The 57,013-nt window shown below is 68.8% G+C and carries 49 protein-coding genes and 1 pseudogene (1 of these 50 cut by a window edge); 32 read left to right on the top strand and 18 right to left on the bottom strand.

Translation table 11 applies throughout. The annotated features are described in order from the left end of the window. A protein-coding gene (locus ACK4S9_RS17075; RefSeq protein ID WP_409727983.1) for an indolepyruvate ferredoxin oxidoreductase family protein crosses the window boundary here: on the top strand, nt 1-3,017 show its 3' portion. Its footprint begins 538 nt before the window's first position; the window shows 3,017 of its 3,555 coding nt (coding positions 539-3,555); the start codon falls outside the window, past its left edge; its stop codon occupies nt 3,015-3,017. 165 nt (nt 3,018-3,182) lie between these two features. Next, nucleotides 3,183-3,434, top strand: a complete 252-nt coding sequence (locus ACK4S9_RS17070; RefSeq protein WP_409727974.1) for a hypothetical protein — start codon at nt 3,183-3,185, stop codon at nt 3,432-3,434. Between the two features lies 1 nt (nt 3,435). On the opposite strand, the gene ACK4S9_RS17065 is transcribed toward ACK4S9_RS17070, so the two are convergent. The 6 genes from ACK4S9_RS17065 to ACK4S9_RS17040 all read right to left on the bottom strand — a co-directional run bounded on the left by ACK4S9_RS17065 (nt 3,436) and on the right by ACK4S9_RS17040 (nt 11,057). After that, complete coding sequence (locus tag ACK4S9_RS17065) at nt 3,436-4,335, bottom strand: alpha/beta fold hydrolase (protein ID WP_409727972.1); 900 nt, start codon at nt 4,333-4,335, stop codon at nt 3,436-3,438. Between the two features lie 105 nt (nt 4,336-4,440). Beyond that, the gene (locus ACK4S9_RS17060; RefSeq protein WP_409727969.1) at nt 4,441-5,046 is read right to left on the bottom strand and encodes a redoxin domain-containing protein; all 606 of its coding nucleotides are present in this window, start codon (nt 5,044-5,046) and stop codon (nt 4,441-4,443) included. A gap of 56 nt (nt 5,047-5,102) precedes the next feature. Then, nucleotides 5,103-7,226, bottom strand: coding sequence for a protein-disulfide reductase DsbD family protein (locus tag ACK4S9_RS17055; RefSeq protein ID WP_409727967.1), 2,124 nt, complete (start codon nt 7,224-7,226; stop codon nt 5,103-5,105). A 221-nt stretch (nt 7,227-7,447) separates the two neighbouring features. Then, on the bottom strand, nt 7,448-9,445 hold the full coding sequence (locus ACK4S9_RS17050; protein WP_409727964.1) for an LTA synthase family protein: 1,998 nt from the start codon (nt 9,443-9,445) through the stop codon (nt 7,448-7,450). 257 nt (nt 9,446-9,702) lie between these two features. After that, nucleotides 9,703-10,047: a four-helix bundle copper-binding protein gene (locus ACK4S9_RS17045; protein WP_409727962.1), complete on the bottom strand. Its 345-nt coding sequence runs from the start codon at nt 10,045-10,047 to the stop codon at nt 9,703-9,705. Between the two features lie 209 nt (nt 10,048-10,256). Continuing rightward, entirely contained in the window at nt 10,257-11,057 is an 801-nt protein-coding gene (locus tag ACK4S9_RS17040) for an AraC family transcriptional regulator (RefSeq protein ID WP_409727959.1), read from the bottom strand. A gap of 87 nt (nt 11,058-11,144) precedes the next feature. Here ACK4S9_RS17040 and ACK4S9_RS17035 point away from each other — a divergent pair, with 87 nt between their 5' ends. After that, a complete protein-coding gene (locus ACK4S9_RS17035) occupies nt 11,145-12,365 on the top strand; it encodes an MFS transporter (protein WP_409727957.1) in 1,221 nt (406 codons plus the stop codon). On the opposite strand, the gene ACK4S9_RS17030 is transcribed toward ACK4S9_RS17035, so the two are convergent. Both ACK4S9_RS17030 and ACK4S9_RS17025 read right to left on the bottom strand, forming a co-directional pair. Next, nucleotides 12,362-12,748 carry a hypothetical protein gene (locus tag ACK4S9_RS17030; RefSeq protein WP_409727954.1) on the bottom strand — a complete coding sequence of 129 codons (387 nt, stop codon included), beginning with the start codon at nt 12,746-12,748 and terminating at the stop codon, nt 12,362-12,364. The two genes, ACK4S9_RS17035 and ACK4S9_RS17030, sit on opposite strands and share 4 nt — an antisense overlap. Nucleotides 12,749-12,775: 27 nt before the next feature. Next, nucleotides 12,776-13,105: a hypothetical protein gene (locus ACK4S9_RS17025; protein WP_409727952.1), complete on the bottom strand. Its 330-nt coding sequence runs from the start codon at nt 13,103-13,105 to the stop codon at nt 12,776-12,778. Between the two features lie 218 nt (nt 13,106-13,323). On the opposite strand from ACK4S9_RS17025, the gene ACK4S9_RS17020 reads away from it, so the two are divergent. Further along, on the top strand, nt 13,324-16,770 hold the full coding sequence (locus ACK4S9_RS17020) for a PAS domain S-box protein (protein WP_409727949.1): 3,447 nt from the start codon (nt 13,324-13,326) through the stop codon (nt 16,768-16,770). Between the two features lie 39 nt (nt 16,771-16,809). On the opposite strand, the gene ACK4S9_RS17015 is transcribed toward ACK4S9_RS17020, so the two are convergent. From ACK4S9_RS17015 to ACK4S9_RS17005, 3 genes are all read right to left on the bottom strand, one after another. Further along, a complete protein-coding gene (locus tag ACK4S9_RS17015; protein ID WP_409727946.1) occupies nt 16,810-17,631 on the bottom strand; it encodes a hypothetical protein in 822 nt (273 codons plus the stop codon). 96 nt (nt 17,632-17,727) lie between these two features. Further along, nucleotides 17,728-20,592: a PAS domain S-box protein gene (locus ACK4S9_RS17010; RefSeq protein ID WP_409727943.1), complete on the bottom strand. Its 2,865-nt coding sequence runs from the start codon at nt 20,590-20,592 to the stop codon at nt 17,728-17,730. Between the two features lie 67 nt (nt 20,593-20,659). Further along, a complete protein-coding gene (locus ACK4S9_RS17005; protein WP_409727940.1) occupies nt 20,660-21,130 on the bottom strand; it encodes a MarR family winged helix-turn-helix transcriptional regulator in 471 nt (156 codons plus the stop codon). A gap of 126 nt (nt 21,131-21,256) precedes the next feature. On the opposite strand from ACK4S9_RS17005, the gene ACK4S9_RS17000 reads away from it, so the two are divergent. After that, nucleotides 21,257-23,182 carry a glycosyltransferase gene (locus ACK4S9_RS17000; protein WP_409727938.1) on the top strand — a complete coding sequence of 642 codons (1,926 nt, stop codon included), beginning with the start codon at nt 21,257-21,259 and terminating at the stop codon, nt 23,180-23,182. Here the strand turns inward: ACK4S9_RS17000 and ACK4S9_RS16995 are convergent. Continuing rightward, a complete protein-coding gene (locus tag ACK4S9_RS16995; protein WP_409727935.1) occupies nt 23,179-24,450 on the bottom strand; it encodes a metal-dependent hydrolase in 1,272 nt (423 codons plus the stop codon). The genes ACK4S9_RS17000 and ACK4S9_RS16995 overlap by 4 nt on opposite strands. A 171-nt stretch (nt 24,451-24,621) precedes the next feature. Here ACK4S9_RS16995 and ACK4S9_RS16990 point away from each other — a divergent pair, with 171 nt between their 5' ends. From ACK4S9_RS16990 to ccoS, 5 genes are all read left to right on the top strand, one after another. After that, the gene (locus ACK4S9_RS16990; protein ID WP_409727932.1) at nt 24,622-26,187 is read left to right on the top strand and encodes a methyl-accepting chemotaxis protein; all 1,566 of its coding nucleotides are present in this window, start codon (nt 24,622-24,624) and stop codon (nt 26,185-26,187) included. Between the two features lie 161 nt (nt 26,188-26,348). Further along, a complete protein-coding gene (hemN, locus tag ACK4S9_RS16985) occupies nt 26,349-27,815 on the top strand; it encodes an oxygen-independent coproporphyrinogen III oxidase (RefSeq protein WP_409727930.1) in 1,467 nt (488 codons plus the stop codon). Further along, on the top strand, nt 27,812-28,606 hold the full coding sequence (locus tag ACK4S9_RS16980; RefSeq protein ID WP_409727927.1) for a sulfite exporter TauE/SafE family protein: 795 nt from the start codon (nt 27,812-27,814) through the stop codon (nt 28,604-28,606). The genes hemN and ACK4S9_RS16980 overlap by 4 nt, the downstream gene beginning before the upstream one ends. After that, nucleotides 28,603-31,068 (top strand): heavy metal translocating P-type ATPase, encoded by a 2,466-nt coding sequence (locus tag ACK4S9_RS16975; protein ID WP_409727925.1) that lies wholly within the window; start codon nt 28,603-28,605, stop codon nt 31,066-31,068. The genes ACK4S9_RS16980 and ACK4S9_RS16975 overlap by 4 nt, the downstream gene beginning before the upstream one ends. A 1-nt stretch (nt 31,069) precedes the next feature. After that, a complete protein-coding gene (gene ccoS / locus ACK4S9_RS16970) occupies nt 31,070-31,228 on the top strand; it encodes a cbb3-type cytochrome oxidase assembly protein CcoS (protein ID WP_409727922.1) in 159 nt (52 codons plus the stop codon). 139 nt (nt 31,229-31,367) lie between these two features. On the opposite strand, the gene ACK4S9_RS16965 is transcribed toward ccoS, so the two are convergent. Beyond that, on the bottom strand, nt 31,368-31,766 hold the full coding sequence (locus ACK4S9_RS16965; protein WP_409727919.1) for a TraR/DksA family transcriptional regulator: 399 nt from the start codon (nt 31,764-31,766) through the stop codon (nt 31,368-31,370). A 218-nt stretch (nt 31,767-31,984) separates the two neighbouring features. On the opposite strand from ACK4S9_RS16965, the gene ccoN reads away from it, so the two are divergent. The 6 genes from ccoN to ACK4S9_RS16935 are packed head-to-tail and all read left to right on the top strand — an operon-like array spanning nt 31,985 to nt 37,175. Then, nucleotides 31,985-33,445 carry a cytochrome-c oxidase, cbb3-type subunit I gene (ccoN, locus tag ACK4S9_RS16960; RefSeq protein ID WP_409727916.1) on the top strand — a complete coding sequence of 487 codons (1,461 nt, stop codon included), beginning with the start codon at nt 31,985-31,987 and terminating at the stop codon, nt 33,443-33,445. A gap of 16 nt (nt 33,446-33,461) precedes the next feature. Continuing rightward, the gene (gene ccoO, locus ACK4S9_RS16955) at nt 33,462-34,082 is read left to right on the top strand and encodes a cytochrome-c oxidase, cbb3-type subunit II (RefSeq protein ID WP_409727913.1); all 621 of its coding nucleotides are present in this window, start codon (nt 33,462-33,464) and stop codon (nt 34,080-34,082) included. A 2-nt stretch (nt 34,083-34,084) separates the two neighbouring features. After that, a complete protein-coding gene (locus ACK4S9_RS16950; protein WP_409727910.1) occupies nt 34,085-34,294 on the top strand; it encodes a cbb3-type cytochrome oxidase subunit 3 in 210 nt (69 codons plus the stop codon). After that, nucleotides 34,287-35,234: a cytochrome-c oxidase, cbb3-type subunit III gene (ccoP, locus tag ACK4S9_RS16945; protein ID WP_409727907.1), complete on the top strand. Its 948-nt coding sequence runs from the start codon at nt 34,287-34,289 to the stop codon at nt 35,232-35,234. Before ACK4S9_RS16950 ends, ccoP begins: the two co-directional genes overlap by 8 nt. Then, complete coding sequence (gene ccoG / locus ACK4S9_RS16940; protein WP_409727905.1) at nt 35,231-36,622, top strand: cytochrome c oxidase accessory protein CcoG; 1,392 nt, start codon at nt 35,231-35,233, stop codon at nt 36,620-36,622. The genes ccoP and ccoG overlap by 4 nt, the downstream gene beginning before the upstream one ends. A 16-nt stretch (nt 36,623-36,638) precedes the next feature. Continuing rightward, a complete protein-coding gene (locus tag ACK4S9_RS16935; RefSeq protein ID WP_409727902.1) occupies nt 36,639-37,175 on the top strand; it encodes a FixH family protein in 537 nt (178 codons plus the stop codon). Here ACK4S9_RS16935 and ACK4S9_RS16930 read toward each other — a convergent pair whose 3' ends face one another. Beyond that, nucleotides 37,176-37,646, bottom strand: a complete 471-nt coding sequence (locus ACK4S9_RS16930; RefSeq protein WP_409727899.1) for a hypothetical protein — start codon at nt 37,644-37,646, stop codon at nt 37,176-37,178. A 116-nt stretch (nt 37,647-37,762) separates the two neighbouring features. Beyond that, entirely contained in the window at nt 37,763-38,524 is a 762-nt protein-coding gene (locus ACK4S9_RS16925; RefSeq protein WP_409727896.1) for a ThuA domain-containing protein, read from the bottom strand. A gap of 291 nt (nt 38,525-38,815) precedes the next feature. Between ACK4S9_RS16925 and ACK4S9_RS16920 the strand changes: the two genes are divergently transcribed. The 5 genes from ACK4S9_RS16920 (at nt 38,816) to ACK4S9_RS16900 (ending at nt 43,998) form a co-directional block, all read left to right on the top strand. Next, nucleotides 38,816-40,648 (top strand): DUF885 domain-containing protein, encoded by a 1,833-nt coding sequence (locus ACK4S9_RS16920; protein WP_409727893.1) that lies wholly within the window; start codon nt 38,816-38,818, stop codon nt 40,646-40,648. Continuing rightward, nucleotides 40,645-42,024, top strand: a complete 1,380-nt coding sequence (locus ACK4S9_RS16915) for a serine hydrolase domain-containing protein (RefSeq protein WP_409727890.1) — start codon at nt 40,645-40,647, stop codon at nt 42,022-42,024. The genes ACK4S9_RS16920 and ACK4S9_RS16915 overlap by 4 nt, the downstream gene beginning before the upstream one ends. After that, complete coding sequence (locus ACK4S9_RS16910; protein ID WP_409727887.1) at nt 42,024-42,596, top strand: hypothetical protein; 573 nt, start codon at nt 42,024-42,026, stop codon at nt 42,594-42,596. The genes ACK4S9_RS16915 and ACK4S9_RS16910 overlap by 1 nt, the downstream gene beginning before the upstream one ends. Nucleotides 42,597-42,690: 94 nt before the next feature. Then, the gene (locus ACK4S9_RS16905; protein WP_409727884.1) at nt 42,691-43,119 is read left to right on the top strand and encodes a VOC family protein; all 429 of its coding nucleotides are present in this window, start codon (nt 42,691-42,693) and stop codon (nt 43,117-43,119) included. A gap of 45 nt (nt 43,120-43,164) precedes the next feature. Further along, entirely contained in the window at nt 43,165-43,998 is an 834-nt protein-coding gene (locus ACK4S9_RS16900) for a metallophosphoesterase (protein WP_409727880.1), read from the top strand. A 9-nt stretch (nt 43,999-44,007) separates the two neighbouring features. Here ACK4S9_RS16900 and fnr read toward each other — a convergent pair whose 3' ends face one another. The 3 genes from fnr to ACK4S9_RS16885 form a co-directional block, all read right to left on the bottom strand. Further along, nucleotides 44,008-44,772 carry a fumarate/nitrate reduction transcriptional regulator Fnr gene (fnr, locus tag ACK4S9_RS16895; RefSeq protein ID WP_409727877.1) on the bottom strand — a complete coding sequence of 255 codons (765 nt, stop codon included), beginning with the start codon at nt 44,770-44,772 and terminating at the stop codon, nt 44,008-44,010. A gap of 189 nt (nt 44,773-44,961) precedes the next feature. Beyond that, on the bottom strand, nt 44,962-46,611 hold the full coding sequence (locus tag ACK4S9_RS16890) for a hypothetical protein (RefSeq protein WP_409727875.1): 1,650 nt from the start codon (nt 46,609-46,611) through the stop codon (nt 44,962-44,964). Nucleotides 46,612-46,630: 19 nt separating this feature from the next. Continuing rightward, nucleotides 46,631-47,095, bottom strand: a complete 465-nt coding sequence (locus ACK4S9_RS16885; protein WP_409727872.1) for a hypothetical protein — start codon at nt 47,093-47,095, stop codon at nt 46,631-46,633. A gap of 378 nt (nt 47,096-47,473) precedes the next feature. Between ACK4S9_RS16885 and ACK4S9_RS16880 the strand changes: the two genes are divergently transcribed. The 11 genes and pseudogenes from ACK4S9_RS16880 to ACK4S9_RS16830 all read left to right on the top strand — a co-directional run. Beyond that, complete coding sequence (locus ACK4S9_RS16880; protein WP_409727869.1) at nt 47,474-48,958, top strand: cytochrome ubiquinol oxidase subunit I; 1,485 nt, start codon at nt 47,474-47,476, stop codon at nt 48,956-48,958. After that, on the top strand, nt 48,948-49,955 hold the full coding sequence (gene cydB, locus ACK4S9_RS16875) for a cytochrome d ubiquinol oxidase subunit II (RefSeq protein WP_409727866.1): 1,008 nt from the start codon (nt 48,948-48,950) through the stop codon (nt 49,953-49,955). Before ACK4S9_RS16880 ends, cydB begins: the two co-directional genes overlap by 11 nt. Further along, complete coding sequence (locus ACK4S9_RS16870; protein ID WP_409727863.1) at nt 49,955-50,083, top strand: DUF2474 family protein; 129 nt, start codon at nt 49,955-49,957, stop codon at nt 50,081-50,083. The genes cydB and ACK4S9_RS16870 overlap by 1 nt, the downstream gene beginning before the upstream one ends. Before the next feature lie 93 nt (nt 50,084-50,176). Continuing rightward, nucleotides 50,177-50,866, top strand: coding sequence for a molecular chaperone (locus ACK4S9_RS16865; RefSeq protein ID WP_409727860.1), 690 nt, complete (start codon nt 50,177-50,179; stop codon nt 50,864-50,866). Between the two features lie 14 nt (nt 50,867-50,880). Beyond that, nucleotides 50,881-51,132, top strand: a complete 252-nt coding sequence (locus ACK4S9_RS16860; RefSeq protein WP_409727857.1) for a formate dehydrogenase — start codon at nt 50,881-50,883, stop codon at nt 51,130-51,132. 45 nt (nt 51,133-51,177) lie between these two features. Next, the gene (locus ACK4S9_RS16855; RefSeq protein WP_409727854.1) at nt 51,178-53,997 is read left to right on the top strand and encodes a formate dehydrogenase subunit alpha; all 2,820 of its coding nucleotides are present in this window, start codon (nt 51,178-51,180) and stop codon (nt 53,995-53,997) included. 40 nt (nt 53,998-54,037) lie between these two features. Then, on the top strand, nt 54,038-54,721 hold the full coding sequence (fdh3B, locus tag ACK4S9_RS16850; RefSeq protein ID WP_409727851.1) for a formate dehydrogenase FDH3 subunit beta: 684 nt from the start codon (nt 54,038-54,040) through the stop codon (nt 54,719-54,721). After that, nucleotides 54,718-54,945, top strand: a complete 228-nt coding sequence (locus tag ACK4S9_RS16845) for a hypothetical protein (protein ID WP_409727848.1) — start codon at nt 54,718-54,720, stop codon at nt 54,943-54,945. The genes fdh3B and ACK4S9_RS16845 overlap by 4 nt, the downstream gene beginning before the upstream one ends. Before the next feature lie 10 nt (nt 54,946-54,955). Beyond that, nucleotides 54,956-56,035 (top strand): formate dehydrogenase subunit gamma, encoded by a 1,080-nt coding sequence (locus ACK4S9_RS16840; RefSeq protein ID WP_409727845.1) that lies wholly within the window; start codon nt 54,956-54,958, stop codon nt 56,033-56,035. An 8-nt stretch (nt 56,036-56,043) separates the two neighbouring features. Next, nucleotides 56,044-56,499 carry a hypothetical protein gene (locus tag ACK4S9_RS16835; RefSeq protein WP_409727842.1) on the top strand — a complete coding sequence of 152 codons (456 nt, stop codon included), beginning with the start codon at nt 56,044-56,046 and terminating at the stop codon, nt 56,497-56,499. A 38-nt stretch (nt 56,500-56,537) separates the two neighbouring features. Beyond that, nucleotides 56,538-57,013 (top strand): annotated as a pseudogene (locus tag ACK4S9_RS16830) (hypothetical protein); the annotation flags it as partial.

Genomic DNA, 57,013 nt, shown 5'->3' with positions numbered 1-57,013 from the left:
CCTGGGGCATGCCGGTCCTGAACCCGGCGAACATCGAGGAATACCTGGAGTTCGGCCTGTACGGCTGGGCGCTGTCGCGTTTTTCGGGCGCCTGGGTCGGCTTCAAGGCGATCTCGGAAACCGTCGAAGGCGGCGCGGTCGTCGAACTGCCGGCGCCTCCCAGCTTCAAGACGCCCGACAACTACGTGCCGCCTGCGGACGGCCTGCATTACCGCTGGCCCGACCTGCCCAGCCTGGCGATCGAACAACGCGTGGCCGACAAGCTGCAAGCCGTCCACGCGTTTGCGGCCGTGAACTCGATCGACAAGCTGGTGGTGGCCGCCCCGAACGCGAAGCTGGGCATCATCGCGGCCGGCAAGGCCTACCTCGACCTGCTGGAAGCCCTGGCACGCCTGGGCCTGGGCCTCGACCGGCTCGACGAGCTCGGCGTGCGCCTGTACAAGCCGGGCCTGACTTTCCCGCTGGAGCGCAGCCGCCTGCATGATTTTGCCCACGGCCTGCAGGAAGTGCTGGTGGTCGAAGAGAAGGGCGACGTCATCGAAGGCCAGCTGAAAAGCCTGCTGTACAACCTGGCGCCCGAGCAGCGCCCGCAGGTGCTCGGCAAGCTTGATGTCGCGGGCCAGCCGCTGCTGTCGCACCTGGGCGAGCTGCGTCCCTCGCGCATCGCGCCGGCGCTGGTGCGCTGGCTGGGGCCGAAGCTGCCCGCGCTGCGCCTCGAGGAATCCCTGCCGCAGTTCTGCCGCGCCGAGGTGCTGTCCAACGGGGCCGACGCGATCAAGCGCACGCCTTACTTCTGCTCCGGCTGCCCGCACAATACCTCGACCCGGGTGCCGGAAGGCAGCCGCGCCCTGGCCGGCATCGGCTGCCACTTCATGGCCAGCTGGATGAAGCGCGATACCTTCACGCTGACCCAGATGGGCGGCGAGGGCGTGCCCTGGGTCGCGGCCTCGCGCTTCTCGCGCGAAAAGCACGTGTTCCAGAACCTGGGCGACGGCACCTATTACCATTCGGGCTCGCTGGCGATCCGCCAGGCGGTGGCGGCGCGCGCCAACATCACCTACAAGATCCTGTACAACGACGCGGTGGCCATGACCGGCGGCCAGCCGGTGGACGGCAAGCTGAGCGTCCCGCAGATCCTGCAGCAGGTGCTCAGCGAAGGCGCGGTGCAAGCGGTGGTGGTCACCGACCAGCCGGAGAACTACCAGGGCGTGAGCCTGCCGGCCGGGGTGGCAGTGCACCACCGCGGCGAACTCGACGCCATCCAGCGCCGCCTGCGCGATACGCCCGGGGTCACGGTGCTGGTCTACGACCAGACCTGCGCCGCCGAAAAGCGCCGCCGCCGCAAGAAGAACAAGCCGGACAACATCGTTTTCCCGGATCCGCCGCGCCGCATGGTGATCAACCCGGCGGTGTGCGAGGGCTGCGGCGACTGCGGCGTGCAGTCGAACTGCCTGTCGATCCTGCCGCTCGAGACCCCGCTGGGGCGCAAGCGGAAAATCGACCAGGCTTCCTGCAACAAGGATTATTCCTGCGCCGAGGGTTTCTGCCCGAGCTTCGTGTCCGTCATCGGCGGCCAGCTCAAGAAGCCGGCCGCCGCCGCGCTCGAACTGCGCCAGCTCGAAAGCATGCTGGCGGCCTATCCGCTGCCGCCCGGCTACGCGTTCGACAAGCCCTTCGAGATGCTGGTGGCGGGCGTGGGCGGCACCGGCGTCGTCACGGTCGGCGCCCTGATCACGATGGCGGCCCACCTCGAGGGCAAGGGCGCCTCGACCCTGGACTTCATGGGCTTCGCCCAAAAGGGCGGGGCGGTGATGTCGCACGTGCGGCTGGCGCCTTCGCCGCAACTGCTGCACCAGGTGCGCATCGACCTGCAGCAGGCCGACGCCCTGCTGGCCTGCGACCTGGTGGTGGCCGCGATGCCCGACGCCCTGGCGGTGATGCGGCGCGGCCATACCCGCGTGGTCGCCAACGAGAACGAGACCCCGACGGCCGAATTCACGCGCGATCCGGATGCCGACATCCGCAAGGACGAGCTGCTCGCCAAGATCCAGGATTCCGGCGGTCCCGTGCTGCGCCTGAACGCCCAGCAGGTCGCCAGCAGCGTGCTGGGCGACCCGATCGGCGCCAACATCCTGATGATGGGCGCGGCCTGGCAGCTGGGACTGGTGCCGGTGAGCCTGGAGGCGCTCATGCGCGCCATCGAACTGAACGGCGTGGCCGTCGAGATGAACAAGAAGGCCTTCATGCTGGGCCGCCTGGTGGCCGCCGACGACAAGGCCGCCGCACGCCTGGCCCAGCCGGCCAAGGTGGTGCAGTTCACGCCCCCGAGCTCGCTCGAGGAGGTGGTGTCCTTCCGTGCCGACTGGCTGACGCGGTACCAGGACGCCGCCTACGCCCAGCAGTACCGCGCCGCCGTGGCGAAAGTGGAAGCGCGCGAAGTCGAGATCGAGGGCCCGTCGTCGAAGCGCGCGCTGGCCAAGGCGGTCGCCCGTTCGCTGTTCAAGGTGATGGCCTACAAGGACGAGTACGAAGTGGCGCGCCTGCACACGCAGACCGGCTTCCTCGAAGGCTTGAAGGAGCAGTTCGAGGGCGACTTCCGGGTCGAGTACCACCTGGCGCCGCCGCTGCTGGCGCGCAAGAAGCCCGGCAGCGAGGTGCCGGCCAAGATGCGCTTCGGTCCGTGGATGCGCTCGGCCTTCCGGATGCTGGCGCCGCTGAAGGTCTTGCGCGGCACCGCCCTCGACGTCTTCGGCTACACCCACGAGCGCCGCGCCGAGCGCCGGCTGCGCAGCGACTACCTGGCCCTGGTCGACATGCTGGCCACGGAGCTCACCCTGGAAAACCGCGCGGCCGCGCTCAAGCTGGCCCGGGTGGCCGAGTCGATCCGCGGCTATGGCCACGTGAAGGCGGCCAGCATGGAGCGCGCCAGGGCGGAAACCGCAAGCCTGCTGCAGGAGTTCAAGGAGCCGGCGAAGGGGACGATGAAGGAGCTTGCGCTGGTGCGCATGCAGCCTTGAAACGGCGCAAGCCGGCGCGGGCCAGTCGGGCGGAGGATGATGCTGCCCGGCAACTCCCGCTATCGCTTATAATGCACTGCAACATACATCGCCGGCGCATGCCGGCGATTTGCATTTCCGGCAGCGTTTTTTCATTTTTATCATTGCTAACCTGCGAACACGATCATGGGCCATGACATCAAGACTCTCAAGGAGGCCATCGCGCTGATGCGGCGCGTCTGGCGCGAAGCATCCGGTTTTTTCCTCAGCATCGAGCTCTGGCTCATGGTACTGGCGGCGGCGGGCACGGTCGGCGGCGCCTGGCTGGCAATGCTGGGCGATGCATGGAGCCTGCCCATCCTGGCATTCGGGTTCGGCTACATCCCCGCGCGTCTGGTCCTGCACCTGAAGCGCATCCTGGCCTGGCCCTACATCTGATTCAAGGCGCGGCCAGGAAGGCCTTCACCTCGTCCCGGAAGCGCTGCGGCTGGTCCCACATGATGAAGTGGGCGCTGTCCGGAATGCGCTTCAGGGTCAGTTTCCGCACCGGCGCATACGCGCTCCGATAGGCGAAGTCGAACTGCTCCGCCGGGATCGGCACGCTCCTGGGCTGCACGTACAGGACGGTCACCGGCTTGGTGATGTTGCCCAGTTCCGGAATCAGGTTGGTCACGATCAGCTCGCGGTAGGCGCGGCTGCTGACGTCGAGGTCGCTGGCGGCGGAATCCGACACGGCCCCGGCGCGCATGGCTTCGGTGTTGACCATGCCGGCGATGGTATCGCTGGTATTCCTGGCGCGCTGCTCGGGGCTGGCGCTGCGGATGCCGGCCATCATCGCGTTCGCCACCGCCTCGACCTGCTCGGGCGCCGCCCCCGGACCGGCAAAGAAGCTGCCGAGGTAAGGATACATGTCGACCACCATCAGGCGCGACAGCGCATCCGGATGGCGCGCCGCCAGCATCATGCCCATGGTGCCGCCCAGCGAATGGCCGATCACGGCCGGCTGCTTCAGGCCCGCCTCCTTGATGTAGCGGGCGATCTCCTCGGCCACCGGCGCCGCCACCTTGCCTTCAGTGTTGCCGCCCGCCGGCTGGCCGGCGAAGCCCGCGACCTGCACCAGGTGGTAGCGGTAGCCGGGCAGCGCCGCCACGGTCGACGCCCAGGCGCGCGGCGAGGAATTCAAGCCCGGGATCAGGACGACGTCCGGGCCGGCGCCCTCGGTGCGCACCGTGATGCGGCTCGATTCGAAGGGGGCCGCCAGCGCGCCGGACAGCGGCAGGAAGGCGGCGAAGGCCGCCGCGGCCAGCAGGCTGCGGCGTGGAAGCGTGGTGCGTCTCATGGGGATTCCCTTGTCGATGTGATTATGGGAATCATCATAGCAGCGCCGCCACGCGTGGCGGGCTGGCTGCGGCACATTATTCGAAGCGCATGAAGCAGCCGTGCATCAGCCGTATTTCACCGAGCAGCCGTAGGGCTTGGTGACCGCCTGGCTCAGCGGCTTGCCGGCCAGGGATTCGTCGATCGCCTGCACCATGTAGTTGGTGGAGCTCTTGATGTCGGCCGGATTGGCGCTCGGCTTGCTGTCGATCGCGCCGGCATACACCAGCTTGCCGCTCGGGTCGACCAGGTACATGTGCGGCGTGGTGCGCGCGCCGTAGGCCTTGCCGATGGCGCCGCCCAGGTCCATGATGGTGGCCGCGGGCATGGCCTTCTTGGCCTTGACCCAGTCGCTGATGGCGGCGGACTTGCCGGCGCGGTCGCCGTCGGCGCTGGTGCTCACCGACAGCCAGACCACGCCCTTGTCGGCGGCATATTTCTGCACGCTGGGCATGTTGCCGCTGTCGTAGTGCTTCTTGACGAAGGGGCATTCCGGGTTGACCCATTCCAGCACCACGTACTTGCCCTTGTACTGGTCGAGCGAAACCGGCTTGCCGGCGGTGTCGACGCCCTTGAAGGCCGGCGCCGGCTGGCCGACGACGGCTTCGGCGAGGGCGCTGCCGCTAAGCAGCAGGCCGGCGGCGAGCAGCGAGAATGCGATGGTGCGCTTCATGAAATCCTCCTGGTGGTTGGTCTGGTGGGACTGCTTGAACTGTTTGAATCCTCCGGTCATGGCGCGGCGAGGGCCTGCCTGACTTCCTCCACGCTCGGCAGTTCCGACAACAGCGTGGGCTGCTGCGCGCCCTGGCGGTAGAGCGCATACACCGGCACGCCGCTGCGTCCGAGTTCCTTCAGTGCCTGCGTGATCGTCTCGTCGCGCCGGGTCCAGTCGGCGCGCATCAGCACCACGCCCCTGGCCCGGAAGTCTTCCATCAGTCCCGGGTCGGCCAGGGTAGTGCGCTTGTTGTACTGGCAGGTCACGCACCAGGCCGCGGTGAAGTCGACGAACACCGGGCGTCCTTCCTGGCGCGCCTGGGCCAGCGCCTGCGGCGACCAGGCCTGCCAGCCGGCCGATTGCGCGGAAGCGGCGAGGTCGGACTGGCCGGCGTGGAGGGCCGGCCAGGCCCAGGCCGCGGCGCCGGCGAACGCCAGGGCTGCGGCGCCCATGCCGGCAACGCGCCCCGCGCCGCTGCGCGCCGGGATGCCCAGTACCCAGAGGCCGAAAGCGGCGGCCACGATCAGGCCGAGGCTTGCCGCGACCGCGTCGGCGCCGGCCTGCTGCCCGAGCACCCACAGCAGCCAGACCACGGTGGCGAACATCGGGAAGGCCATGAAGGTCTTGAAGCGGGCCATCCACGGGCCCGGGCGCGGCAGCACGCGCGCCAGGCCGGGGAACAGGCTGGCGGCGAGATAGGGCGCGGCCATGCCGGCGCCCAGCGCGGCGAACACCGACAGGGCCTGCGGCGCGGGCTGGGACAGGGCGGCGCCCAGTGCGGCCCCCATGAAGGGCGCGGTGCAGGGCGAGGCCACGGCCACCGCCAGCACGCCGGTGAGGAAGTCGTCCAGCACCGGGTTGCGCGCCCGCGCATTCAGCACCCGGCTCGGGAGCATGTGACTGAACTCGACCAGGCCGGCCAGGTTGAAGCCGATCAGCGTGAACAGGCCGGCCAGCGCGGCGACGAACAAGGGCGACTGCAGCTGGAAACCCCAGCCCAGCCCTTCGCCGCCGGCGCGCAGCGCCAGCAGCAGCGCGGCCAGCAGCAGGAAGGAAGTGATGACGCCAAGGGTGTAGGCCAAGCCCCCCGCCACGATGCGCTTGCGCTCGCCACCATGCTGGGCGAAGCCGAGCACCTTCAGCGACAGCACCGGAAACACGCAGGGCATCAGGTTCAGGAGCGCGCCGCCGAGGAAGGCAAAGCCCAGCACCGTCAGCCAGGGGCGGCCGGACCCGGATCCGGGCTCGGCCGCCGCCACGGGCGCCGATGCAACGGCGGCGGTGGCCGCACCGGCTTGCGGCGATGGTCCGGAAATCGCGAACCCGATCCGGATGCCGGGCGAACGGTGGCCGGCCGTGATCACCGCGTCCATCGACGCCGGGCTGTCGCTGCGCTGCGTCGACAAGGGCGCGCGCAGCACCAGCTGCTCGCCTTTCCACTCCTGCGCCAGGGGCGCCGGGTGGTCGATCACGCCGCCGTTGGCGGGGAAGAATTGCAAGGGCTGGCCGCGCCAGGCGGGCGGCAGGCCGGAAGCCTCGATCACCAGCGCATCGTTCTCGAGGCGGGCGCTCGCCTTCAGCCCGGGCACGGCCAGCGGGGCGTCATCAAAAGCTTTCTGGAATAACGCGGCATGCGTCGAGACGGGACCGGGCGTGAGCGTGGTGTCCAGTTCGGCGAACTCGGGAATGCACACCTCTTCGCAGATGAGGAAATCGGCGCGCAGCCGCACCGCCACCGGGCCGCCGCGGTAGTCGGGCGGCACCGTCAGGCGCACCGGCAGCAGCAGGTCGCCGTCGTAGCCGTAGTTCATCAGGGGACCGAGCGGCAGCTGCTTCGGGGTCGGCCAGGCGATCTCGCCGGCGGCGAATCCGGCCGGCAGGGTCCAGGCCGCGGTGGTGGGCAGGCCCGAGTCGCCCGGGTTGAACCAGTAGGTATGCCAGCGCGGCTGGTGCTCGATGCGCAGGCCCAGCCAGACGTCAAGGCCCGGCTTGATGCCGCCTGGCGCGTGCACCAGCAGGCTGGCGCGCGCATGGCCGGTCTCGCTCGATGCGGCCGCCTGCGCCCAGGCCGCATGCAAGGCGAGCAGCACGGCCAGCAGGGTGGCCGGGAAGTATCGCAGGATGGCGTGAGCCCGCATCTCAGCGTCCATCGGCGCGGGCGGGCGAATGCGGGTGCGTGCAGGCGATCAAGGCTGGCGTTCTGGCGTCCATCTTCGTATCCCGGGTTGGAAGAGCACTGCGGATTGGACCCGCGGCCGGGTGGCAAGGCCAGCGGGACGACCAATATTAGCAGGAACCCAAGCGCCAGAATCGGCCGGTGACGGGCGAGTTTGTTGCGGTTTTGTTTCCAGATGGGCGCTCAGGGCGCCAGCCGGTAACGCCGCTCGCGATAGAGCAGGGACGGCAGCATCACGTGCGCCATCGCCCGGTCGACCTGGGCCTGGCTCGGCTTGCCGGCGTAGGGGTCGAGCACGCCGCTGGCGGCATCGTAGCGGCCCAGCAGGGGCGGCTTGCCGGGGCGCAGGATGGTGGCCGAGGAGCCCTCCAGCCAGGTGAACAGCTTGTCGAACTGGATCAGGGCGCGGCCCGGCGAGCCGCTGTCGCGCACGAAGTCGCGTCCGATCATCGGGTGGGTGCTGGATACGCCCAACAGCGACAGCAGGGTCGGCGCCAGGTCGACCTGGCTGGCAATGGCGGCAATCCGCTTCGGCTGGACGTCGGCGCCCAGGATCAGTCCCGGAATATGGAATTTCTTGATCGGCACCAGGGCGTTGCCGTATACCCGGTTGTCGTGGTCGGCCACGATCAGGAACACGGTGTCCTTCCAGTAGTCCTGCTTCTTCGCTTCGCGGATGAACTCGCCGAGGGCATGGTCGGCGTATTTCACGGCATTGTTGACGGTCTGCTTGTTCGGCTCGTGCAGCGCGATCTTCCCGTCGGGGAACTCGAAAGGCTCATGGTTGGACGAGGTGAAGATCAGGCTGAAGAAGGGCTTGTTCGCCGCATGCAGGGTCTTGAGGCGCTCGAGCGACTTGTCGAACAGGTCTTCGTCCGAGGCTCCCCAGCTGCCGACGAAGGAAGGCCGCATCTCGCCGATGTCGACGATCTTCTGGAAGCCGTTGCCGGTGAGGAAGCTGCGCATATTGTCGAAGTGCGCCTCGCCGCCGTACACGAATTCGGTGTGGTAGCCCTGCTGGCCGAGGCCTGCGGCCAGCGTGTAGAAGTTCTGCTGGGCCAGCGACAGCTTGACCACGCTGCGCGCCGGTGTCGGCGCGTAGCCGGCCACCACCGCTTCGATGCCGCGCACCGAACGGGTGCCGGTGGCGTAGAGCTGCTCGAACCACCAGCCTTCGTGCTTGAGTTTTTCAAGCTCGGGCGTCACCGGCAGGCCGCCCAGCGATTGCACGAAGGTGGCGCCCAGGCTCTCCTCCAGCACGATGACCAGGTTCAGCGGGCGCGCCCGCACGATGGCTGCGGGCTGGTGGTGCAGGGTCGGCAGCTGCGGGGCGTCGAAACGCGCCCCGGCGAGCCAGGGCGCCGCGCGCACCTGCTCGAGCACCTTGGCGCGCGGCATGTCGCCGTAGATCTCGGACGACGTCGCCTCCTTGCGCATCGCGCCGATGGCGTCGAACACCGACCAGGCCGAGTTGATGATCAGGGAATTGACCATCGAGTCGCCGGTCAGGGCGAACAGGGCGGGATTGGCCGGACGGTGCCCGGTGGTCGAGCGCACCTGCACGAAGACGGCCAGGCACAACAAGGGCCAGAGCAGGAGCAGCTTGCGCGAGGGCCACATGCTCATGTCGTTCGAGGCGCGCTGGAGCAGCCGGTACAGGAGCACGGCCAGGAACAGGGTCAGCCCCACGCCCAGCAGCAGGGCGGTGCGAAAGCCGTGCCACAGGGTGGCGAACACTTCGCGCGGGTAGGCCAGGTATTCGATGAACAGGCGGTTCGGGCGGACGTCGTACTGCATGATGAACTGTGGCGAGGACAGTTCCATGAACACGATGAAGACCAGGGCGAAGGTGGCCCAGGCCACGGTGGCCGTGCGCCACAGATGGGCCGAGAAGCGGTGTGCGAACAGGGGCGCCAGCAGCAGTGGAATCGCCAGGAAATAGCCTAGCAAGATCAGGTCGGCTCGGACGCCCTGCAGGAACAGCATGGCCGAGATGCCGCTCGCCTGCACCCGCTCCCACTGCCAGGCGGCCAGGGCGGCGCGCGACAGGCTCAGGATGACGAGGCCGAGGAGCAGCATCTGCAGCAGGCTGGCATACGGGCCGGCCCAGCGGGTGAAGCGCGCCAGCCGTGCCGACGGGCTGTTGTGTTGCAGGGTGATACGCGATGCTTCTGGAAACATGGAATTGCGCTGCGACGCCTGGTTGACGTGGAACACACATCGCCAGGCGATGCCCCCGCGGGTAGCGCCGCCTGGTGGACGGCGCTACCCTGTATGTATAAATATGCTCAGATCATAGACGATGCTACGCGGCAATGGTTCAGTCCGGCGTTACCGGGACGTTAAGATTGCCTTAACTGATGCGTACATACGACAGGGGGCTGACCCGCCCCTGGGAAGCGAGGCGGGCCAGCCATGGCAGCGCGCTCTGCCGGAGATCAGATGTGGCGTTCGCGCGCGTGCTTGTCGCACTCGGCGGCGCAGCGCTCGCACGCCGCCTGGCATTCGGCGCAGTGCCGGTGCATGGAGGCGTGCTTGGCGCATTCGGCCGCGCAGGCACGGCAGATGTGGGCGCACAGGGCGCAGAAGTCGCCATGGTGGGGCGAACCGCGCGACAGCACGTTGAGGGTGGCCACGCAGATGTCGGCGCAATCGAGGTTGATCAGCGCGCAGTCGTTCTGGCCTTCGCGGATATCGGCCGCGGCGCAGGCCTGGCAGGCGCGCATCGCCGCTTCGCAGGCCTCGATGCATGCCTGCACGTTTGCCATTTCGGATTCGCCCATGTTCGCCTCCTTGCTGCGTATGCTTGATGTGGATGGCGCCATCCTAGCGCAATGCCGGTCCGGCAAGCGTCCGATTCCCTGATGAAAGACGCGCGCTGCCGGCGCGTGTCCACTGGCGGCGATCGCCGCGGCGATCACGCTCGACGCCCACGAGAACGGCGGCACGGTACGCTATGCGCGGCCGATGGGACAGGGCCCACGCTTCGTCATCAGCTTCTGAGGCGCCGCTCGTCCGCGAAGTAGCTCGACGGCGTGCTGCCGAAGGTCTTCCTGAACATGGCGCTGAAGGCCGACTGGCTGGCGTAGCCGAGTTGCTGCGCCACCTGCCACAGCGGCATGCCGCGCGCGATCAGCGAGGCGCCATGGGCCAGGCGCGCCTGCTGGCGCCACTGGCCGAAGCTCATGCCCAGTTCGCGTTCGAACAGGCGCGCCAGCGTGCGTTCGGAGGCACCGGCCGCGCGCGCCCACCCGGCCAGGGTCTGCGTGTCGCCGGGGGCCGCCAGCAGGGCTTCGCACACGCCCTTCAGGCGCTTGTCGCGCGGCAGCGGCACCCGGATCGGGCGCGAGGGTGCGCGCGCCAGTTCGTCCAGGATCAGTTCCCCGAGCAGGGCGCCGCGGCGCGGATCGCGCGGCCGCTCGCCCACCTCGAGGGCGGCGATCAGTTCGCGCAGCAGGCTGCTTACCTCCACCACGCGGCAGGTCTCGCCGCGGAATGGGTCGCGCGAGGCGTGGATGCGCAAGGGACTCAGGCAGGCCGCTTCCAGGATCGTCACCTCGTGGACGACGTGCGGCGCGATCCAGATCGCGCGCTGGGGCGGCACGGTCCAGCTGCTGCCGTCCGCGCTCACCCGCAGCACGCCGTTGCGCGCATAGGTCAGCTGGCCCCACTCGTGGCTGTGGGCGCCGACCGACACGTCGGCGGGCAGGTCGCGGGCGGTCAGGCTGACCGGACGGTCGCCCGTCGGACCCGGGCCCGGGCTGGGTGGAAGCGTGGCGCGCGGCGCTGGCATGGCAGGTTCTCGATAAATGTTGACACGCCATCTTAAATCGGACGTGGCGAATGTGCTTACACTGGCTTTTTGGACCAGAGGGCTGCGATGAACAAGGACACCACCCTGAAGCGGGATGCGCGCGTGATCGGCCTGGTCGGCCTGGCGCACGGCACCTCGCACTTCTACCACCTGATCCTGGCGGCCCTGATCCCCTGGCTCAAGCCCGCCTTCGGCCTGAGCTACACCGAACTGGGCCTCCTGATGACGGTGTTCTTCGTGGTCTCGGGCGTCGGGCAGGCGCTGGCCGGCTTCGTGGTCGACCGCGTCGGCGCGCGCGCCGTGCTGTTCTCCGGCATGGCCATGCTGGGCGTGTCGGCGCTGGTGCTGTCGAACGCGGACAGCTATGCCGGCCTGGCGCTCGGCGCGCTGCTGGCGGGCAGCGGCAATGCGATCTTCCACCCGGCCGATTACACGCTGCTGAACCAGCGCGTCTCGCGCGAGCGCCTGGCCCACGGCTTCTCGGTGCACGGCATCAGCGGCAACATCGGCTGGGCCGCGTCGCCGATCTTCCTGACCTCGATCGCGGCCAGCCAGGGCTGGCGCGCCGCGCTGCTGTGGGCGGCGCTGCTGCCGATGGCGGTGCTGGCCCTGCTGTTGCTGAACCGGCATGCGCTGTACCCGGATCCGCTCAAGCGCGGCGCCGGGGCCGCCCAGGGCGGCACGCTCGCCTTCCTGAAGCTGCGCGCGGTCTGGCTGTGCTTCGGCTTCTTCCTGCTGACGGCGGTGGCGCTGGGCGCAATCCAGAGCTTCGCGGCGATCAGCCTGGAGTCGCTGTACGGCATCTCGCATGCGCTCGCCACCAGCTCCTACACCGCCTACATGCTGGCCTCGGCGCTGGGCATGGTGGCCGGCGGTTTCCTGGGCGCGCATGCCAAGCGGCATGACCGCACCGTGGCGGCGGCCTTCGCGGTGGCGGCGCTGCTGGCGCTGGTGCTGGCGGCGGGCGCCGGCCCGTCCTGGATGGCCTTGCCGCTGATGGGCCTGATCGGCCTGTGCTCGGGCGTGGCCGGACCTTCGCGCGACCTGATGATCCGCGCCGCCGCGCCAAAAGGAGCAACGGGACGGGTGTACGGCGTGGTGTATTCGGGCCTGGACAGCGGCCTGGCGGTCGGCCCGCTGCTGTTCGGGCTGGTGATGGATGCGGGTCGGCCGGGATGGGTGTTCGCCGGCGTCGCGCTGTTCCAGGCGCTGGCGATCGCCACCGCGGTCGGGGTCGGCGGCGATACCCGGGCGCGCCAGGGCGGCGCCGCCGGTCAGGCAGCCTAGGCCGGTCCGAGCCGCGCGGCCGCCGGCCTTTGCTGCGGCGGCTCCAGCGCCGGCTGCGATGCTTCCGCCAGCAGTGCGCCGGCGTCGCGCATGATCGAGAGCATGGTCCGCACGCAAGCCAGGGTCGGCACCCCGGTCTGGGCATCGGCCCCCTTGGCGTAGGCACGGGCGATGCGGGTTGCGACCGGCGCCCCGCCCGGCACCTGCTCGCGGTACAGGCGGATCAGGGTGACCACCGTTTCGTGCAGCACGTGCTGGGCGCCGCGCCCGATGTTGCGCCCGTTGCCGGCCTCGCGTACCGAGTCGGCGACGATCTGTTCGAGCTGGCGTTCGGCCCTGCCGATGAGCATGGCGACCTGGCCGGGAGTGTAGCTGATACGCATGCGTCTACCTCGTCTTCCGTGTTGAATTCATGCCGCCTCCTTGGCGGCGGAGCCCGCTCTCGGCATCACCCGCGAGGGCCGCACGCGCGGCGGCGGCGGCGGCGGGGCGAAGGGCCGGATCTGGGTCAGGGTGCCGGGGAAGGGCGCCACGGTGTCGTCGATGTGGCAGAGCTCGCCCCCGGCGCCCTCCAGGTACTGGGCAATCGCGATTCTGACAAGCGTGCGGTTGGTGAGTTCAGATGTCGGCCCGACTTTCCGGCTGTGATACACGAAGGTCGAGGTCACGCCGTCCGGTCCGGTGATCTCGACCTTCTTCGGCAGCGAAAAGCCGTAGCGTCCACTGGCCCAGAGCTTCACCAGGCACGCGCCGCTGGTTGGGGTAGAAAAGCTGAAGTTCATGCAACAATCCTAATCCCGGCCGCAGGTATGCACGATTCGAAATTGTTCCAAACCGTAACGAGCGAAATATTCGTTTCCTCGCGTTATGGATGAGCCGTCAAGGTTTCCGCAAGGCTAACAACGCGCTGCGCCGTCGGCTATACTATTCGGCAACCTCAATCCGATCCGACGATGCCATGCTGCCTGCCGATTGCGACAAGCCGATGTCCATGCCGGCAGCCTTCCTGTCCGGTGGGGGGGAAATGGGCGCGCTGATGCGCGCGCACGACTGGGCCGCGACCGGCCTGGGCGAACCGGCGGGCTGGCCGGGCGCGCTCAAGACCACGCTGCGCTTGCTGTTGAGCTCGCACCATCCGATGTTCATTTATTGGGGACCGGAGCTCATCCAGTTCTATAACGACGCCTACCGCGCCACGCTCGACGACGTGCGCCATCCGGCCGCCCTCGGCCAGCGCGGCCGCGTTTGCTGGAAAGAGGCCTGGCCGGTCATCGGTCCGCAGATCGAGCAGGTGATGGCCGGCGGCGGCGCTACCTGGAACGAGCGGCAGCGCGTGCCGCTGGTGCGCGGCGGGGTGCTGGTGGACGCCTGGTGGACCTACGGCTTCAGCCCGATCGAGGACGAGACCGGCGTGCGCGGCGTGCTGGTGATCTGCAACGACGTCACCGAGGAGCAGCGCAACCGCGCCGCGCTGCTGGAGCTGAACCGCAGGCTCGAGGACGAAGTCGCGCAGCGCACGCGCGCCCAGTCCGAACTGGCGGCGGCCAAGATGCGCAGCGACGTGGCGCTGGCGGTCTCCGAACACCAGCTGGCGCGCCAGCTGGACGACTGGCAGCGGCTGCATGCGATGAGCGAGCGCCTGCTCGAGGCGCGTACGCTTCCCGAACAGTTCGACATCGTGCTGCGAACGGTCACGCGCCTGCATGGCAGCCACCAGGGCGTCGTCTCGCTGCATGACGAGGCCGCGGGCGGCCTGGTGACCCAGGCCAGCCAGGGCATCGACGCCGCCGGCCTGGCCGCGCTGCGCTGCGTGCCGCTGGGCGCGGGCGCCTGCGGCACCGCATTCCGCGACAAGCGCCGGGTGGTCGTCGCCGACACCGAGGCCGACCCGCTGTACGCCGACTACCGCGGCTTCGCGCGCGAGCAGGGCATCCGTGCGCTGTACAGCACGCCCTTCTTCGACAGGGACGGCAACGCGATCGGCGTCGTCAGCATCTATTTCTGCGAACGACGGGTACCGGACGAGCGCGAGATGCGGCTCACCGACGTCTGCGCCCGCCACCTCGCCCCCATCGTCGAGCGCGAGCGCGCCCGCGCCCGCCTGCACCAGCTGGGGCGCGAATCGGAACAGCGGCGCCGCCTGTACGAGAGCTTCCTGTCGAATACGCCCGACCTGGCCTACGTGTTCGACCTGCAGCACCGCTTCACCTACGCCAACGAGGTCCTGCTGCGCATGTGGGGGCGCAGCTGGGAGGAATCGATCGGCAAGACCTGCCTGGAACTCGGCTACGAGCCCTGGCATGCGCAAATGCATGGCCGCGAGATCGAGCAGGTGAAAGCGACCCGGGCGCCGATCAAGGGCGTGGTGCCCTTCAGCGGCAGCTTCGGGCGCCGCATGTACGAATACATCTTCGTGCCGGTGTTCGGGCCCGACGGCGAGGTCGAGGCGGTGGCCGGCACCACCCGCGACATCACCGAGCGCCTGCAGGCCGAGGAAGCGATCCGCCAGAACGAGGAGCGCTTCCGCTCGCTGATCGTGGCCACCACCCAGATCGTGTGGCACTGCCGGCCCGACGGCGCGATGGAAGCCGATTCCCCGACCTGGCGCGCCTACACCGGGCAGAGCTTCGACGAGTGGAAGGGCTTCGGCTGGGTCGACGCCGTCTACCCGGACGACCGCGCCGCTTCGCTGGCGCACTGGCGCACCTGCGTCGCACGGCGCGTTCCCTACGAATGCGAGCAGCGCCTGCGCACGGCAAGCGGCCAGTACCGCTGGACGGTGGCGCGCGCGGTGCCGATCTTCGGCCAGGACGGGGCGATCCGCGAATGGGTGGGCACCACCACCGACATCCACGACCGCCGCCAGGTGGAGCTGGAGCGCCAGCGCTTCGTCACACTGGCCGAGCGCAGCGAAGACTTCATCGGCATGGCCGGGCTCGACCTGAAACCCTTCTTCCTGAATCCGGTCGCGGTGCGGATGGTCGGCGCGGCCTCGCCCGAGGAAGCGCTGGCAACGCCGATGATGGATTTCTTTTTCCCGGAAGACCGCGACTTCATCGCGGAGGTCTTCCTGCCGCGTGTCGCGCGCGACGGCCACAGCGAGACCGAGGTGCGGTTCCGCCACTTCCGCAGCGGCGCGGCGATCTGGATCATCTGCACCGTGTACGTGATCCGCGACCAGCACGGCGTGCCGGAAGGCTACGCCACGGTCAGCCGCGACATCACCGAGCGCAAGCTGGCCGTCGAACGCCTGCGCCAGGCCGCGGCGGACCTGCAGGAGGCCAACAATCGCAAGACCCGCTTCCTGGCCACCCTGGCGCACGAGCTGCGCAATCCGCTGGCGCCGCTGCGCACCGGCCTGGACCTGATGCAGCTGCCGGGCAGCAGCCCGCAGGCGCTGGCCCGGGCGCGCACGATGATGGACCGCCAACTGCGCCAGATGGTGCGCCTGATCGACGACCTGATGGACATCGCGCGCATCGACAGCGGCAAGATCGAGCTCAAGCGCGAGCGGGTCGCGCTGGGCCAGGTCGTCACCGTCGCCATCGAAGGCGTGCTGCCGATGATCAAGGCGGCCGGGCACCGGCTGGAGACCGATTTGCCGGTCGAGCCGCTGTGGCTGGATGCCGACCCGACCCGACTGGCGCAGGTCCTGACCAACCTGCTCGCCAACGCCTGCAAGTACACGCCGGCGGGCGGGGTGGTGACGCTATCGGCCCGGGCCGACGAAGCGGGGCTCGGTATCTCGGTGCGCGACACCGGCATGGGCATTCCCGGGGACGCGCTGGAAAGCGTGTTCGACATGTTCAGCCAGGTGTCGCAGAACGTCGGCCGCGCCCAGGGCGGCCTGGGGATCGGCCTGGCGCTGGTGCGCAGCCTGGTGCAGATGCATGGCGGCACGGTCAGTGCCCACAGCCCGGGCGTGGGGCAGGGCAGCACTTTCACGCTGCGCCTGCCGCTGGCGCCGCAGCCGGCCGTCGGCGCCGCAGCGCCCGGCGCCGGCCCGGGCGGCGGCTGCCCGGCGCCGGGCCTGCGCATCCTGGTCGCGGACGACAACGTCGATGCGGCGACCATGCTCGGCGCGATGCTCGATGCGCGCGGCCACCGGGTGAGCCTGGCGCATGACGGGTACGCGGCGCTGGGCCTGGCCAAGGAGGGCCGTTTCGACCTCTTGATCCTGGACATCGGCATGCCCGGCCTGTCGGGCTACGAACTGGCGCGCGAGATACGCAGGCTGCCGCACCTGGACGGCGCACTGCTGGCCGCGCATACCGGCTGGGGCGCGCAGCACGACCGCAGCGAAGCGCGGGCGGCCGGCTTCGACGCCCACCTCACCAAGCCGGCGGGGCTGGAAGAAATCGACGCGCTGCTCGGCCGGCTGGCCGTGGCGCCGGCGCGGGATTAGTGCCGCCCTGAAGCTCCTCCAGGACGGCCGGCCTGTTTCTCACCGGACGGCCGGCGGCGATGCGGTCGTCGCCCCCACGTAGAACACCCCGTCGAACTGCGGCGACGGCGGCGCCAGCGAGAACGGCGTGGCCGGCGCCGGCTCGACGCGGTTGATGTCCCACGCGGTCGCGCCGCAGGTGCCGGGCAGGGCGCCCCGGCACACCCAGGCACTGCCGGCCGCCGTGCCGACCGTGAGCGACAGCGGACGCTGGTCGGCCAGCAGGTAGATCGCCGATGCGTGTTCCGGGTTGAAGCGATTGCCCTTGCTGCGGATCGCATGCAGCGCGCCCACCAGCGCGACCACCTGGCGGCCGGCGCCCTGGCGCAGTTCGGCGCGCAGGCGCTCGGCCATGGCGGCGCTGCGCTGCCGCGGCGCCGCCACGCTGTCGATGGCGGCGATGCGGATGTCCAGGCCTTCGGCACGGAGCGTGCGCACCCGCTGGATCAGGCGCAGCGTGTCGATGCTGGTCCTGCCGTCCTGGCGCGGGCTGCGCCACAGGCCGCCGGCGGTCAGGCGTTCGACGTCCTGCGGCGCGCCCTGACTGGCCATGAAGGCGTCGAGCGCGTCCTGGGCGGTCGCGGGCAGTTCGAGCGCCAGCGTGGTCTTGCGCTGCTGTCGCGCGCTGGCGCACAGGTAGGCGGCGACGAAGGCCGGCACTTCACGGGTGCCGTGCACGTCGCCGAACACCAGGAAGGGGGCATCCGCGACCGCCGCCGGAATGGCTTCCAGCGGGGTGCAGGACGGGTTGGCGGCCGCATGCGGCGGCAAGGCTGCGGACAGCGCGGACAGGAGCAGGGCGGCGGTGGCAAGGCCTGGCATGGGCGTCCTTCGTGAATGCCGGGCCGGCCGGCGACGGTGCCAGCATAGGGCTGCGCCAGCCTGCCTTGCAATGCGCATTGCATGGGACGCGCCCGGTTAAGCCTGCCTTAATTCCCGGGACGGCGCGCGCTCGATGATCTCCACCAGCGGCGCCAGGTCGACCGGCTTGACGAAATGGTGGTCGAAGCCGGCGCTCTTCGCCAGCACCCGGTCGTGGGCCTGGCCGTAGCCGGTCAGGGCGAGCAGGGTCGCGCCGCGTCGGTCCGCGCGCTTTGCCGCCGCGTCGCGCAGACGGCGCGCCAGCGCGTAGCCGTCGATGTCGGGCAGGCCGATGTCGAGGATGAAGACGTCCGGCCACGCCTGTGCCGCTTGGGCCAGCGCGTCGTGCGAGTCGTGCGCGGTGGCCACCGAATGCCCGAGCGAGCGCAGGACCTCGGCCAGCGACAGGGCCGCATCGACGTTGTCGTCGACCACCAGGATGCGCCGGCGCGCGCCGGCAGCGGCCGGCGCCGCGGTTTGCGCTTCGGCGGCCGCGCCGCCGGCGCCGCCGTCGACCGTCGGCAGGGTGACGGTGAAGGTGCTGCCCCTGCCGGCGCCGTCGCTATGGGCGGCGACCCGTCCGCCGTGCAGCTGCACCAGGCTGCGCACCAGCGCCAGTCCGAGGCCGAGCCCGCCCTGGGAGCGGTCCGGGGTGCGTTCGGCCTGGGTGAACAGCTCGAACACCTGCGGCAGGATGGCCCGGTCGATGCCGATGCCATTGTCGCGCACCGCGATCGTCACGTCCGTTTCGCCCGTCTCGAGCGACAGCGCGATGCTGCCGCCCTGGGGCGTGTACTTGGCCGCGTTGCCCAGCAGGTTGACGATCACCTGTACCAGCCGGATGCGGTCGCCGTGCACCCAGCAGCGTTTCGACGCCATGTGCAGGTCGAGCGCATGGCCGCGCGCTTCGATCAGCGGCCTGGCCTGCTCGACCGCGCTGGCGACCACCGCCTTGAGGTCGACCCGCTCGCGCTCCAGTTCCACCAGGCCGCGCGTCACGCGCGAAACGTCGAGCAGGTCGTCCACCAGCGAGGTCATGTGGCGCACCTGGCGGATAATCACCTCGCTCGACTGGCGCACCCGCTGCGGGTCGAGGGTGGCCATCGAGAGCAGCTGGGCGGCGTTGCTGATCGGCGCCAGCGGGTTGCGCAGCTCGTGCGCGAGCATGGCCAGGAACTCGTCCTTGCGGCGCGCCTGGGCCCGCAGCTCTTCCTCGCCGGCCTTCTTGTCGTGGATGTCGGTCAGGGTGCCCATCCAGCGAATGGCCTTGCCGTTCTGGTCGCGCAGGGGCAGGGCGCGGTTGAGCATCCAGCGGTATTCGCCGCCGTGGTGCAGCAGGCGGTGCTCGATCTCGTAGGGCTCGCCCAAGACCAGGCTGTCGCGCCAGGTCGCGAGCAGGGCCGCCAGGTCGTCCGGGTGGATCACGTCGCCCCAGCCGTTGCTGCCGATGCGCTCGAGCGGCATGCCGGTGAATTCGGACCAGCGTGCGTTCAGGTAGTCGTTGGCGCCTTCCGCGTCGGCCGACCAGGCCAGCTGCGGGATGGCGTCGGCGATGAGGCGGAACTTGGCCTCGCTTTCCATCATCGCCCGCTCCGCCGCGACCTGGGCGCTGATGTCCATGTTGGCCGCCACCGCGCCCTGCACCTTGCCGTCGCGGTCGCGGATGGCGGCGGTACGGATCAGGATGGTGCGACGCGTGCCGGGTTCGCCGAAGGGTTCGATCTCGATGACGCTGGCGACAAGGTCTTCGCCCCGCAGCACCCGCGCAATCGGCCATTCGGGGATCTCGAGGCGCCGACCGGCCCGGGGCGTCCCGGCCGGCCACCAGCCTTTCCATTCGCCGTATTCGTCCACGCTTGCCGACAGCGGGTAGTCGCCCCAGATCTGGCGGTTGGCGGCATTCGCCCTCAGCAGGCGGCCTTGGCTGTCGACGTAGATGATGCCGACCGGCGCCGCCTCGAGCAGCACGTCGAGCCGGCGCGCGCTTTCGTCGGCGCGCAGCGAGGCGGCCAGCGCCTGCCGTTCGCTCTCGATGCGCGCCTGCTCGGCGTGCTTGCGCTCGGTGACGTCGACGGCGATGCCGGCGAAGCGGCGGCCCCCGGTCTCCGGGTTGGCGAACACCTTGCCGCGCGCATTGACCCACACGTCCACGCCGGAGCGCTGCGGAATCCGGTACTCGACGTCGTACAGGGTTTCGGTGAGGATGGCGCGGTCGATCGCCGCCAGCACGGCCGGGCGGTCTTGCGCGTGGATCATGTCGGTGAAGCGCACCAGCTCGGTGCCTTCGCGCGCCAGCGCGGCGTCGACCTGGAACAGGCGCGCGAAGCGCTCGTCGACGTAGGTGGCGGCAGTGTCGAGGTCGTAGGACCAGGTGCCGATGTTGCCCGAGGCTTCGAGCGACAGGGCAAGATGTTCTTCCGCTTCCTTGTGCCTGGCCAGCGCGCGCACCTTGTCGCTCACTTCGATGGCGGTGCACAGCAGGCCGCACACCACGCCCTGGTCGTCGCGCAGCGGGCTATAGGAAAACGTGAACCAGGCCTGCTCGCGGTAGCCATGGCGCTCCAGCGTGGCGCCATAGTTCTCGAAGAAGAAGGACTCGCCCGCGAGCACGCGCTGGGCATAGGCGCCGACCGATTCCCACACCTCGTCCCAGACCTCGGCCAGCGGCCGTCCGAGCGCGTCGGCGGACTTGTTGCCGAGCAGGGGCAGGTAGGCGTCGTTGTAGAACAGGTCGAGGCGCGGACCCCAGGCCAGGAAGGTCGGGAAGGACGAGCCGAGCACGATGCCGAGCGTGGTGCGCAGGGCTGCCGGCCAGGCGCTGATCGGTCCGAGCGGATGGGCGTTCCAGTCGTGCGCGTGGATCCGGGCACCTAGGGCGCCGCCGTTCGACAGGAAGGCTAGCATGGGTTCGGAAGGGGGCACGGCAACTCGGGTAGCGAAACCGGGCATGTTACCGGAAAAGTGGCAGGCGCCGCGCCCGCCACGCCGTTCAGCCGGCGTCTTCCGGCGGCGCCGCGCCGGATGCGTGCAGGCCGCTGTCGACCACGGCCCGCATGGTTGCCAGCAACTGGGCGCCGCGCTCGGCGCCGAACTGCTCGTCGAAGCGGGCCTGGGCGCGGCGCCAGGCGGGAAGGATGGCTTCGACCCTGGCGCGGCCGGACTCGGTCAGGGCGATGACGCGTTCGCGCCGGTCGTGCTCGTTGGGACGGATGTGCACCAGCCCTTCGCGCACCAGGGGCTGCAGGTTGCGCGCCAGCGTGGTGCGGTCCATGACCATGCTTTGCGCCAGCTGGGTCACCGTGGCCGGGCTCGGCCTGAGCCTGGCGAGGATCGCGAACTGGGTCACGCGCAGGCCCGAACCCGACAGTACCTGGTCATAGAACGAGGTGACGTAGCGCGAGGCCTGGCGCAGCGCCGAGCAGTAGCAGGCGGTATCGGGAATGGGCTGGTCGGGGTGCATGCCGCGAGTATAGCCTTGCGGCGCGCCCGGCGCTCGCACCCGGGGCGCCGCGCACTGCTGACATGCCGCAAACGTGGCCGGGCCCCGCCTCTTAATCTGGAGAGGCTTTCACAACCGGTCTTCGTCATGCGCAGCCAGCCGTCCGTCCCCGATTCCCCGCGCGTGAGCGTGCTCATGCCTACCTTCGAGCAGGCGGCCTTCATCGGCCGCGCCCTCGACAGCCTGTGGGCGCAGACCTATGCCGATTGGGAGCTCGTCATCGTCGACGACGGTTCCTGCGACGATACCGCCTGCGCCCTGGCGCCCTGGCTGGCCGACGCCCGGGTGCGCTACCTGCGCTTCGACGGCAATGGCGGTCTGGGCCGTGCCATCAACGCCGGCCTCGACGCCGCGCGCGGCGAACTGCTGGCCTACCTGCCCAGCGACGATGTCTGGCACGCCGACCACCTGGCCCAGCTGGTGGCCCGCCTCGAGCGCGCGCCCGGCGCGGTACTGGCCTATGCGGGCGTGCGCCACCACTACAACCGCAGCGCGGACGGCATCATCCCGGGCGAATGCCTGCAGCTGGTCCAGTGCCTGCACCGCCGCACCGAGCTGCGCTGGCGCGAGCGCGCCGAGCTCGAAAGCGACGACCTCGACCGGCTGTTCTGGACCGCCTTGCGCGCGCAAGGCGCCTTCGTTCCGACGGGGGCGCTCAGCTGCGAGTGGGTCGACCATCCGGACCAGCGCCACAAGCGCATGCGCGAGCCGCTCGGGGGCGTCAACCCGTTCCGCCGGCATTACCGGGTCGCCGGGCCGCTGCGCTTTCATACCAGCACCGGCAACCTCATCGACGAGGAGCGGCTGTACGCGCAGGCGCGTAGCAGCAGGCCGCAGGGCCGGCGCAAGGGCCTCAAGATCGTCCTGGCCGGCGAACTGGCCTACAACGCCGACCGTGTGCTGGCGCTGGAAGCCCTGGGGCACCGGCTGTACGGATTGTGGACGCCCACGCCGTACTGGTTCAATACCGTCGGGCCGCTGCCTTTCGGGGCGGTCGAGGAACTGCCGCGCCAGGGATGGCGCGAAGCGCTGGACCGCATCGAACCCGACCTCGTCTATGCCCAGCTGAACTGGCAGGCCGTGCCCTTCGCCCACGAGGTGCTGACGCACACGCCGGACATTCCCTTCGTGTGGCACTTCAAGGAAGGGCCCTTCATCTGCATCGAGAAGGGGACCTGGCCGCTGCTGGCCGATCTGGTGCGGCTGGCGGACGGCTGCATCTACAGCAGTCCCGAAATGCGCGACTGGTTCGCCACCGCCTTGCCCAGGCCGCCCGCGGCGCGGCCCGCGCCCCGGCTCGAGTTCGTGCTCGACGGCGACCTGCCGCGCCGCGCCTGGTTCCTGCAGGAGCGTGCGCCCCTGCTGTCCGCCCGGCCGGGCGCGGGCGGCCAGGTGCACACCGTGGTGCCGGGGCGGCCGATCGGACTGCATCCGCCCACGGTGGCCGAGCTTGCGCGCCACGGTATCCACCTGCATTTCTACGGAGACTTTACGCAGGGCCAGTGGCGCGAGTGGATAGACAAGGCCCGGGCGCTAGCGCCCGAGCACCTGCACCTGCATCCGAACGTCGACCCGGACCGATGGGTGCGCGAGTTCTCGCAGTACGACGCCGGCTGGCTGCATGTGTTTCGCAGCCAGAACGGCGGCGACATCCGGCGCGCCGACTGGGACGACCTGAACATTCCGGCGCGGGTGGCGACCCTGGCGGCGGCCGGCCTGCCGATGATCCAGTTCGACAATGGCGGCGCCATCGTGGCGGCGCAGGCGCTGGCGCGGCGCCTCGGGATCGGGCTGTTCTTCGACAGCATCAAGGGCCTGGCGCAGCAGTTGCACGACCGCGCAGCCATGGCCGCGCTCCGCGAGCGCGTCTGGCAGGTGCGCGACGGCTTCTGCTTCGACCTGCACGCGCCCGGCCTGGTGGACTTCTTCGGGCGCGTCATCGCCCATGCCGACAGGCAGGGGAGGGTGCAGGCCGGCGGGCAGCTGCGAACGCCGGCGCGGCGCGCGCGCTAGCGCGGCGGACCAGCTTTCCAACCGAGCAGGTCGGCGCGCGGATAGCCCCATTGCGCCACCGGCCGGGGGCAAGGGTCGGCCGCGCGCTCGGCATACGGCAGGGTCGAGAAATTGGGCTGGTCGGGTGCGCCGAAGCGGATATCGGTTGCCACCCCGCCGGCCAGCGAGGGCACGCGGGCGAAGCGCAGCCACGCATCGAAGTGGCAGTTGGTCCGCTGCAGCGCACGGAATTCGGCCAGGCTGCCGGTCTCGCTGAATTTCCAGGCCAGTGCGGGTGTCGCCTTGGGCGCAGCCTGGGCCGCCTGACCAGCGTCCGCACCGGCTGCACTGTCGGGCACGCCACCGAAGCGAGCCGGGCATGCCCAGACCGGGCTCAGGCCGGGCGCCAGGCTGAGTACCCCGACGCGCACGCCGTAGCTCCCCGCCGCCGGTCCTTCGGACACGGTGGCGAAAGACCAGCACAGCGGGTTGGCCGGGAAGGAAGACAAGGGGACGTCGAGCACGCGGCTGCCCGGCGCCAGGTTTTCCAGCGCGGCGCGGATCTCGCCGCGTGCGAGCTGCCCGGCCACCGCCTGGATGCCGACGAAGCCCACGCAGGCGAGCAAGGCCGCCACCAGCCCGGCGCGCGCGCCGAACTTGAGGTTCGCAGCGGCGACCAGCAGCGCCACCGCGCCCAGGCCGGCGAGCGAGCCCCATTGCAGGAAGCCCATCCAGGCGAACAGCACCGGCATGGCGGCAAAAAAGAGCAGTCCCAGCCGGCGTCGTAGCGCGCGCCGCGACAGCAGGGCGAGTGCGACGCCGAGCGCAGTCCAGAACACCGGCTCGACAATGAAGACGAGGTCGCCGTACAGCCAGCGCGAATCGAAGGGGTGGAAGGGGTGGATGCCATACACGTTCAGTCCGTCGAAGGACAAGTGCAGCAGCATGCCCAGCACGGCGGTCGCAAGGACGGCGCGACGGGCGCCGCGGTCCTCCTTCAGCAGGCGGCGCGCCGCCGGCCACAGCAGCCAAATCAGGGCCAGCAGCAGGAGCACCTGCGGCAGCGCGTACAGCAGGGTATGGGTGTGGCCGCGGTGGTGGATCAGGTAGCCCAGCGGCGCCGGCAGCAGCGGCGTGAGCACCAGGTCGAGGTCGGGGAAGTTACTGGCCAGCAGGCCGGTGAGCAGGAGGGCGCGGCGGCGGGTGCGCCCCTGGACTGGGTCGGCAGTTGCCGGCAGGGCGCGCTCGACCAGTTCACCAAGCGCCAGGCCGACGAGCGAATGTGTCATATTGTCCATACCGTAAGCTTACACGAGTGGCAAGACTTGATGCCAATCAAGGTTTTTGCTGGCTTTTTTCCACGTCGACTGGGCTGAATTTGATCCAAGTCAAGAAATTTAGAGTTTCACTTGTTAGAATCGTGCGTTGGAAACTTGCCTTACGGCAACAAGGAGAAGTCAGTGCGCACCAACCTGCCGGTCACCGGCATCGAATATCTGTTGAAGGAAGGCCAGTCGATCGTCTCGAAGACCGACGTCAAGGGCCGCATCACCTACGTCAACCCCAGCTTTATCGAAGTCAGCGGCTTCGAGGAACACGAATTGCTCGGAAAGGCGCACAACATGGTCCGTCATCCGGACATGCCGCCGGAAGCCTTTGCCGACCTGTGGCGTACGCTCCAGGCGGGCGAGCCCTGGACCGGCATGGTCAAGAACCGCCGCAAGAACGGCGACTTCTACTGGGTGGTGGCCAACGTGGTGCCGATCAAGGAAGGCGGCCGCGTCACCGGCTACATGTCGGTGCGCACCGCGCCGAGCCGCGCCCAGGTGCAGGCGGCGAGCGAGCTCTATCGGAAGTTCCGCGCCGGCGAGGCCAAGGGCCTGGCGATCCACCGCGGCGCGGTGCGCCGCCTCGGCTGGCGCGCCCGCCTCGATGCGCTGCGTTCGCTGCCGCTGTCGCGCCGTCTCGCCATCGTCATGGCCGGCCAGGCGCTCTTGATGGCGGGCCTCGGCCTGGCGGCGGACGGCTTGTTGTGGCAACTGCTGGCGGCCGCCGGCGTGGCGACCACGCTGGCGGCCTGGGCCGAACTGCATCGCACCATCGCCCGTCCCCTGCGCGAGGCCACCGCCGCCGTGTATGCGCTGGCGGGCGGCGACCTGTCCCATCCCTGCGAGCCGGGGCGCAACGACGAGATCGGCCGCCTGCAGCTGGCGCTGCGCCAGCTGAACGTCAACCTGAAGGCCATTGTCGGCGACGTGCGCCGCAACGTGGCCTCGATCGAACATGCGACCCGCGAGATCGCCGCCGGCAACGGCGACCTGGCCAGCCGCACCGAAGCCCAGGCGGCAAGCCTCGAGCAGACCGCGAGCAGCCTGGCGCAGATCGCCGAGGCGGCCGGCCACAATACCGAGAGCGCGGTGCGCGCCGACGGGCTGGTGGTGGCGGCCTCGAAGGTCGCGGGACGCGGCGGCGAGGCCGTGGGCCGGGTGGGCGATACCATGGGCCATATCAGCGCCTCGGCCACCCGCATCGTGGACATCATCGGCCTGATCGACGGGATTGCCTTCCAGACCAATATCCTGGCGCTGAATGCGGCGGTCGAGGCGGCCCGCGCCGGCGAGCAGGGGCGCGGCTTCGCCGTGGTCGCCGGGGAGGTGCGCAGCCTGGCGCAGCGCTCGGCCGCGGCGGCCAAGGAAATCAAGACCCTGATCGAGACCTCGGTGCAGCAGGTCGGCGAAGGCAACGTGCTGGTGGGCGACGCCGGCCGGACCATGCGCGAAGTGGTGGCCTCGGTGGTCGAGGCGGCCGCGATCATGAACGGCATCACCGGCGCCAGCCGCGAGCAGGGCACCGGCATCGCCCAGGTGAACGCGGCCATGTCCCAGCTCGACCAGATCACCCGCGAGAACGCGGCCCTGGTGGAGGAATCGGCCAACGCCTCGGCCAACGTGGCTGACGAGGCCTTCCATCTGGTGCAGGCCCTGTCGGTGTTCAAGCTCGAGGACACGGCGCCGGCGCGGCGCTGAACGCTGCTTGCCCCGGTAGGGGCGGGCGGCGCCATGCAGCTGTGGCAGACTCGTCCGTATTTGATGCAAGTCAAGGATTTCCACGACGCTGATCAATAAACTGCCTGTTATTCAAGCCGCTTTGCAGTTCCGCAAAGCGGCAGCAGCAGGAGTTGATTGACATGCACGCAACAGTGTTACCGGCCGTGGGCAAGCCCGTGGTTCCCATCCTCGCCCACCCGGCAACCCATGCCGCGGCGTGCTCCACGGTCGACGTCGATGTCGACCTGCTCAAGCGCCTCGGCAGGAACGGGCCGCGCTACACCTCCTATCCGACCGCCGACCGCTTCGACGACAAGTTCGGCTACCGCGACTACCTGCACGCCGTGGCCGGCCTGCTCACCCGCGGCGGCGGCCGTCCGCTGTCGCTGTACCTGCACATCCCGTTCTGCGACACGGTCTGCTACTACTGCGCCTGCAACAAGATCGTCACCAGGAAGCGCGACAAGGCCGCCACTTACCTGGCCTACCTGAAGCGCGAGATCGCCATGCAGGCCGCGCTGTTCGGCGCCATGAACGAGGTCGAGCAGCTGCATTTCGGCGGCGGCACCCCGACCTATCTGCTTGATGCCCAGATGGACGACCTGATGTCCCACCTGCGCCGCAACTTTCGCTTCGCGCCCGACGAGGTGGGGGAGTACTCGATCGAGGTCGACCCGCGCACCGTATCAAGCGAGCGGGTCCACACCTTGCGGCGCCAGGGCTTCAATCGCATCAGCCTGGGCGTGCAGGACTTCGACCCAGAGGTGCAGCGCGCCGTCAACCGCGTCCAGCCCGAGATTGAGACGCGCGCGGTGATCGATGCCGCCCGCGCCGCCGGTTTCCGTTCGGTGAGCATCGACCTGATCTACGGCCTGCCGAAACAGACCCTGGAGACGATGCGCCAGACCCTCGACAAGGTGGTCGCGGCGAACCCGGACCGCATCGCCGTCTACCACTACGCCCACATGCCGCACCTGTTCAAGCCGCAGCGCCGCATCGTGGAAGCCGACATGCCGTCCAGCGACACCAAGCTCGCGATGCTCCAGCTGTGCATCGAACGCCTGGGCGCGGCCGGCTACGTCTACATCGGCATGGACCATTTCGCCAAGCCGGACGACGACCTCGCCGTGGCCCAGCGCCAGGGCCGTCTGCACCGCAACTTCCAGGGCTATTCGACCCATGCGGACACCGACCTGGTGGCCTGCGGCGTTTCGGCCATCGGCGCGGTGGGCGCCACCTACAGCCAGAACGTCAAGACCCTCGAGGAGTATTACGACCTGCTCGACCAGAACGAGCTGCCGGTGGCGCGCGGATTTCGCCTCGGCATGGACGATGCGCTGCGCCGCAGCCTGATCCAGAAGCTGATGTGCCAGTTCGAAGTGTCGATCCCGGCGCTGGAACAGGCCTTCCCGATCGTGTTCCGCGACTACTTCGCCCCGGAGCTGGCGCGCCTGCGCCAGATGGAAGAGGACGGGCTGGTGACGCTCGGCCCGGAATGGCTCACCGTGACCACGAAGGGACGCCTCCTCATCCGCAACGTGTGCATGGTGTTCGACCGCTATCTTGCCGCCCGCAGCGAAGGGCCGCGCTACTCCCGGACCGTATGAACGTCAGCCTGCTCCCGGTATTCCTGGTCGGCCTGGCCGGCAGCGTCCACTGCGCCGGCATGTGCGGCGGCATCGTCGGCGCCATGTCGGTCGCGCCGCGGCCGGCTTTCCCGGTCCCGGTGCGCACCGTGGCCATCCAGCGCCTGGCGCCGGCGGCCGCCCACGTGGCCGCCTACAACGCCGGCCGCATCGCCAGCTATATCACGGCCGGCGCGCTGGCCGGCGGCCTGGCGGGCAGCGTCAATGGCCTGGCCAGCCTGGCCGGGCTGCCGGCATTGCAGCTCGGCGCCTACGTGCTGGCCAACCTGATGCTGGTGGTGCTGGGCCTGTACCTGATGGATGCCTGGCGCGGACTGGCGCTGCTGGAGCGCGGCGGACAGGCGCTGTGGCGCCGCATTTCCCCGCTGCTGCGCCGGCTCGGTCCGGGCGCCACGCCGGGACGCATGTTCGCGGCCGGCGCGCTGTGGGGCTGGCTGCCTTGCGGGATGGTCTACAGCATGCTGGTGACGGCCATGCTGAGCGGCTCCGCGCTCGGCGGCGCCGGCGTGATGCTGGCCTTCGGGCTCGGCACCCTGCCGATGCTGGCGGCGATCGGCATGGCCGGGGTGCGCCTGCGCAACGTATTCCAGCGGCGCCAGGTGCGCCTGGCCTGCGGCTTCCTGATCCTCGGCTTCGGCCTGCTCGGGCTGTGGCGCGCAGCCGGTGGCATGTCCGCGCCCGGCACGGCGGCCCAGGGGATGTGGGCCCACTGGATCGACGTCCTGTGCGTCGCGCCGGGAGCACAGGCATGAGCGCGCTGCTGGCGCAGGTGGCGCCGTCGTTGCAGGCAGCGCAGGCGGCCAACGACGCCGTGCGGGGCGCCGGCATTGGTGGCGCCGCGGCACCCTGCTTTCACTGCGGCTCCCCGGTCCCGGAAGGCGGCCGCTGGCAGGCCCGGGTCGACGGCGCGCTGCGCGGCATGTGCTGCCCCGGCTGCGCCGCCGCGGCCGAGGCGATCGTGGCCGGCGGCTTCGCCGACTACTACAGCGTGCGCACCGAGTACGCGGCCTCGAACGCCGCCAGGGGGGACGAGCCCGAGCTGGCGCTGTACGACCAGCAGGGAATGGAGGGCGAGGGCAGCTTCTCGATCGAGGGCGTGCGCTGCGGCGCCTGCGTCTGGCTGGTCGAGCGGCGCCTGGGGCAGCTGGCCGGGGTGCAGGAGGTGTCGCTCAACGTGGCCACCGGGCGCGTCTACCTGCGCTGGGACCCGGCCCTGTGCCGCCCCAGCGCGATCGTGCGCGCGCTGCGCGCCATCGGATACTTCGCCGCGCCCTACGACGCCCAGCGCCACGCCGAGCGGATCGAGCGCGAACGCCGCACCCTGTTCCGCCAGCTGTTCGTGGCCGGCCTGTCGATGATGCAGGTGATGATGTATGCGGTGCCGGTCTACCTGGCGCAGGACGGCACCATGGACGCCGACATGCGTGCCTTGATGGCCTGGGCCTCGTTCGCGCTCACGCTGCCGGCAGTATTCTATTCGGCCCTGCCTTTCTACGCCGGCGCCTGGCGCGACATCCGGCGCGGCGTGCCGGGCATGGATGTGCCGGTGGCGCTCGGCATCGTGGCCGCCTTCGCCGGCAGCTGCGTCACTCTCGCGTCCGCTACGGGCGAGGTCTATTTCGACTCGATCACGATGTTCGTGTTCCTGCTGCTGGGCAGCCGCTACCTGGAGCTGGGCGCGCGCCGTCGCGCCACCCGGGCGCTCGACACCCTGCGCGGCGGCGTGCCCGCCTCGGGGCTGCGCTTGCGCGGCGACCCGGCGGCGCGCGATACCGAGCTGGTGCCGGCCTCGGGCCTGGCGGTGGGCGAACTGGTGCTGGTGCCGCCCGGGCGGGCGGTGCCGGCGGACGGCGTCATCCACGAGGGCTCGACCGAGCTCGATTTTTCGCTCCTGACCGGAGAAAGCCGGACCCGCCGCATGGGGCCGGGCGAGGTGCTGCCGGGCGGCGCCGTGAATGCCGGCCAGGCCATCGTGGTGCGCATCACGGCGGCGGCGCGCGACAGCACCCTGGCGATGCTGGTCAAGCTGGTCGAGCGCGCCGGCCAGGGCAAGCCGGCGATCGCGCTGTGGGCCGACCGGGTCGCGGCCTGGTTCGTGCTGGCCCTGCTGGTGCTGAGCGCGGCCGTCTACCTGGTCTGGAATACGGTCGACCCGGAGCGCGCCTGGCATGCCGCGGTGGCGGTGCTGGTGGTGTCCTGCCCGTGCGCGCTGTCGCTGGCCACCCCGACCGCGCTGGCGGCGGCCACCGACCGGCTGCTGCGGCGCGGCGTGCTGGCGGTTGCGCCGCACACCCTGGAAACCTTCGAGCGCGCCACCCACGTGGTGTTCGACAAGACCGGCACCCTGACCCTGGGCCGGCCGGTGTTGCGCCAGGTGCTGCCGGTCGGCGCGCATGACGCCGACCTGTGCCTGCGCATCGGCGCCGCGCTCCAGGCCGAGAACTCGCATCCGATCGGGATGGCGATCCGTGCGGCCATGCCGGGCCACGGCTTGAGCGCGCGCGGCCTGCGCGCCGACTTCGGGCGCGGCATCGAAGGTAGCATCGACGGCGTCGTCTACCGCATCGGCACCGCCGAATTCGTGCAGGAACTGGCCGGCGGCGTGGTGCGTTCGGCGGCGCCGACCGGCACCAGCACCGCCTGGCTGGCCAGCGAAGGCCAATGGCTGGCGCGCTTCGACCTGTCCGACGCCCTGCGCGAGGAGGCGCAAGAGGTGGTCAGGCGTTTCCAGCGCGCCGGCAAGAGCGTGATCCTGCTCAGCGGCGACGACCAGGCCGCAACGGGCGCGGTGGCGCGAGAACTGGGCGTGGCCAGCGCTTTCGGCGGCCGCCTGCCGGCCGAGAAGCTCGCCTTCGTGCGCGAGCTGCAGGCCGAGGGCGCGGTGGTGGCAATGGTGGGCGACGGCAGCAACGATGCGGCGGTGCTGCGCGGCGCCGACGTCTCCTTCGCCATGGGCCGCGGCGCCGAACTGGCCCAGGTGCATGCCGACGGCGTGCTGCTGGGCGACAGCCTGCTGCCGCTGGCCGACGCCGCCGTCACCGCGCGCCGCACGCTGGCGGTAATCCGCCAGAACCTGATCTGGGCTTCGGTCTACAACCTGGCCGCGATCCCGGCGGCGGCGACCGGACTGCTCAACCCCTGGCTGTCCGGGATCGGCATGGCGGCCAGTTCGGCGATCGTGGTGCTCAACGCGCTGCGCCTGAGGAAGGATTGAGATGGAAGCGCTTTACCTGTTGATACCCCTGAGCGTGATCCTGGTCGCGCTGGCGGTGTGGATCTTCTTCGGGGCGGCCGAGAGCGGGCAGTTCGAGGATCTCGAAGGGCCGGGCATGCGGATCCTGGTGGACGACGACCGGCCGGGCGGATCGCGTTGAGTGTCGGCGCTTGAACGTCGTCGCGGAGTAGGCCGGGACCCAGGTTCCTTGCGTGTCACGAGCGCGAACGCAATCGGTATGCGGGCAATATTGGATCCCGGCCTGCGCCGGGATGACGGGTCTGCCGCCTGACACCAGGCTACATCGAGGGCCCGCGCCCCGTATGCTGGTCCTTCTCGAGCTGCTCCTGGCACCCGATGCACAGGCGCACCGTCGGCGTGGCCAGCAGGCGGGCTTCCGGGATGTCGCGCCCGCAGGATTCGCAGATGCCGGCGCCGCCCGATTCGAGCTTGCCGATGGCGACGTCGATCTCGTGCAGCAGGTCCGACTCGTGGTCGGCCAGGTGCTGTTCGTTATGGCTGAGCATTTCCGATTGCGGCGCATCGTCGCTCTGGCCCTGGTGGGCCAGCGGGCCGATCGCCGGGGCTTCGTCGTCTTGCGGGCCGGTGCGCGAGCGCACGGTGTCGAGCAGGTCTGCGCGCGCCTGGTGCAGGCGCTCCCTCAGTTGTTCCGATGCGGATTGCGATAGAGGCGGCATGGCGGTGTTCCTTCCTTTCCGAGTGTCCGTCGAGATCCCTGATTGATCTCAAAATCGCAGCCTTGATTTTTCAGCCAACACCCCTCGCGCACTCGGCCGCAAGATGCTGTTGCATAGCTCATCTGATGCTGAACAATTTGATTCACATCAAGGATTTTTGCAGGGCGAAAAACGACACTCCTGACTGTCATCTATCAAGGTATTTTCAGGAGAGCATCTTGGACACCAGTCTAAACTATAACTACAAGATCGTGCGCCAGTTTGCCGTCGCGACCGTCGTGTGGGGCGTGATCGGCATGGCAGCCGGCGTCTTCATCGCGGCCCAGCTGGCCTGGCCCGCGCTGAATTTCGACATCCCCTGGCTGAGCTACGGACGCCTGCGCCCCCTCCACACCAATGCGGTCATCTTCGCCTTCGGCATCTGCGGCCTGTTCGCCACCTCCTACTATGTGGTGCAGCGTACCTGCCAGGTGCGGCTGTTCTCGGACCGGCTGGCCAGCTTCACCTTCTGGGGCTGGCAGGCGGTGCTGGTGTCGGCCGCGATCTCGCTGCCGATGGGCTTCACCCGCGGCAAGGAATACGCCGAACTCGAATGGCCGATCGCGATCCTGATCACGGTCGTCTGGGTGGCCTACGCCGTCGTCTTCTTCGGCACCATCATCAAGCGCCGCGTCCAGCACATCTACGTGGCCAACTGGTTCTTCGGCGCCTACATCCTGGCGGTCGCCATCCTGCACGTGGTGAACGGCGCGGTGATGCCGGTGTCGGCGATGAAGTCCTACTCGGCCTATGCGGGCGTGCAGGACGCGATGATCCAGTGGTGGTACGGCCACAACGCGGTGGGCTTCATCCTGACCGCCGGCTACCTCGGCATGGTCTATTACTTCATCCCGAAGCAGGCCGAGCGCCCGGTGTATTCGTACCGCCTGTCGATCGTGCACTTCTGGGCCCTGATCTTCACCTACATGTGGGCCGGCCCGCACCACCTGCACTACACCGCGCTGCCCGACTGGACCCAGTCGATCGGCATGGTGTTCTCGCTGATCCTGCTGGCGCCCTCGTGGGGCGGCATGATCAACGGGATCATGACCCTGTCGGGCGCCTGGCACAAGCTGCGCTCGGACCCGATCCTGAAGTTCCTGATCGTCTCGCTGTCCTTCTACGGCATGGCCACCTTCGAGGGCCCGATGATGTCGATCAAGACCATCAACGCGCTGTCGCACTACACCGACTGGACCGTCGCCCACGTGCATGCCGGCGCCCTGGGCTGGGTCGGCTTCATCACCATGGGCTCGATCTACTACCTGGTCCCGCGCCTGGCCGGCAAGAAGCAGATGTGGAGCATGTCGCTGGTCGACACGCACTTCTGGGTGGCCACCATCGGCATCGTCCTGTACATCGCCTCGATGTGGATCGCCGGCGTGATGCAGGGCCTGATGTGGCGCGCGGTGAACCCGGACGGCACCCTGACCTATACCTTCGCCGAGAGCGTCAAGGCCACCTATCCCTACTACGTGATCCGCTTCACCGGCGGCTTCCTGTACCTGTCGGGCATGGCGATCATGGCCTTCAACACCTGGAAGACGCTGAGCGGCACCAGGAGCGTGGATGCCCCGATCCCGACGGGGCCGGTCAAGCCGCGTCTAGACCACGTGCAGCCTGAAGCGGCACACGCCTGAACCACCGGAGCACACAATGAAGAAGAAGTTTACCCATGAATGGATCGAGAAGAACCCCTGGCTCCTGATCGGCCTGGTGCTGCTCGTGATCTCCTTCGGCGGCCTGGTCGAGATCGTGCCGCTGTTCTTCCAGAAGTCCACCACTGAGCCGGTGGCGGGATTGAAGCCCTACTCGCCGCTGCGCCTGGCCGGGCGCGACGTCTACATCCGCGAAGGCTGCTACAACTGCCACTCGCAGATGATCCGGCCGTTCCGCGCCGAGACCGAGCGCTACGGCCACTATTCGGTGGCGGGCGAATTCGTCTACGACCACCCGTTCCAGTGGGGCTCGAAGCGCACCGGCCCGGACCTGGCCCGCGTGGGCGGCCGCTACAGCGACGAATGGCACCGCACGCACCTCGACAACCCGCGCGACGTGGTGCCGGAATCGAATATGCCCGGCTATCCGTGGCTGGCCAAGGCCAAGCTGGACCCGAGCGAGATCATCCCGAAGATGCGCGCGCTGCGCCGCCTGGGCGTGCCCTACAGCGATGCCGAGATCGCGGCTGCGCCCGCCGAAGTGAGGGGCAAGACCGAGCAGGACGCCCTGGTCGCCTACCTGCAGGGCCTGGGCACCCAGATCAAGACGAGGAATTAATCATGGGACTTCAACAAGCTTTGGACGCGGTACGCGTCATTCACATTCTCGATGACGCCAGCAGCGTCATGACGGTGGTCAGCTTCGTGACCTTCCTGGGCATCGTGGCCTGGACCTACGTGCTGCGCCGGAACAGCGACTTCGACCGGGCGGCGCAGTTGCCCTTCATGGACGATGCGGCCGACGAAGCAGGGGAGAGCGAGCGTGGCTGATTTCTTCAACGAGTTCTGGCACTGGTACGTCGCCGTCATCACCGTGCTGTCGATCCTCGGCTGCGGCATCCTGCTGTGGTCGCAGTCGAGCTACCGCGTCAAGCTGGGCGCCGACGGCAAGCCCGAGAAAACCACCGGCCACGTCTGGGACGAGGACCTGACCGAACTGAACACGCCGATGCCGCGCTGGTGGATCGTGCTGTTCTGGCTCACCATCGTGTTCGGCTTTGCCTACCTGGCGCTGTATCCGGGCCTGGGCAGCTATGCCGGCAAACTGGGCTGGAACTCCAGCGGCGAGTACCAGGCCGAACTGAAGCAGGCGAAGGCGGAGTACGGCCCGCTGTTCGCGAAGTACGCCAACCAGGACCTGAAGCTGGTGGCAAGCGACCCGCAGGCGCACGCCATCGGCGAGCGCCTGTTCCTGACCTATTGCGCGCAATGCCATGGTTCGGATGCGCGCGGCAGCAAGGGCTTCCCGAACCTGGCCGACCGCGACTGGCTGCACGGCGGCGAGCCGGCCGTCATCAAGCAAAGCATCATGCAGGGCCGCGTCGGCATCATGCCGCCGATGGGTGCGGCGCTCGGTTCGGACAAGGACATCGAAAGCGTGGCCCACTACGTGCGCGAGCTCTCCGGCCTGCCGGCCGATCCGATCAAGGTCGCCTTCGGCAAGCCGAAATTCGCCGCCTGCGTGGCCTGCCATGGCGCGAAGGGCGAGGGCAACCACGCCATGGGCGCGCCCAACCTGGCGGACAAGGTGTGGCTGTACGGCGGCAGCCCGGAGACCGTGATGGAGACCATCCGCAAGGGCCGCACCAACACCATGCCGGCCTTCGGCGAGTTCCTCGGCGAAGAAAAGGTGCACGTGCTGGCGGCCTATGTGTGGAGCCTGTCGAACGGGGCCGACATGAAACCCATCGTGACGGCGCAAGCAAAATGAATGCCCCCGCGCAGTTGCCGCGTGAGGCGGTGGTGCGCCTGTACGCGGCGCGCGAAGAGATCTACCCGCGCGAGATCAAGGGCCGCTACGCCTCGCTTCGCTGGGCCTGCGTCTGGCTCACCCAGCTGCTGTTCTACGGCCTGCCGTGGTTCGAGATGCACGGCCGCCAGGCGGTGCTGTTCGACCTGGCCAGCCGCAAGTTCTATCTCTTCGGACTGGTGCTGTGGCCGCAGGACTTCATCTACCTGGCCGCGCTCCTGATCCTGTGCGCCTACGGGCTGTTCCTGGTGACTGCGGTGGCGGGCCGGGTGTGGTGCGGCTTCGCCTGCCCGCAGACGGTCTACACCGAGATCTTCCTGTGGATCGAACGCAGGTTCGAAGGCGCCAGGAGCGCCCGCATCCGCCTCGACCGCCAGCCCTGGACGCTCGAAAAGATCGCGCGCAAGGGCGGCAAGCACGCGGCCTGGGGCCTGGTGGCCCTGTGGACCGGCTTCACGTTCGTGGGCTACTTCACGCCGGTGCGCGAACTGAGCTTCGACATCGCTTCGTTCGGCCCGGGACCGTGGGAAGGATTCTGGGTGCTGTTCTATGCGCTCGCCACCTACGGCAACGCCGGCTGGCTGCGCGAGCAGGTGTGCAAATACATGTGCCCGTATGCGCGCTTCCAGAGCGCGATGTTCGACAAGGACACCCTGATCGTCACCTACGATGCCGCCCGCGGCGAGCCGCGCAATGCGCGCATGGCCTCGCCCGGCAGCGGCGACTGCATCGACTGCAGCATGTGCGTGCAGGTGTGTCCGACCGGGATCGACATCCGCAAAGGCTTGCAGTACGAGTGCATCGGCTGCGCCGCCTGCGTCGATGCCTGCAACGGCGTGATGGACAAGGTGAAGCGTCCGCGCGGCCTGATCCGCTACGCCACCGAGAATGCCCTGGCCGCGAAACTCTCGCCGAGCGAGGTGCGGCGCCGCGTGCTGCGTCCGCGCGTGCTGATCTATACCGCGGTGCTGGCGATCCTCGGCACGGCGATGGTGGCCTCGCTGGCGCTGCGCAACCCGCTCAAGCTCGACGTGATCCGCGACCGCGGCTCGATGGGACGCGAAGTCGAGGACGGGATGATCGAGAACGTGTACCGGCTGCAGGTGATGAACACGCTTGAACAGCCGCTGCGCCTGCGCATCACGGTCGACGGCATCGCCTCGGCGAACGTGGTGGACGGGGACGTGGTCGAGATCGACGCGGCCACCACTCGCGCCGTGCCGGTGCGGGTGCGCGTCGCCGGCGCGGACGCCCGGCCCGGCTCGAACCGGATCGCCTTCACGCTGGCATCAAAAGACGGCGCCGCGCTGCAGGTGACGGAAGAAGCGGCATTCATCGTGCCCAGGTAAGAAAGGAACAGACAACATGCAAACGAACATGCGCCTCCAGCCGGCCGAACCATGGTACCGGCACCGCTGGCCCTGGTTCCTGATGATCGGCCCGGTGCTGGTGCTGGTCGGCGGCGTCGTCATGATCTGGCTGGCGACCAGCCGGCCGGACGCGATGGTGGTCGGCGACTACTACAAGCAGGGCAAGGCCATCAACCAGGAACTGCGGCGCGACCGCGCCGCGAGCCGCCTCGGCTTGCGCCTCGAAGCCAGCTACGACGCCGCAGCCGGGCGCATCACCGGCACCCTGCTCAGCCATGGCGAGCCGGTGCGCGCAGCCTTCCACATCCGCCTCGCGCACCCGACCCAGCCGGAACGCGACCGCGTCCTGGAAGCCTTGCCGGACGCCCGCGGCCGCTTCGTGGCACAGGCGCCGGCGCTGGAGGCGACCCACTGGCAAGTGGTGGCGGAGGGCGGGGCGCGCGACTGGCGCCTGGCGCGCAGCTGGAGCTGGCAGCGCGAGCCGGTGCTGGAAATCGTGGCGGACGCGCAGCCCGGGAGCGGGGAAGGATGATCAATGGCCCGCCGCCGCCCGGTAGCCGGCAATCAGCGCGGCCGCGAACGGAATGGCGCAGATCGCGGCCAGGCCGATCAGGAGCGGCGCCGCCCAGGAACGGCGCGCATAGCCTTCGCCATGGTGGTCGTCGACGTGCCTGATCTGCGGATAGGCCGACAAGCCTACCCAGGCGCCGAACAGGACCAGCGAGCTCCACCAGGGCGCGACCAGATCGTCGCGGCCGAGCAGGGCGCCGGCGGCGCCGGCGACGGCACTGGCCAGGGAAATCAGGAGTAGTCCGGCGAACCAGCAGCGCGCCTGGCGGGCCTGGCGCGGCTGTCCCAGGCGTTCCCAGTTGCGCATGTGGAGCCAGGCCCCGAACGCCGGTGTGAGGGCCAGGCTCCAGAGGGCGGCGGCCGTGGGGTTCCACAGCACGATCGCCCCGTCATCGCGGATGACACTGTCTGCTGCCGCTACTGTCGTCTCCATGCTTGCCTCCATTTGATTGCCAAGTGGAAACAGCTTAATCGCCCAGCGCGGCGCCGTTCTTGAGATGCGGCAGCAAGGCGGCCTGCCGCGCCAAGCCCCTTGCGCTACGCGCACATCTAGTCGGCCTTGAAGCCGCGCCCGGTCGCCGCCCAGTAGATGCCGCCATACAGGTGGTGCAGGAAGACCGGGTCGCGGTAGGTCGCCTGCATGTGGCCCAGGGCCGTGTAGAAGGCGCGGCCGCCATCGTAGGCCTGGTACCAGCTGACCGGGTGGAAGGCGCCCATGCCCCGGCTCTTGCCGGTCTCTGGCTTGTAGGTGGACTCGTCCACGCTCAGGAGGTAGTTCAGCTTGGGGGAAGTGGGCGGGCCAAACTCATACCATTCCTCGGTGAACAGGGTGCGCGGCGCAAAGCGCTCCATGCCGGGGAAGTTGCGATCCCGCACCTGCAGCACGGCGGTCTGCACCGCCGGGTGCACCTTGAACATGTGGCCGACCATCCTGGTGTACCAGGGCCAGCCGTACTCCGTATCCGAGGCGCTATGCACGCCCACGAAGCCGCCGCCCTTGCGGATGTAGCGCTCGAACGCGGCCTGCTGCTGCTCGTCCAGCACGTCGCCGGTGGTGAGCAGGAAGACCACGGCCTGGTACTTGGCCAATTCGGCGTCGTTCATCACGCGCGCCGGATCGGCGGTCCAGAAGACCTTGAAGTCGTGCAGCCTGCCCAGTTCCTCGACGGCGGTCACGCCCGCATGCACGGCGTCGTGGTGCCAGCCGGCGGTCTTGGTGAACACGAGGACGCTGAACTGCTGGGCCTGCGCCGGCGCGGCGGCCAGCAGGGAAGCGGCCAGCAGGGCTGGCGCCATGAAAGAATATTTCATTTATGTCTCACATTTGAATTATTGTTTCACCACTGGTGAGGTGGTGAGCCGAGCGGATGCGCTCGGCAATAATAGTTCAAACATCGAACTTATGGGGCGTGACGGGCTCGGATGCCGTTCCCGCCGCACTTCGGACGCTGCCCGCCGCGCCTGGACAGATGCTGTCCTGCAAGCCCGTACGTACTACGCCAGCGTTGTTTCCTTGAGCTTTTCCATGGTAGATTCCTGCGCGGCAAGCACGGCGCGCGCGCCGTCGACCGACACGACAACGACCAAGGAAACGAGACCAAGATGCCATCCCTCCGCCAGCGCAGCCTGCGCGCCGCCATTGCCGCCCTGTTCATCCCCGCCGCCATCGCGGCGGCAAGCCTGCCGAGCGCCGCCTTGGCCGCGCCCGCGGCCAAGGCGTCTAGCGCCAAGCCGAACAAGGCCTTCGATACCTGGGCCGACAAGTTCGCCGAAGACTGGGTGCGCCTGAACCCGCAGATGGCGACTTCCACCCAGTACTTCAGCGGCGCCGAGCAGGCCAGGCTGGACCGCGAACTGACGCCGATGACCCGCGCTCACCGCCAGAAGATGCAGGCCCTGGCCAGGACCGGCCTGGCGCGCCTGGACAAGTGGATGGCCGGCCCGCTCGACGAGAACCAGCGCATCTCGGCCGCGGTCATGCGCTGGTCGCTGCAGAACGTGATCGCCAACGAGCCATACGAGGACCATGCCTTCGTGTTCTCGCAGTTCAGCGGCGTGCAGGTCGGCCTAGTCAACTTCATGAACACCACCCACCCGCTGCGCAATCCGCAGGACCTCGACAACTACCTGGCCCGCCTGGAGCAGGTCGGCACCCGGATGGACGAGGCGCTTGCGCGTGCCCGCGAGGCCGCCGCCAAGTCCCTGATCCCGCCGCGCTTCATCCTCGAACGCGCGCAATTCCAGGTCGACAGCTTCCTCAAGCCGGCGGCGAACGAGAACGTGCTGGTGACCTCGCTGGCCCAGCGTACCGAGAAAATGGAAGGCCTGAATCCGGACACCCGCAACGCCGCGCTGGCGCGCGCCGCCCGCATCGTGGACGAGCGCATCCGCCCGGCCTACAAGCGCGTGCAGGAATTCATGGCGGAGATCCATCCGCGCACCGGCGACGTGGCCGGCATCTCGCGCCTTCCGAACGGCAGCGCGGCCTATGCGCGCGCGGTCGAGAACTTCACCAGCACCAAGCTGACCCCGAACGAGATCCACGAGATCGGCCTGCGCGAAGTGGCGCGCATCGAGGGCGAGATGGACCGCCACCTGCGTTCGCTCGGCCTCACCGAGGGCAATATCGAAACCCGCATGAAGCAGCTCGACGCGCGCTTCCAGCCGAAAGGCGAAGGCGACCCGCGCGCCGCCATCATCGCCAGCTACGGCGAGATGGTGAAGGACGCCGAACGCAGGAGCGCCCCGCTGTTCAACCTCAAGCCGCGCGCGCCGGTCGAGGTGCGCCGCGTGCCGCCGCTGACCGAGCCGTCGGCCGCCGCCCACTATACGCTGCCGGCGCCGGACGGCACCCGTCCGGGCATCTTCTGGGTGCCGCTGCGCGGGCCGACCTTCGACATGATCCGCATGCGCAGCCTGGCCTACCACGAGGCGGTGCCTGGCCACCACTTCCAGCTGGCGATCCAGCAGGAGCTGACCGGCATCCCGAAATTCCGCAGCCAGCGCATCTTCAGCGGCGGCAGCGCCCACGCGGAGGGCTGGGCGCTGTACACCGAGCGCCTGGCGGTGGAAGAGGGCTGGTACGAAGGCGACGTGCCGGGCCTGTTGGGGGCGCTCGGTTCGGAACTGTTCCGCGCCCGCCGCCTGGTGGTCGACACCGGCCTGCATTCGAAGGGATGGACGCGCCAGCAGGCGATCGACTACGGCATCGGCGCCCAGGAAGTCGAGCGCTACGTCGCCTGGCCGGGCCAGGCCAATGCCTACATGATCGGCATGCTGCGCATCATCGACCTGCGCGAGAAGGCCAAGAAGGAGCTGGGCGAGAAGTTCTCGCTGGCGGGCTTCCACGACCTGGTGCTGGGCGCGGGCTCGGTGCCGCTCGACGTGCTGGGCGAGCTGGTGGACGGCTGGATCGCCAAGCAGAAGAAGGCTTGAAGCCTTCCATGAAGTCGGCGCTGGCCACCCTGGCGCTGTCGGCGCTGTCATGCGCGGCCGCGGCCGCGCCCTTGTCCGCGCAGCAGGCCGTGGCCTTGACGCGGCAGCTCCAGGCCATCGTCGATGACCCCGCCATCCCGCTGCCCGGGCTGGCGGTGGTGGCGATCCGCGGTGGCGAGATCGTCTACAGCCGCCAGTTCGGCCACAAGCGCCTGGCCAGCGCCACCCTGCCTGCGCAGCCGATGGATGCCGACACGATGTTTCGCATCGCCTCGGTGTCCAAGCTGGTGACCGCGCTGGGCGCGATGAAACTGGTGGAGCAGGGCAGGCTGGCGCTGGACGAGGACGTGAGCAATTATCTCGGCTACCGGCTGCGTAACCCGCACTTCCCGGACCAGCCGATCACCCTGCGCATGCTGCTCACGCACACCTCCTCGCTGCGCGACGCGGGCGGCTTCAAGTTCGACCCGGCGGTCGACCTGAAGGAGGTCTTGCAGCCGGGCGGGCGCCTGCACGGCAAGGGCGCCATGTGGTCCAGCACCCATGCGGCGGGGCGCTACTTCGAATACGTCAACTTCAATTCCGGCATCGTCGCCACCATCATGGAGCGCGCCGGCGGCGAGCGCTTCGACCGCCTGATGCGGCGCCTGGTGTTCGACCCGATGGGGCTGAAGGCCGGCTTCTACCTGGCCGATTTCGCACCCGCCAAGGTGGACGATGCGGCGACGCTGTACCGGCGCCGCGAAAAGGACGGCGACGAGCGCTGGGACCGGCAAGGGCCCTGGATCGCGCAATCCGACGACTTCCATCTGAATCCGCCGCTCGCGCCCCCGGGCCTGGAGCGCTACGTGGTGGGCAGCAACGGCACGGTGTTCGGTCCGCAGGGCAGCCTGCGCATCTCGGCGGGCGAGTTGGCGCAGCTCATGCTGATGCTGATGAACGGGGGTTACCATCGGGGCCGGCAGATACTGCAGCCGGCGACGGTGGCCGCCATGCTGTCGCGGCAGTGGACGCTGGACGCCGACGGCGGCAACGGCGACAGCGACAACTTCCACGGCCTGTATCACGCCTGGGGCCTGGGCAACCAGCATTTCCTCGACGTCAGCATCGTCAAGGACGGCCGGGCCAGCGGCGACCGGCTGGTGGAGGGCGGCGGCTTCACCGGCGTCGGCCACCTGGGCTGGTCCTGGGGCCTGAACGCCTTGTTCGTGTTCGACCCGCGCACGAAGAACGGCATGATCTACGTGGCCAGCGGCGTGGGCGACGACCCGGACCGCCACCCGGGGCGCTTTTCGTCGGAGGCGCGCTTCCAGGAGCGCATCACTGACGCCCTGTACCGCGGCGCGCTCGCCGCACCGAAGAAAGGAGAACCTTGATGCCCGACTGGCTGCGCGTGCTTGCCTGCGTCTTGTTCTGGATGGCATCGATGGCACTGTTCAGGCGCTGGCTTGCGCACAGCCGCCAACGCGCGGATCGGACAGCCGGCAATCACGTGCGGCACACGTATGTCATGCTCATCATCGGCGTGGCGGGCGTGCTGTGCTTTGCCGCGGTCCCGGTGGCGGCGCATGTCCTGCCGATCGAGGGGACCAACGCGGTGTCGACTGTGTTCTTCGTCGCCATGATGCTGCTGCCGGCCTACCTGGTGGCCGACTACCGCTACGCCCGGCACCTGGTGTCCGAAGATGGCATGGATTTCGGGCGGCCGACGGGCACGCGCCTGGCCTTCCGCTGGGACGAGGTGCGCGCGATCCGCTACGGCAACCTGGGGCGCTGGTTCAAGATCGAGCTGCAATCGGGCGAGATGCTGCGCGTCCCGATCGTCATGGCGGGCCTGCCCGCCTTTGCGGACCAGGTGCTGCGCCACGTCCCGCCGGCACGCATCGAGAGGGAAAGCTTGCGCATGCTCGAGCGCACCGCCCGCGGCGACTTGCCGCCCGTGTCCTGAGGACTGCCGGACAAGCGTTGTCCTCGCGCGTTTTTGCCCCTACACTGCGTGTTCACACGCTGTAATTCATGACAATCTTCCCCGGGAGCGCAGCATGGAAACACAGGAAATCTACCGCGGCCGTCTCATCGACCACATCCAGCTCGTGGTCAGGGACCTGCCCGCCTCGCGCAGGTTCTACGGGGCCGTGTTCGGGGTGCTGGGCATTGCGCTGGGTGGTGAGGGCGACGATTATTTCTGGGCCGACGAACTGTTCGTTTCCAGCCGCGACAGCCAGGCCGCGCAGGGCGTACTCACCGGCCGCCACCACCTGGCCTTCCAGGCGCGCGACCGCAAGATGGTCGACGCCTTCTATTTCGCCGCCCTGGCCGCCGGCGGCAGGGACAACGGCCGCCCCGGCGAGCGCGCCTACCATCCGGGCTACTACGGCGCCTTCGTGCTCGACCCGGACGGCAACAACATCGAGGCGGTCTACCACGGCGAGGCCAAGCGCAGCGCGCCTCACGTGCGCGTCAGCTTCTGAGACGGCGGCGCAGCCAGCGGCGGAAACCGCTATACTGCGCCGACCATGCGCATCCAGCTTTTCTCCGACCTGCACCTCGAACGCTACGCCGGTTTCCATCCGCAGATCCGCGCCGACACCGACGTCGTCGTCCTGGCGGGCGACATCGGCTCCTACCAATCCGGCTCGCGCCTGACCGACGCTGATTTCGGTCTCGAACGCTTTTCGCCCCTGCGCCCCGGCGCGGCCAAGGCACGGGTCCTGTACATCCCCGGCAACCACGAATTCGACGGCCTCGACTACCACGAGGCCCATGCGCGCCTGCGCGCCAGCTGCGCGCGCCTCGGCATCGAATGGCTGGATCGCGAAACGCTCGTCATCGGGAACATCCGCTTCATCGGCACCACCCTGTGGAGCGACTTCGACGCGCTGGCGCTGCAGGAGCAGGACCTGACGAAGCAGCTGCAAAAGCGCGAAAAGGCCTTCCGCGCCGCCAACTGGTATCTGTCGAAGAACACCACCTTGAAGAACGGCGAGAAGGTGCTGGCCGAGGGCATCCGCGAGATGGCGCTGGAGTGCCAGGCCTGGCTGCGCGGCGCGCTGGCGGCGCCTTTCGACGGCACCACGGTGGTGGTGACCCACTTCGCCCCCAGCCTGCGAAGCGCCGATCCGCGCTATGGCCTCACGCCCGGCACCGCGGGCTTCTGCAATGCGCTCGACGCCTTGTTCCCGCAGGCCGAGGTCTGGATCCATGGCCACCTGCACTGCGCCAACGACTACGTGGTCAGCGGCGTCGAGGCCGGCCGGCCCTGGTCCTGCCGGGTGGTGGCCAACCCGCTCGGCTACCTCAGCAAGGGCGAGCAGGAAGCCTTCCGCCCGGACCTGGTGATCGAGCTCTGATCCGGTCTGCTAGCCCATCGGGCTGCAGACCTCGGTGCCGGCGGCCAGCGCCTTGAGCCGGGCCGGGTCGAGCAGGGTGACTTCGCGCTTGTCCACCTGCAGCCAGCCCTGCTTCTTGAAGCGCGACAGCAGCCGGCTGATGCTTTCGATGGTGAGCCCGAGGTAGTTGCCGATGTCCTCGCGCGACATGCGCAGCTGGAAGCTGTTCGGCGAATAGCCGCGCGCCGCGTAGCGTGCCGACAGGTTGACCAGGAAGACGGCGAAGCGCTGCTCGGCCCGCATATTGCCGAGCAGCAGCATGACGTTCTGTTCGCGCGTGATTTCCTGGCTCATGATGCGGTGGAAGTGGCGCAGCAGGGCCGGCACGTGGCCGAACAGCTCTTCCAGGCGCGCGAACGGGATCTCGCACACCTCGCTGTCCTCGAGGGCCACGGCGTCGCAGTGGTGGGTGCCGCTGATCGCGTCCATGCCCAGCAGTTCGCCGGCCATCTGGAAGCCCGTGATCTGGGCTTCGCCGGCCGCGTTCACCTGGTAGGTCTTGAAATGGCCGAAGCGCACCGCGTACAGGTTGCGGAAGGGCTCGCCCATGGCGTACAGGCGCTCGTCGCGCGCCAGGCGGCGGCGCCGGCCGATGATCTGGTCGAGGCGGTTGATGTCGGCGTCCTCGAGGCCCATCGGCAGGCACAGTTGGTGCATGCTGCAGGCGCTGCAACTGGTCTTGAGGGCCTGGATGCTGACCGGCGCTTCGCCCGGAAGCGAGATGGGTTGGTTCATGACGAGGACAGGAAAATGCGGACGCGACCATTATAGACAAAGGCCGCGTTCGTGGCTTTCATTTCCAGAATACAGTAGGGTGGTCGGCTCTGCCGACCGCGCGTCCGGCTGTCAGTCGAATAGACGTTCCATCGAATCAAAGACGGTTTGAACGCGCGGACGGCGAGCCGTCCACCCTACAAGTCCCGATTACAGGTGATGCCGGTGCTGCGCCTTCATCCTGTAATACTCCTGGCGGCCCTTGGCGCGCACGGTCGCGGCGATCTCGGCTGCTTCCTGCGCCGCCTGGTTCACGGTCGCGAAGGCGTCGGCGTTCCCCTTGAGCGCTTCCACGGCCTGCTGCGACTGCGCCGTGCCGGCCAGCGCCAGCCCGAAGGTGGCCGATACCGCCATCTCGGCGGCCAGGGTCTCGAGGGTCGGCGCCACCACGTCCTGCATCGCCTTGGCCGCCTGCGTCTCGGCGCTGGCCTGGGGCGCCGCCAGCGTGCGCGCCAGGTCCATGTCGCTTGCGACCCGCGCCAGGAAGTCGAGCGCGGCGCGGCTGCCGGACTGGTTGGCCAGGTCGCCCAGGCGCAGCAGGGCCGTGTTCTTGGCGTTGAACACGGCGCGGCCGGCGCGCGGGCTTTGCACGAAGTCGATCATGGGCTGGACCGCGATCTCGCTGCCGATGTGGCCGAGGGTGGCCACGATCTGGGTCAGGAACTCCTCGTGCCGTTCCGGCTCGTTTACCAGCCAGTCGAGCAGCAGGCGGGCATCCTGCTCGCCGTACTGCGAGGCCAGTTCCCAGGGCACGCCTTCCACCCAGTGGCGCGAGACGAAGTCGCGCACGTCGGCCGGCAGCGCCAGGCCGCCGGCGCCGCAGGAGCAGGCCGCCGCCGGCATCACCTTGCCCGTGATGTTGAGCGGACCCGAAAGGAAGGTCGAGGATTCCGCCGCGTTGACGACGTTGTGGTCGGTGCCGACGGACGGGTACATGACCGCGCGCGGGTCGTCGGTGCGGTGGCCCAGGCCGCAGTTGTGGCCGTATTCGTGCACCCAGATCAGGCCTTCCTGGTCGGCGGTGAAGCGCACCGCGGCCACGTTGACCGAAGCGCTGCCGACCGGGGCGCAGCCGATGATGCTGTCGCCGGGGCCGCCGCACCAGCGGATCGCCTGCACGATCTTGACCCCGCTGCCGGCGCTCAAGAGGGCATTCAGGTCGCTGGATGTCTGGATGGTGCCGGGGATGTTTGCCGGCAGCACCCGGACCGCGCCGTTGCGCACGAAGCGCACCGGGGTCGCGACGTCCGGCCCGGTGTCGTCGTTCTGGAGGATGGCGCCCATGTCGGCCAGGATCCTGTCGGCCTCGGCCTCGCTCAGGGCCACGCTGCCGTGGCGGTGCACCGTGACCGAGACCGTGCGCAGGCCGGGCGGCGCGACCGGCGGGTTGACGATCAGGTAATCGGCGTAGAGCGAGATGTCGGCGCTCCACTCGATGTTGACCCAGATGTCGACGCCACCCGCGCGCGGGGCGACGTTGTGCAGGGTGTAGCGCGCCGCGCCGATGAACTTGCCGGCCGGTGGCCCGCCCGGCACGCCTTCGCCGACGGCCACGAACACCTGCGAGCCGGGCTGGATCAGGTCCCAGTTGAGCCGCAGCAGCCATTCGCCGCGGCGCATGCCCCAGTCGTGGCGGTAGGTAAAGCCGGTGCCCTGCAGCGCCGGCTGCAGGCCCTGGGCGCCGACGCTCGCTTCGGCGACGGCCCAGGGGCCCTTGGTGGTTGATGAGTCCGCCCCCTCCTGCGTTCCGGGGTCGAGCAGCAGTGCGGCGTCCTGGTCGAGACGATCATTTGGTGCCATGCGATTCTCCTGGTGCGGTTCAAGGGTTGATGATCAGGTAATCGGCGTAGAGCGAGATGTCGCTGCTCCACTCGATGTCGACCCAGATGTCGACGCCGTTCCAGCGCGAGGCGACGTTGTGCAGGGTATAGCGGGCCGCGCCGATGAACTTGCCGGCCGGCGGGCCGCCCGGCACGCCTTCGCCGATCGCCACCAGCACCCGCGACGGGGGCTGGACGACATCCCAGTTCAGCCGCAGCACCCACTGCCCGCGGCGCGTGCCCCAGTCGTGGCGGTAGGTGAAGCCGGTGCCGCTCAGTTCGGGCTCGGGCTGGCCGGCGCGCGCTGGCGCGCCGCCGAACAACTGCCGGACGGCGCCCGGGGCGGCATCCTGCCGCAGTTCGCGAAAGCTCGCCGGCATGGCCGAGGAAGCGACCAGCACGTCGGCAGCCCCGGCGCCCGGGGCCAGCCGCGCCGCGGCCGGGTGTATCTGATTGTCAGTCAAGACCATCTCCTTTCACATCGACGATCGATGGATGGCCCGGGCCACCGGGCCGCCGGATCGCGAGTCCGCCTGCATGCTGGATAGACAGGATTCCGGCTGCCGCCGGGCTCGAATCGTCAGCCAATATAGACGAGTGGATTGGGCCTGCTGAACCGATCTGACAGGTCATTAATATGGATCAGTGGCTTCGAGTTTTCTGTGGAAGAGAAAGCTTTCAATCCCGAAAGCTGGCCTGGCCTTGTGCGGGTATAAAAACCACTCGCAGGCGGCGCAAACCGGGTTTTTGGCGTATCGAATCGACACGCTCTAGCGTGCGCGCCTATCCGGCATGCTAGATTCTGGACACCACAAGGGAGTACGAGAGCAAAAGGGGCCCGCATGTTCGGTTTGTCCGCTTTGGATCTGGCGCGCGTGCAATTCGCGTTCACGATGTCCTTCCACATCCTGTTTCCGGCGATAACGATTGGCATGGCAAGCTACCTGGCCGTGCTCGAGTTGTGCTGGCTGAGGACGAAGCGCCAGGTCTACGTCGACCTCTACCACTACTGGCTCAAGATCTTCGCCGTCTGCTTCGGCATGGGGGTGGTGTCCGGCATCGTGATGGCCTACCAGATCGGCACCAACTGGAGCTACCTGTCCGAGTTCGCCGGCAGCATCCTGGGGCCGATCCTGTCCTACGAGGTGCTCACCGCCTTCTTCCTCGAAGCCGGCTTCCTCGGGGTGATGCTGTTCGGCTGGACCCGCGTCGGCCCGGGCCTGCACTTCGGGGCCACCTGCGCGGTCGCGATCGGCACCCTGATCTCGTCCACCTGGATCCTGGCCGCCAACAGCTGGATGCAGACCCCGCAAGGCTACGCCATCGAGGGCGGCCGCATGGTCCCGGTCGACTGGCTGGCGATCGTGTTCAACCCTTCCTTCCCGTATCGCCTGCTGCACATGGTGATCGCCGCCTATCTCACCACGGCCCTGATCGTCGGCGCCACCGGCGCCTGGCAGCTCCTCAAGGGGCGCGACAACCCGGCGGTGCGCAAGATGCTGTCGATGGCGATGTGGATGATCCTGCTGGTGGCGCCGATCCAGGCGGTGGTGGGCGACTTCCACGGCCTGAACACCCTGAAGCACCAGCCGGCCAAGCTGGCCGCCATGGAAGGGCACTGGCAGAACGAGGGCGACAAGGCGATCCCGCTGCTGCTGTTCGGGGTGCCCGACATGCAGGAGGAGCGCACCAAGTACGCGGTCGGGATCCCGCACCTGGGCAGCCTGATCCTCACCCACACCTGGGACGGCCAGTTCCCCGGGCTGAAGGACTTCCCGCGCGAGGAGCGGCCGAACGCGCTGATCGTGTTCTGGAGCTTTCGCCTGATGGTGGGGCTGGGCCTGCTCATGATCCTGCTTGGCGCCTGGAGCCTGTGGCTGCGGCGCAAGCGGGCAGGGGAGGCGCGACTATGGACCAGCCGCCCTTTCCTGCGTTTCGCCTTGTGGATGGGGCCGGCGGGCCTGGTCGCCATCCTGGCCGGCTGGACCACCACCGAGGTGGGGCGCCAGCCCTGGGTCGTGTACGGGGTGCTGCGCACCGCCGATGCCGTCTCGCCGCATGGCGCCGCCGAGCTCGGCCTGACCCTGGCGCTGTTCGTGGTGGCCTATCTCTTCGTGTTCGGCACCGGCACCGTCTACCTGCTGCGCATGATGCGCAAGGGGCCGCAGCGCTTCGCGCTGCATACGCCTGCCCAGGGCGGTCCGGGCGAGGAGCGCACGCCGAGCCGGCCGCTGTCGGCCGCCGACGTGCAGAACGACGACGACGAAGGCGAGGCCAGACCGGATCTGCTGGGTCGCGACAAGGAGGAACCCCGTCATGGGCATTGACACCACCGTCATCTGGGCGGTCATCATCTTCTTTTCCGTCTTCATGTACGTGCTGCTGGACGGCTTCGACCTCGGCATCGGCCTGCTGTTTCCCTTCACGCCGAAAAAGCGCGACCGCGACACCATGATGAACACCGTGGCGCCGGTCTGGGACGGCAACGAGACCTGGCTGGTGCTGGGCGGCGAGGGGCTGCTGGCGGCCTTCCCGGTGGCCTATTCGATCATCCTGTCGGGCCTCTACCTGCCGCTGATCTTCATGCTCATCGGCCTGGTGTTCCGCGGGGTGGCCTTCGAGTTCCGCTTCAAGGCCAAGGAGCACGAGCGCCACCGGTGGGACAAGGCCTTCATCGGGGGCTCGGTGGTGGCCAGCTTTTTCCAGGGCGTCTCGCTGGGCGCTTTCCTCGACGGCATCGCGGTATCGGGGCGCAGCTATGCCGGCGGCCCGCTCGACTGGATCGCGCCTTTCCCGCTGCTGGCCGGGCTCGGCGTGATGATCGCCTACACCCTGCTGGGCGCCACCTGGCTGGTCATGAAGACCGAGGGCGAACTGCATGCGCGCATGGTGCAGGTGGCGCGTCCCTGCGCGTTGGCGCTCCTGGCGGCCATCGTCATCGTCAGCATCTGGACCCCGTGGCGCGACCCGGCGGTGGCCGCGCGCTGGTTCAGCTTCCCCAACATCGTGTTCCTGGCGCCGGTGCCGGTGCTGGTGACGGTGTTCATCGTGCTGCTGCTGCGTTCGCTCAGGCGCGACCCGCACCGGCTGCCCTTCGTCGCCTCGCTGGCCCTGATCTTCCTCGGCTACAGCGGCATGGCGATCAGCATCTGGCCGCACATCGTGCCGCCCTCGATCTCGATCTGGGAAGCGGCCTCGCCGCCGTCCAGCCAGGGCTTCGCCCTGGTCGGGACGCTCTTTATCCTGCCCATCATCCTGATGTACACCTCCTGGTCCTACTGGGTGTTCCGCGGCAAGGTCAAGGCCGACGCGGGGTATCACTGATGGCAAGCCGGCGCGAATGGACGCGGCGCCTGGCCTGGCTGGCGGCGCTCTGGCTCGGCGGCGTGCTGTCGCTGGCGCTGGTGGCCTACGCGATCCGTACGATCATGCACGCACTGGGTATGCGCTGAGGCAATTAATAGCGCCTTGTCATCAACCGTGCGCGGCCCCCTGCGAGGGAGGGCTACACTGCAGGTGACCCTTTGCCACAGGAGAGCAGCACCGTGTCCCACCCTGACGCGCCGCAGATCGACCGCCCCGCCGACCCCGTCAATACCGTCGCCGTACCGCTACCGCTGTCCGGCGAGGACCAGGCGCGCGCCGATCTTTACGCGCTGCTGTCGCGCCTGCTGCTGGCGGCGCCGGATGCCGGCCTGCTGGACGCGCTGGCGCACGCCGACCCCATCCTTTCCGAAGGCGGCGATCCGGCCCTGGAGCAGGCCTGGGAAGCCTTGACGCTCGCCTCGGGCGTGATGGACCCGGGTGCCGTGGCCGAGGAATTCGACGCGCTCTTCGTCAGCGTCGGCACGCCGCCGCTCAATCCCTATGGCTCGCGCTACCTGGCCGGCTACATGAACGACACCCCGCTGGCCGAACTGCGCGCCGACCTGGCGCGCTTCGGCATCGGCCGGGTGCGCGGCGTCGGCGAGTTCGAAGACCACCTGGGGGCCTTGTGCGAAACGATGCGCGTCCTGATCAGCGGCGCTCCCGGCATCGCGCGCCAGTCGCTGGCGCGGCAGGAGGCCTTTTTCGAAGTCCACATCGCACCCTGGTACGAGCGCTGCCTGGCCGACATCGCGGGCGCCGAAGGGGCGAATTACTACCGGCTGGTCGCGCGCCTGGCCGGCGCCTTCCTCGCCATCGAAGCGCAAGCCTTCGTGGTCGGGGAAGCGCTCACCGAATCATCCGTTTAAGCGAGAGGCACAGCATGGAACAGCATCCGCAAGGCTTGGAACAGGGACCGGACGGCAAGCCGGCCGGCCCGCAGCACGGACAGCCGGACCGCGGCCGCCGCGGCTTCCTGAAGGCCGCGCCGCTGGGGGCGCTGGCCGTCGTGGCCGGCACGGCCGAGGCCAGCGAGGCGGCGGCGCCCGTCCCGGCGGCGGCGCCGCAGGTCAAGCGCGGCTACCACGAAACCGAGCACATCCGCCGTTACTACGAGACCGCCGCATATTGGTGAACCGGCGGGCAAGCCGCCTTGAATGAACGATAGGGGAGAACCAGCATGTCCCTCGTGAAGTCCGTCCGCGACAGCGGACTCAAACGGCGCCGCTTCCTGGTCGGCGCCGGTGTCGCCGCCGGCGCCGGCGCCCTGGCCCGGCAGCTGCCGCTGAACGTGATCGAACCGGCCAAGGCCGACCAGGCGCCCGGCGCCCCGGTGCCCACCGAGATCAAGCGCACCATCTGCAGCCACTGCTCGGTGGGCTGCTCGGTGGACGCGGTGGTGGCCAACGGCGTCTGGGTGCGCCAGGAAGCCGCCTTCGACTCGCCCATCAACATGGGCGCGCACTGCGCCAAGGGCGCCTCGGTGCGCGAGCACGCCTTCGGCGAGCACCGCCTGCGCTACCCGATGAAGCTGGTGAACGGGAAGTACGTGCGCATGTCCTGGGACCAAGCCATCAACGAGATCGGCGACAAGCTGATCGAGTTGCGCCAGAAAGCCGGCCCCGACGCGCTGATGGTGATCGGCAGCTCCAAGCACAACAACGAGCAGGCCTACCTGCTGCGCAAGTGGGTCTCGTTCTGGGGCTCGAACAACTGCGACCACCAGGCGCGCATCTGCCACTCGACCACGGTCGCGGGCGTGGCCCAGACCTTCGGTTACGGGGCCATGACGAACTCCTTCAACGACTTGCATCATAGCAAGGCCGTCCTGTTCATCGGCTCCAACCCGGCCGAGGCCCACCCGATCTCGATGCTGCACTTCCTGCACGCCAAGGAACTGGGCGCGAAGATGATCGTCATCGACCCGCGCTTCACCCGCACCGCGCGCTTCGCCCACCACTACGTGCGCGTGCGTCCCGGCACCGACATCCCGCTGGTGTGGGGCATGCTCTGGCACATCTTCCGCAACGGCTGGGAAGACAAGGAATTCATCGCGGCCCGTACCTACGGCATGGAGGACGTCCGCAAGGAAGTGGCAAAATGGACGCCGGACATCGTGTCCGACATCACCGGCGTTCCCGAGGAATCGGTGCGCATGGCGGCCGAAATGCTGGCCACGAACAAGCCGTCGTCCGTGGTCTGGTGCATGGGAATCACCCAGCACACCGTGGGCACCGCCAACGTTCGCGCGCTGTCCATCCTGCAGCTCGCGCTCGGCAATATCGGCAAGCCGGGCGGGGGCGCCAACATCTATCGTGGCCACGACAACGTGCAGGGCGCGACCGACGTCGGTCCGAACGGCGACTCGCTGCCCGGCTACTACGGTATCGCCGAGGGCGCCTGGAAGCATTTCGCGAGCGTCTGGGGCGTCGACTACAACTGGATCCTGTCGCGCTTCGGTTCCAAGGAATTGATGGAAAAACCGGGCATCACGGTGTCGCGCTGGTTCGATGCCGTCAACGAGAACAGCGACTACGTCGACCAGCCGAGCAACCTGCGCGCGGTGTTCTATTGGGGACACGCACCCAACAGCCAGACCCGCCTGCCCGACATGAAGGCGGCGATGCAGAAGCTCGACATGCTGGTCGTGATCGATCCCTATCCGAGCATGACGGCCTCGATGCACGGCCGCACCGACGGCGTCTACCTGCTGCCGGCCGCCTCGCAGTTCGAAACCTCGGGTTCGTGCACGGCCTCGAACCGCAGCATCCAGTGGCGCGAGCGCGTCATCCTGCCGCTGTTCGAGTGTAAGAGCGACCACGAAATCATGTACCTGTTCGCCAAGAAGCTCGGCTTCCACAACGAATTGTGCAAGAACATCAAGGTGGTGCTCAACGAGCCGGTGGTCGAGGACATCCTGCGCGAGATCAACCGTTCCTGCTGGACCATCGGCTACACCGGCTGCTCGCCGGAGCGCCTCAAGCTCCACATGGAGAACAAGCACACCTTCAACCCGACTACCATGCGCGCCGACGACGGCCCGTGCAAGGGCGACTACTACGGCCTGCCCTGGCCGTGCTGGGGCACGCCGGAACTGAAGCACCCGGGAACCCCGATCCTGTACGACCTCAACAAGTCGGTGGCCGAAGGGGGATTGCCCTTCCGTGCCAATTGGGGCGTCGAACACGATGGCGAGTCGCTGCTCGCGGCCGATGGTTCCAGCAACAAGGACAGCCAGCTCGACACCGGCTATCCGGAATTCGACCATGTGTTCCTGAAGAAGCTCGGCTGGTGGGCCGAACTCACGCCGCAGGAGCAGGCCATGGCCGAGGGCAAGAACTGGAAGACCGACCTGTCCGGCGGCATCATCCGCGTGGTGATCGCCCACGGCTGCGCGCCTTTCGGCAATGCGCGCGCGCGCTGCAACGTCTGGAACTTCCCGGATCCGGTACCGACCCACCGCGAACCGCTGGCCTCGCCGCGGCGCGACCTGGTCGCCAAGTACCCGACCTACGACGACAAGGCCAACTTCTGGCGCCTGCCGACCCTGTACAAGTCGGTGCAGGATGTCGACTACTCGAAGGATTACCCCCTGATCATGACGTCCGGGCGCCTGGTCGAGTACGAGGGCGGTGGCGAGGAAACCCGTTCCAACCCCTGGCTGGCCGAACTTCAGCAAAACATGTTCATCGAGATCAATCCGCGCGACGCGGCCCAGATGAGCGCCCGGATCGGCGACTACGTCTGGGTCGAAACCCCGACCGGTGCGCGCATGAAGATGATGGCAATGGTCACCGAGCGGGTGCCGATCGGCCTGGTCTGGATGCCCTTCCACTTCGGCGGCTGGTGGATGGGCGAAGACCTGGAGCGCCATTATCCGGAAGGCGGGGCCCCGACCGTGCGCGGCGAGGCCTGCAACACGGGCTGGACCTACGGCTACGACACGGTGACGATGATGCAGGAAACCAAGGTATCGCTGTGCCGGGTCGTCAAGGCCTGATGCGCATCGCCAACTACTGAACAGAGCGGAGGAGAACAGCATGGCCGCGAGGATGAAATTTATCTGCGACACGGAGCGCTGCATCGACTGCAACGGCTGCGTGACCGCATGCAAGAACGAACACGAGACTCCCTGGGGCATCAACCGCCGCCGCGTGGTCACGATCAACGACGGCATCCCCGGCGAGCGCTCGGTATCGGTCGCGTGCATGCACTGCACCGATGCGCCCTGCCTGGCGGTGTGCCCGACCAATTGCATCTACCATACCGAGGACGGCATCGTCCTGCACAGCAAGGACCAATGCATCGGCTGCGGCTATTGCTACTACGCCTGCCCGTTCGGGGCGCCGCAGTTCCCGGAAACCGGCTTGTTCAACCATCGCGGCAAGATGGACAAGTGCACCTTCTGTGCCGGCGGCCCGGAACCGGATACGTCGGAAGCCGAGTTCAAGAAATACGGCCGCAACCGCATCGCCGAGGGCAAGCTGCCGGCCTGTGCCGAGCAATGCGGCACCAAGGCCCTGCTGGGGGGCGAGGCCAACCAGATCGCCGACATCTATCGCCAGCGCGTCACGACGCGCGGCTATGGCCCGGAACTATGGGGCTGGAAGATCGCCTACGGCCGGCCCAAGGGCGGCGGCGAGATCAAGGCCAAGGGCGATCTGCCGCGCACCAACCAGATCATCGGCGACGTACAGAACGATCCAGGGAGGTTCCCGCAATGAGCAAGCTCCGTTCGCATTCCCGCTACCTGATCCTGGTCCTGCCGCTCCTGCTGACCGGCTGCCTGGAAGTCGACCAGTTCCCCGGCTGGCTGCACGGCGAGTACGCCGGCAAGGAAGACCAGCGCCATTTCCAGGCCCGCTTCCACGGCGACCGCTTGGCATGGTCGGCCACGATCCAGAACCGTGCCATGAAACAGAACGAATACAACCGCGCCAATCCCTGAGGAGCCGACCATGCACGCCAAACTCTTGCGGGCCGCCCTGGCCCTGGTGCTTGCGCTCATGTTGCCGGCGGCCTGGGCCGGCGTGCCCAACGAGAAGGCCAAGCCGGCCTACGCCGAGGAGCAGACCATGCTCCAGATCGAGGGCGATTCGGTGGTGCCGGAACCCGGCCTGTTGAACCCTTCCTCCGGGCGGGTGCACATGGATCGCCATTTCCTGGGACAGTACGGCGCCACCGAGGCGAATGTCATCGTCCAGCGCGGCGGCAACACCTGGCGCCACCTGCGCAACGGTCCGCTCGCCACCATCGCCGGCTTCATCCTGCTGGCCGTACCGCTGCTGATCCTCGTGTTCTACAGGGCCGTGGGCCCGGCGCGCGAGGAGCCGGCCTCGGGGCGCCGCATCCAGCGCTTCACCAAATGGGAGCGCAACGTGCACTGGGCCACGGCCTACAGCTTCATCGCGCTGGCGATCACCGGCATCATCATCATGTACGGCAAGAAGATCATGCTGCCATGGATGGGGCACGACCTGTTTTCCTGGGTGGCCATCATCTCCAAGTACCTGCACAACTTCGTCGGGCCGGTGTTCATCGTCTGCTCGGTGCTGATGTTCATCACCTTCCTGCGCCGTAACTTCTTCCGGCGCCATGACTGGCAATGGGTCAAGCAGGGCGGCGGACTGGTGTCGCACAAGCACCCTCCAGCCGGCTTCTTCAATGCCGGCGAGAAGGCCTGGTTCTGGCTCGGCGTGACCCTGCTCGGCATCGTCATGTCGATCACCGGCCTGATCCTGAACTTCGTCACCTTCGGCCAGACCCGTTACGTACTGCAGGTGGCCAACTACCTGCACATTGCTGGTTCCGCCCTGTACATCGCCGCCGCCATGGGCCACATCTACATCGGCACCTGGGGCACGCCGGGCGCCTACCAGGCCATGCGCGAAGGAACGGTCGACGAGAACTGGGCTGCGACCCACCATTCGATGTGGCTGGAAGAAGTCAGGAACGGTACGGCGACCGACCCTGCCCACCGCCCGCATCCCGACGGCGCCCCGGTCCGTCCCAACCCACGCCCGGGTCCGGCCCATTGAGGACTACCATGAAAGCATCCACTATCCTGATTCAGGGAACATTGGCAGCGCTGGCCGTGCTGGCCGCCGGCTGTGACCGCGGGCGTGCCTCGAGCGTGGACGGCGTCGCCCAGACCAAGTATCCCGGCCAGGTCACGGCCGGGGGCGCGACCGCCGGCACCATCATTGCGCGTACCGCCAAGCCCACCGTCAACGCCACCTACGCCGGCGGCACACCCGGGATCGCCGGCGGTTCCGGAGGCACTACGTCCGGTGCGGAGACCGGGGGGACGGTGCGCGAGACCGGACAGGGACCGACGTCCGGCGTCACCCCGCCGTCCGGCACCCAGGAAGGCACGCGCAAGCCGCCCGGGGACTACGGCGAACCGAAGGCACCGGCGCCGGGCACCGTGGAAGCACCCGCCGCCACGAACATCGCACCGAAAGCCCCGGCCGACCAGGGTAGCTTAGGGAGGCAACAATGAACCGACATCTCCGACTCGCCTATGCGCTCGCCGGCTTATTGGCGGGTAATCTGGCCGCCCATGCGGCGCCGCAGGCCGTGCCAGCCCAGCAGCCGGCTCCTGCCGGGCAACAGGCTGCGACGCAGCCACAGGCGCCGAACCCGCAACCGGCCGCAGGGCAGCAGCCGGCCGCGGGGCAGCAGCCGGCGCAGGCCCAGCAGATGACGCCTGCGCAGCAGGAAGCGGCGGCCAAGAAGGCGGCGGCCGACGCCAAGGCGGCCAAGGACAAGGAAGCCCTGTCGGCGTCGATGGATGCGCTCGCGTCGCGCTGGCGCGCCCAGGCACCGCAAAAGGGCTGGCGCATCAATGTGCCGGTGACGGTGGCCAGCGCACCGGCGGGCGCCGCCGCGGCGTCCGGAGCGTCGCCATCCGTGAACGCGGCGGGCATAGCGGGCCCCGGTACGACGGCGCCCGGAGCGGTGGCCAACCCGGTGCCGCCCGGGGAGGCTCCGCGCGGCGCGGCGCGCGCGGCCGC

The organism is Massilia sp. (assembly GCF_046293535.1).
GTDB lineage: Bacteria > Pseudomonadota > Gammaproteobacteria > Burkholderiales > Burkholderiaceae_D > Telluria.
Note: the sequence above shows the minus strand (reverse complement) of the source record. Positions and strands in the feature narration are given on the sequence as shown.

Excerpts from the sequence above, each read along its gene's own strand:
- ACK4S9_RS17070 (WP_409727974.1), top strand. The coding sequence starts at position 3,183 with ATGGGCCATGACATCAAGACTCTCAAGGAGGCCATCGCGCTGATGCGG.
- ACK4S9_RS17065 (WP_409727972.1), bottom strand. The coding sequence starts at position 4,335 with ATGAGACGCACCACGCTTCCACGCCGCAGCCTGCTGGCCGCGGCGGCC.
- ACK4S9_RS17060 (WP_409727969.1), bottom strand. The coding sequence starts at position 5,046 with ATGAAGCGCACCATCGCATTCTCGCTGCTCGCCGCCGGCCTGCTGCTT.
- ACK4S9_RS17055 (WP_409727967.1), bottom strand. The coding sequence starts at position 7,226 with ATGCGGGCTCACGCCATCCTGCGATACTTCCCGGCCACCCTGCTGGCC.
- ACK4S9_RS17050 (WP_409727964.1), bottom strand. The coding sequence starts at position 9,445 with ATGTTTCCAGAAGCATCGCGTATCACCCTGCAACACAACAGCCCGTCG.
- ACK4S9_RS17045 (WP_409727962.1), bottom strand. The coding sequence starts at position 10,047 with ATGGGCGAATCCGAAATGGCAAACGTGCAGGCATGCATCGAGGCCTGC.
- ACK4S9_RS17040 (WP_409727959.1), bottom strand. The coding sequence starts at position 11,057 with ATGCCAGCGCCGCGCGCCACGCTTCCACCCAGCCCGGGCCCGGGTCCG.
- ACK4S9_RS17035 (WP_409727957.1), top strand. The coding sequence starts at position 11,145 with ATGAACAAGGACACCACCCTGAAGCGGGATGCGCGCGTGATCGGCCTG.
- ACK4S9_RS17030 (WP_409727954.1), bottom strand. The coding sequence starts at position 12,748 with ATGCGTATCAGCTACACTCCCGGCCAGGTCGCCATGCTCATCGGCAGG.
- ACK4S9_RS17020 (WP_409727949.1), top strand. The coding sequence starts at position 13,324 with ATGCTGCCTGCCGATTGCGACAAGCCGATGTCCATGCCGGCAGCCTTC.
- ACK4S9_RS17015 (WP_409727946.1), bottom strand. The coding sequence starts at position 17,631 with ATGCCAGGCCTTGCCACCGCCGCCCTGCTCCTGTCCGCGCTGTCCGCA.
- ACK4S9_RS17005 (WP_409727940.1), bottom strand. The coding sequence starts at position 21,130 with ATGCACCCCGACCAGCCCATTCCCGATACCGCCTGCTACTGCTCGGCG.
- ACK4S9_RS17000 (WP_409727938.1), top strand. The coding sequence starts at position 21,257 with ATGCGCAGCCAGCCGTCCGTCCCCGATTCCCCGCGCGTGAGCGTGCTC.
- ACK4S9_RS16995 (WP_409727935.1), bottom strand. The coding sequence starts at position 24,450 with ATGACACATTCGCTCGTCGGCCTGGCGCTTGGTGAACTGGTCGAGCGC.
- hemN (WP_409727930.1), top strand. The coding sequence starts at position 26,349 with ATGCACGCAACAGTGTTACCGGCCGTGGGCAAGCCCGTGGTTCCCATC.
- ACK4S9_RS16980 (WP_409727927.1), top strand. The coding sequence starts at position 27,812 with ATGAACGTCAGCCTGCTCCCGGTATTCCTGGTCGGCCTGGCCGGCAGC.
- ACK4S9_RS16975 (WP_409727925.1), top strand. The coding sequence starts at position 28,603 with ATGAGCGCGCTGCTGGCGCAGGTGGCGCCGTCGTTGCAGGCAGCGCAG.
- ccoS (WP_409727922.1), top strand. The coding sequence starts at position 31,070 with ATGGAAGCGCTTTACCTGTTGATACCCCTGAGCGTGATCCTGGTCGCG.
- ACK4S9_RS16965 (WP_409727919.1), bottom strand. The coding sequence starts at position 31,766 with ATGCCGCCTCTATCGCAATCCGCATCGGAACAACTGAGGGAGCGCCTG.
- ccoO (WP_409727913.1), top strand. The coding sequence starts at position 33,462 with ATGAAGAAGAAGTTTACCCATGAATGGATCGAGAAGAACCCCTGGCTC.
- ACK4S9_RS16950 (WP_409727910.1), top strand. The coding sequence starts at position 34,085 with ATGGGACTTCAACAAGCTTTGGACGCGGTACGCGTCATTCACATTCTC.
- ccoG (WP_409727905.1), top strand. The coding sequence starts at position 35,231 with ATGAATGCCCCCGCGCAGTTGCCGCGTGAGGCGGTGGTGCGCCTGTAC.
- ACK4S9_RS16935 (WP_409727902.1), top strand. The coding sequence starts at position 36,639 with ATGCAAACGAACATGCGCCTCCAGCCGGCCGAACCATGGTACCGGCAC.
- ACK4S9_RS16930 (WP_409727899.1), bottom strand. The coding sequence starts at position 37,646 with ATGGAGACGACAGTAGCGGCAGCAGACAGTGTCATCCGCGATGACGGG.
- ACK4S9_RS16925 (WP_409727896.1), bottom strand. The coding sequence starts at position 38,524 with ATGAAATATTCTTTCATGGCGCCAGCCCTGCTGGCCGCTTCCCTGCTG.
- ACK4S9_RS16920 (WP_409727893.1), top strand. The coding sequence starts at position 38,816 with ATGCCATCCCTCCGCCAGCGCAGCCTGCGCGCCGCCATTGCCGCCCTG.
- ACK4S9_RS16910 (WP_409727887.1), top strand. The coding sequence starts at position 42,024 with ATGCCCGACTGGCTGCGCGTGCTTGCCTGCGTCTTGTTCTGGATGGCA.
- ACK4S9_RS16905 (WP_409727884.1), top strand. The coding sequence starts at position 42,691 with ATGGAAACACAGGAAATCTACCGCGGCCGTCTCATCGACCACATCCAG.
- ACK4S9_RS16900 (WP_409727880.1), top strand. The coding sequence starts at position 43,165 with ATGCGCATCCAGCTTTTCTCCGACCTGCACCTCGAACGCTACGCCGGT.
- fnr (WP_409727877.1), bottom strand. The coding sequence starts at position 44,772 with ATGAACCAACCCATCTCGCTTCCGGGCGAAGCGCCGGTCAGCATCCAG.
- ACK4S9_RS16890 (WP_409727875.1), bottom strand. The coding sequence starts at position 46,611 with ATGGCACCAAATGATCGTCTCGACCAGGACGCCGCACTGCTGCTCGAC.
- ACK4S9_RS16880 (WP_409727869.1), top strand. The coding sequence starts at position 47,474 with ATGTTCGGTTTGTCCGCTTTGGATCTGGCGCGCGTGCAATTCGCGTTC.
- cydB (WP_409727866.1), top strand. The coding sequence starts at position 48,948 with ATGGGCATTGACACCACCGTCATCTGGGCGGTCATCATCTTCTTTTCC.
- ACK4S9_RS16870 (WP_409727863.1), top strand. The coding sequence starts at position 49,955 with ATGGCAAGCCGGCGCGAATGGACGCGGCGCCTGGCCTGGCTGGCGGCG.
- ACK4S9_RS16860 (WP_409727857.1), top strand. The coding sequence starts at position 50,881 with ATGGAACAGCATCCGCAAGGCTTGGAACAGGGACCGGACGGCAAGCCG.
- ACK4S9_RS16855 (WP_409727854.1), top strand. The coding sequence starts at position 51,178 with ATGTCCCTCGTGAAGTCCGTCCGCGACAGCGGACTCAAACGGCGCCGC.
- fdh3B (WP_409727851.1), top strand. The coding sequence starts at position 54,038 with ATGGCCGCGAGGATGAAATTTATCTGCGACACGGAGCGCTGCATCGAC.
- ACK4S9_RS16845 (WP_409727848.1), top strand. The coding sequence starts at position 54,718 with ATGAGCAAGCTCCGTTCGCATTCCCGCTACCTGATCCTGGTCCTGCCG.
- ACK4S9_RS16840 (WP_409727845.1), top strand. The coding sequence starts at position 54,956 with ATGCACGCCAAACTCTTGCGGGCCGCCCTGGCCCTGGTGCTTGCGCTC.
- ACK4S9_RS16835 (WP_409727842.1), top strand. The coding sequence starts at position 56,044 with ATGAAAGCATCCACTATCCTGATTCAGGGAACATTGGCAGCGCTGGCC.